Below are 56922 nucleotides of genomic sequence, written 5' to 3'. Positions count from 1 at the left end.
GCACCTGCAGCAAGACCTCGCCTGGGCCCGGAACGGGAACCGGGACGTCCCGGTACACCAGCTGCTCGTAGCCGCCATGGCCGGTCGTGACCACGGCCTTCATCGTGACCAGGCCTTCTGTCAGGTCAAAGCGCTTGGGGTCTTGAGGCTTCATGACTGCCAAGGGTCAAAGCCCCAGCATCAATTGCAGGTTTTGCACTGCCGCGCCCGAGGCGCCCTTGCCCAGGTTGTCCAGCCGCGCCACCAGCACCGCATGGTGGTGGGCGTCGTTGCCGAACACGCGCAACTCCATCTTGTTGCTGTCTTTCAGCGCCACGGCGTCCAGCTTGCCCGACTCGGGTGCGGCTTCCACTGTCACCCATTGGCTGCCGGTGTAATGCTTGGCCAGCACCTCGTGGACTTGCGCGGCGCTCGGCTGACCGGGCAGCAGGTCCAGGTGGAGCGGCAACTGCACCAGCATGCCCTGGATGAAGTTGCCGACCGACGGAATGAACACCGGCCGGCGGCGCATGCCGGTGTATTTCATGATCTCGGGCAGGTGCTTATGCTCCAGGCTCAGGCCGTACAGCTCGAAAGCGGGCGCGGTGCCTGCTTCGTAGGCTTCGATCATCTGGCGGCCACCGCCCGAATAGCCGCTGATCGACGGCAGGCTCAAGGGAAAGTCGGCTGGCATCAAGCCTGCATCGACCAGCGGCCGAATCAGTGCAATGGCGCCGGTGGCGTAACAACCGGGATTGGCCACACGGTCGGCGGCCATGATGGCTTCGCGCTGGCCTACCATCAGTTCGGGAAAACCAAATACCCAGTCCGGCGCCGTGCGGTGCGCGGTCGAGGCGTCGATGATCTTGGGTTTTTTGCCCGGCAGTGAGTCGATCATGGCGACCGACTCACGTGCTGCGTCGTCATGCAGGCACAAAATGACCAGGTCCACCTGCGCCATCAGGTCGCGCTTGGCGGTCGGGTCCTTGCGCAACTCGGGCGCAATGCTGACCAGTTCGATCTGCGGCATGGCCTGCAGACGTTCACGAATCTGCAGGCCGGTGGTGCCGGCTTCGCCGTCGATGAAAATTTTGGGCATAAATACTTTCAGCTAAAACCACTGTTTCACAGGGCCAATATTTCGGGTTCGGTTTTTCGCACTTGTCTGTGTAAGAACCAGATAAGTTTGGTGCATCGCAGCATGATACAGTTCCATGCTGCTGCCTGCAGTAAACGCTAACATGCTGGTTTTGCGCCGATATGGCCTGTTTTTCACTTCCCAACAGCCTTGCCCAGCTCCTGTTGCACCCCTCTTCTTACTGAATCCTGAAGGTTTTTTCATGAAAATTCACGAGTACCAAGGCAAGGAAATCTTGCGCAATTTTGGTGTGCCAGTGCCGCGCGGCATTCCGGCGTTCACGGTGCAAGAGGCGGTGGAAGCCGCACAAAAACTCGGCGGCCCGGTGTGGGTGGTCAAGGCGCAGATCCATGCGGGCGGTCGCGGCAAGGGCGGCGGCGTGAAGGTGGCCAAGACGATTGAAGACGTCAAGCGCATCGCTGGCGAAATCCTCGGCATGCAGCTCAAGACGCACCAGACCGGCCCCGAAGGCCAGAAGGTTCGTCGCCTTTACATCGAAGACGGCGCCGACATCCAGAAGGAATACTACGTGTCGCTGGTTACCGATCGCGCCACGCAAAAAGTTGCCTTCATCGCGTCAAGCGAAGGCGGCATGGACATCGAGGAAGTGGCCCATTCCACGCCCGAGAAAATCATCACCGAGTTCATCGACCCCCTGACGGGCCTGGACGAAGCGCAAGCCACGAAGATAGCCAACGCCATTGGGCTGCCGGCAGAGTCCACCGCACAGGCCGTGGACATTTTCCAGAAGCTCTACAAGTGCTACATGGACACCGACGCGTCGCTGGTTGAAATCAACCCGCTGAACCGCAACAGCAAGAACGAGTTGATGGCGCTGGACGCCAAGTTCAACTTTGACCCGAACGCGCTTTTCCGCCACGCGGACATCGTTGCTTACCGCGACCTGGACGAAGAAGACGCGGCTGAAGTCGAAGCCAGCAAGTTTGACCTGGCCTACATCAGCCTGGACGGCAACATCGGTTGCCTGGTCAACGGCGCCGGCCTGGCCATGGCCACCATGGACACCATCAAGCTGTTCGGCGGCGAGCCGGCCAACTTCCTGGACGTCGGCGGCGGCGCGACGGCTGAAAAAGTCACCGAAGCCTTCAAGATCATGCTCAAGAACCCTGAAGTCAAGGGCATCCTGGTCAACATCTTCGGCGGCATCATGAAGTGCGACACCATTGCCGACGGCATCATCGCCGCCTGCAAGGCCGTGAACCTGAGCGTGCCGCTGGTCGTGCGCATGAAGGGCACCAACGAAGACCTGGGCAAGAAAATGCTGGCCGACTCGGGCTTGCCCATCATCGCCGCAGACACCATGGCCGACGCTGCGACCAAAATCGTCGAAGCTGTATCGAAATAATTGTGTGGGACAGACCGCAGACTGCGCAGCAGGCCAGTTCTGTCCCCAACTGAATAGGTAATCCCATGTCTATCTACATCAACAAAAATACCAAAGTCATCACGCAAGGCATTACCGGCAAGACCGGTCAATTCCACACCCGCATGTGCCGCGACTATGCCAACGGACGCGAAGCGTTCGTGGCGGGCGTGAACCCCAAGCGCGCCGGCGAAGACTTCGAAGGCATCCCGATTTTTGCCAACGTGAGCGAAGCGGCCAATGCCACTGGCGCGACCGTGTCGGTCATCTACGTGCCGCCCGCAGGCGCCGCTGCCGCCATCTGGGAAGCCGTCGAAGCCAACCTCGACCTGGCCATCTGCATCACCGAAGGCATTCCGGTCAAGGACATGCTCGAAGTGCGCAACCGCATGAAAGCCAAGGAAGCCGCCGGCGGCAAGCGCACGCTGCTGCTCGGCCCCAACTGCCCCGGCCTGATCACGCCTGACGAGATCAAGATCGGCATCATGCCCGGTCACATCCACCGCGCCGGCCGCATTGGCGTTGTGAGCCGCTCAGGCACGCTGACCTACGAAGCTGTGGCGCAACTGACCGAAATCGGCCTGGGCCAGTCCACGGCTGTCGGCATTGGCGGCGACCCGATCAATGGCCTCAAGCACATCGACGTGATGCGCGCCTTCAATGACGACCCGAACACCGACGCGGTCATCATGATTGGCGAAATCGGCGGCCCGGACGAAGCCGAAGCGGCTGAATGGTGCAAGCTGAACATGAAAAAACCTATCGTCGGCTTCATCGCTGGCGTGACGGCCCCGGCCGGCAAGCGCATGGGCCATGCCGGTGCCTTGATTTCTGGCGGCGCTGACACGGCCGACGCCAAGCTGGCGATCATGGAAGCCTGCGGCTTCACCATCACGCGCAATCCGTCGGAAATGGCGAAGTTGCTCAAAGCCCTGCTGAAATAAGTGCTTCGCTGCCGCAATCCGCGCCTTGAACGTAGCGCGTATTGCGGTTAGCCACAACAGACAGACCGGTTGTCATCACTGACAATCGGTCTTTTTCATTTTTCACGAGGTTTCCATGGAAGAGTTCATGACCGCCAGCTTCTGGCTGGCAGTGGGGCAGATCATCATGATCGACATTTTGCTGGGGGGCGACAATGCTGTGGTGATTGCACTGGCCTGCCGGAACCTGCCGGCCCAGCAGCGCACCAAAGGCATCATCTACGGCACGGCCGGCGCCATCATCCTGCGCGTGATCCTGATTGCCTTTGCGCTGGCGCTGCTGGCCATTCCGTACCTGAAAATCGTCGGCGCCTTGCTGCTGCTGTGGATCGGCGTGAAGCTGCTGGTGCCCGAAGCGGAAGGCGATCACAACATCAGCTCCAGCGACAAGCTCTGGGGCGCCGTCAAGACCGTCATCATTGCCGATCTGGTCATGAGCGTGGACAACGTGCTGGCGATTGCCGGCGCGGCGCAGGGCGCGCACCAGGAGCACCAGTTGGCGCTGGTGATTTTTGGTTTGTTGGTGAGCATTCCCATCATCATCGGTGGCAGCCAGTTGGTGCTCAAGCTGATGGAACGCTTTCCGGTCGTCATCACCCTGGGTGCCATGCTGCTTGGCTGGATTGCGGGTCAGATGGCTTACACCGATCCGGCTCTGGCTCCCTACCTGCCCGAAGGCGCGTACTGGGGCTATGCCGTAGCCGCTGCCGGTGCGCTGCTGGTGCTGGTGCTGGGCAAAGTAATTCAAACTGGTCGAAAGCCGGCTGGCGCGGGCTGAATATTGCGCATTAATTCCTTGTTCCCTGCTTGGGCGTCTGTTAACGTGCAGCCCTGACTGGCGGGACACGGCCGGTTTTTCTCAGGCGACACCGGTTGGATCAATGCATTCGCCGGGGCCAGCCGATTCAACAGAAGTCATGCCCAGCACCCCATGATGTATGAAATCTTTGCGCAAACCGACCAAGGCCGGGTGCGCAAAAACAATGAAGACATGGTGGCCTTCGACCCAAAAACCGGACTCTGCCTGCTCGCAGACGGCATGGGCGGTTACAACGCCGGTGAAGTGGCCAGTGGCATGGCGGTCGCCTTTCTCAGCCAAGCGCTGACTGCCTGGCTGACGCAGGCCGGCAACCGGTCCTCTTCCAGGGAACTGCGCCAGTCCATTGAAACCTTCGTGAACCAGGTCAACCATTCGATTTTCAGCGCTGGCTGGTCCAATCCCGACTATGCCGGCATGGGCACTACGCTGGTGGTGGGCGTTTTTCTGGAAACCCGGTTGATGCTTGGCCATATCGGCGACTCCCGTTGCTACCGGTTGCGCGGCGGGATCCTGCAGCAAATTACCAAAGACCATTCGCTGTTGCAGGAGCAGGTGGACGCAGGACTGCTGACAGCCCAGCAGGCACTGACGTCGCCGCACCGCAACCTCATCACACGAGCCTTGGGCATTGAGAATGCGGTTTGCCTTGAAATCAACGAGCATCGGGTTGAGCCGGACGATCTTTATCTGATGTGTTCTGACGGCCTGTCGGACATGGTGCTGGACCCCGTGATCGAAGCCATCGTGAATGTCCCAGGCACATTGCAGCAAAAAGCAGCAGCGCTGGTCCGTGTAGCGAACGACAGCGGCGGGCGCGACAATATCTCGGTTTTGCTGGTGCATGCCGTAGAAAACGCCTTGCGTCGCAGCCTGCTGTCCAGAATGCTGGGAAAATAGCGCTGTGCTAAAAAAATTCAAAACTCAGAGGAACCGGTAATGCCTAAAATGATTATTTACCTGGACGGCGCGGTCCTCAAGGAAGTCCAGTTGACGAAAGACCGCACGTCACTGGGTCGCCGGCCCTACAACGACATCGTGATAGACAACATGGCTGTGAGTGGAGAACATGCTGTGGTGCAGATGTCGGGTTCTGAAGTTCATGTCGAAGACCTCAACAGCACCAACGGTACCTATGTCAACGGCAAGACCGTCAAGAAGCAGCAACAGCTGCACCACGGCGACACAGTGGAAATTGGCAAGTACAAAATCCAGTATGTTGACGAGGCCAACTTCGGTGAAAGCGCCATCAACGGTGCCATCAAGGTGATATCCGGCCCTGCAGCCGGTCGTGAATTGGCACTGGTCAAGCCCGTAACAACCATAGGCAAAGCCGGCGTGGGCGTTGCCAGCATTTCCAGAACTTCCCAAGGCTTTGTGGTTACCCATGTTGAGGGCAGTAGTCAGCCGATGCTCAATGGCGCGGCTGTAGGCGCGCAGCCCGTGGCGCTCAACCATGGTGACATGATTGAGCTGGCGGGAACGCAGATGCAATTCGTGCAGCAGTGAGAAAAATCGCTGGTTGATGCGGCGTTTGCGTTGTATTGCCAACCTGATTGCTGAAAAATTCCCGCGTCACTGCAGTCCCGGATGAGAAAGCTGCAAGTCAAGCCAAAGGGACAAAAATGGTGCTGCGGCATTCCCATATCTGCAGCCAATGTTGACGACACTGACGCGCGCCCGAAGGCCGAACGACAGTTGCTGTAGCTGGCTTGCCGACTCGGTTGAACCGGGCCGGGGTCAAAGCGCGCTGAAGGAAGTTATCTGTTGCAAGCGACCTGAAGCCACACGGCGAAGGACGTTGAGACCGGTACAGATTGGCTTGATGCCTTACGACACAGCTTGCGAACTTATAAGAAAAGTGCTGCTGGCCCATTGATTCGAAAACTGTTCTGTCTGTTGCGCCAAGTGACAAAAATGTCGCTTATGTTTTATTTTGTGACAAAAAAAGTAATCAAAATGTTTCAGACGTGACAAAAGTCACATTTTTTGATGCAAGAATTAACTTCCAGGACTTGGCACGCAACCTGCAATAGTTGACGGCAAGTCTTTTTCCAACCAAGGAGTTTTCTCATGAAGCGTTCCATGCAAATGGCTCAAAAGGGTTTCACCCTGATCGAATTGATGATCGTTGTGGCGATTATTGGTATTTTGGCGGCTGTGGCTTTGCCGGCTTATCAGGACTACACGGTGCGGGCGAAGGTAAGTGAAGCGGTAATTGCTGGGTCCTCTGTAAAGGGTTTGATGAGCGAAGCTTTTCAGTCGGATGGTGTGACTGGTCTGAATACAACTGCGGTTTCCATTAACACAACCCTTGCAGCTCCTAAGCAATCAAAATATGTCGGTAATTATTGCGTTGGAGCTGCCGCTTTAACTGGGGCTGCTTGTGCTGCTTATGTTCCTGCCGCCACTGGTACATGGCCAATCTTTGTCACCATTAATGCTACGGCAGGCAATGGTATTCCAACCGGATTGTTAAATAACACTTTGGTGTTCTCTCCAAATGTCCTTGGCGTTGCACCGACTTCCGCAGCAGTTGGCGCCATAGATTGGGCTTGTGCTAGCACTACTGTTTTGGCTGCAACAGGTCGTGGTCTTGCAAATAGAGCTGTAGGTACTTTGCCTGCGAAATACGCTCCTTCTGAATGCCGTTAATCCATAGTTAAGCGAAAAATATAGAGCGCTTCGGCGCTTTTTTGCTAAAAAATTGGCACTTAATTATTTTTTTCTAGTTTTTCTTTTATGGTGACCACAACTTTTGCTTTTCGCACTCATACAGCAATGCGGGCAGCCGCTATTCACTTGCTGTGTAGCCTAATTGTGGCGTTGTTTGCCGCAGCCTTGGTGTTTGGATTGTGGTATCCCTATCCATACCGCGAACTGTCAGGTGGACGCGAATTATTTTTGCTGGTGGTGGCGGTAGACGTGGTGTGCGGTCCTTTACTGACAATGGTGATTTTCAACCCTGCCAAGCCTCATGCCGAGCTGTGGCGTGATTTGGGACTGGTTGCGCTGATCCAACTCGGCGCCTTGGGCTACGGTCTGCATACCGTATGGCAGGCGCGGCCGTTGTTTCTGGTGCAGGAAGTTGATCGCTTCAAAGTCATAGCGGGACCAGTGCTGGACGAGGCTGCAGCTGCTGCGTTACCTGCGGCTTTGCAGCCCCATTGGTGGAAAATGCCGATGACGGTGACCATCCGCGAACCAAACGATACCCAAGAACGCAACAAAGTCATGTTCGACTCCATCCAGGGCGGTCGCGACTACGCCGAGCGCCCCGAGTTCTATATCCCCTACGAAGGCGAAGCAGCCCTCAAGTCCCTGAAACGCGCCAAGCCTCTGCCGATGTTTCTGGAAAAGTACCCCGACCAGCAAGACGCCGCCCGCAAGCTGGCGCTTGAAAAAGGCGTTGACCTGAAAGAGTGGTTTTACTTGCCGGTCGTTGCCCGCCAGGACTGGGTCGCCGTGCTTGACAAGCAGGGCCAGATCCAGGGGTTCCTGCGCGGTGACGGGTTTTAAGGGCGATAGTTTTTTAGAACGGTTTGGGCTTTCCGCAAGTACGAACGGGGCAGCACAGCTTTTTCATCAAGAACCGATGAACCCGCTAGAAAATTGGAGAATCCGTTTTTCTCATTGAATTGACCACGTACCATCCAGTTTTTACTCAAAGCCAATCCGGTTCCTTATCTGTTGTCACGCTTGAAAAACCAGTCTCTGCGGGATTGCATCCTGGCCGCATTCCTGCTCCTGCCCTGGCTCAGCCCCTACACCGCCGGCCCCACACCCAATGTCTGGCCGTGGCTGCTGTCGGCGCTGTGCGCGGTTTGTGTGTGCCTGCTCCGGCGTCGGCTTGATCCAGAATTGGTAACACTGGCCTGGGTGCTGGCTGCCGTCATCAGCGCGCTGATGGGGCTGGTGCAGTATTTCGGCCTGGCACCGGCACTGAGCCCCTGGATCAACCAGCCGCAGGCGGGCGAAGCCTATGCCAACCTGCGCCAGCGTAACCAGTTTGCCACCCTGACAAGCATGGGCCTGGCCGCGCTGATCGGCTGGCTGGCGCTGCGGGCAACCTCTGCAGGACGGCTCAAAACGCCGGCTTGGCTGATGCCGTGGTGGGCTTATCTGATCGCTTTGTTGCTGGCTTTGGGCAATGCCGCCAGCAGTTCGCGCACGGGTTTGCTGCAATGGGGGCTGATTGCCTTGTTCACCGCTTGGTGGGCGCTGCCGGCGCGCAGGCACCTGCTGGTATTTGTCATGCAGGCTTTGCTGGTTTATGGACTCGCCGTGTTTGCGCTGCCGTGGTTGCTGCAATGGGCAACCGGCCTGCAAAGCGGCGGATTGTTTGGCCGCCTGGCGGGGGAAATACCGGCCTGCTCCAGCCGAAAAATTCTCTGGTCCAACGTGCTGACGCTGATCGCTCAAAAACCCTGGCTGGGCTGGAGTTGGGGCGAACTGGACTATGCGCATTTCATCACCTTGTACGACGGTCCGCGCTTTTGCGAAATCCTGGACAACGCGCACAACCTGCCGCTTCACTTGGCGGTGGAACTGGGCATTCCGGCGGCGGTGGCGATTTTCGGTGTGCTGGGGTGGCTGACGTGGCGCGCCCGGCCGTGGCACGAGAAAAATCCGCTGCGCCAGATGGCCTGGACCGTGCTGGCCGTCATCGGCTTGCACAGTTTGCTGGAATATCCGCTTTGGTACGGCCCGTTCCAGATGGCTGCCGGGCTGGCGGTCTGGTTGCTGTGCGTACCGCGCGAGAAAAAGCTGGCCGTGAGCCAGGAATCTTCTTCAGAATTTAAGAAAAACAACGGTTTTGCGCAATATCTGTATGCCTTTGTAGCTACTATTATGATAGTTGCTCTGGCCGGAGTGGCGGTCAGCTACTACCGGGTCAGCCAGATTTACCTGCCGCCCGACAAGCGCAGTGCTGCCTACCGCGAGGGTACGCTGGCCAAGGTGCAGGACAACCGGTTGTTTCGTGACCAGGCGCGCTTTGCCTACCTGAGCATCACGCCGCTCACGCAGGGGAACGCCGTTGCCCAGCATGCCATGGCGATTGAACTGCTGCACTATTCGCCAGAGCCGCGTGTGATTGAAAAAGTGATTGAAAGTGCGGTGATGCTGGGGCGTGATGACGAGGCCTTGTATTTCCTGGCGCGCTATCGGGCGGCTTTCCCCAAAGAGCATGCGCGCTGGGTCGAGATGAACGCAGCGCCGCTGCCCGGCGCACAGGGCCGGCCCCTGGCCGTTTTGATACGGGATTCCGCTTTATAACTGCCGATACATTCCGGCACGCGGGGCATGGTTTGAAGCTGCTTGCGGGCGCAGGAAATAGCAACAACAGCGAGCAGCACGACATACCCGGCCCACTCGAAAGCATGTAAATCCTGGCGTGGCAGAAAGGGCAAATTCTGCATCAAAGTGTGACTTCTACACTTCCTGACGCCATGGCCGCGCTATGGTTGGGGCATGACTATCGATAAGCGTCAGGGGGCAGTTTTTGCGTCAGGGGTGTTGTTGGGCGCGGCAGCGGTTGCCGGAGCCTTGAAAAAACGCGGTCCTGTTTCATCACAAGCGCCTGAAGCCCTGCAAACAAGTGTTTCCTTGCCTGAGCCAGCGTCGGGCAACCTGGAAACAAGCGCTCCGCATGCCTTGTTTACAGCTAAGCCACAGAGGGAGAACCTATCTTCGCTGCAGGCATCGGCAAGTGAAACCGCAAGGCGCTCAACAAAAGCGCGGGTTGCCCCGCCGCATCCTTTGCCTGGGCTGTCGAAAACGGCCGTTTCGCCGCCGCACAGCGATCCGCCAACAGGGAGGCAGCTCAAGGTTTTCATTTCGGGCAGTGTGCTGGCCGCTGCGGCCATCGCCGCTGCATGGGTGTTGCTGGACCCGTTGGGGTTACCCATTGCTGGTCAGCAGGTAACAAAGGCGTCCGTTTCGGGCCCGCAGGCTTCGGGACATGTCGCCAGTTGTCCGCTGGCGCCGGCAACAGCGGTGGCGGGCAGCCAGGACGGACGTTTTCCTTTCCAGCCTGACGCGCCTGGCCTGACGGCGACCGACATGGCGTCGTTCATCGTGATGGGCAAGGATGCTGCTGCGTCCAGCCGTCCGCGTGACGCCGAGGTGGCTTTCTTGATGTCGTGCCGCGTGGCCGACAAGCTCAAGGGCGCAGATTCGGTTGAGTCGGCCGATGGCAAATACCTGCTGGGCGCGCACTATGCCCAGCTCGCGCGGGGTGCTGGTTCCGCGCAGGATGCCCACCGGCCAGAATTGCTCCAGCGCGCGGAATTTCTTTACACGGACAGTTTGCGTATCTATTCCACTGCCTACGGCCAGGCCGATGAGCGCTCGCGGTCTGCGGCCGACGGGCTGGCGGCGGTGCGGCAAACGCTGGCAAAGTCGCAAGTGCTGCCAGCAGCGCCGCTCGCGCAGGCGCCTGAGAAAGCGCATCAATACTCGGCGCTGGCCAGTCTGGGGCCGGCCCGCGCTTCGGTGTCTTCCCCGGTGTCCGTGGCGAACCCGCCGGTCCGCAAGGTCGAGGTTGCCAAAGCGGCTCTGCCCTCCTCCGAAGCACCGCAGGATGAACGCCCGGGAATGCGTTCGGACGCCAGTTTTGATTGCAGCAGGGCGCGTTCAGCACTTGAAAAGATGATTTGCTCGGACGCCGAGCTTTTTCAGATCAACCATGACGTCGGCCGGGTGTACGCACGCGCCAAAAATGCCACCGCTGACCGCGCAGCATTTCGCCGCCAGAATGATGTCGAAGTGCGCCGGCGCGAGACGATTTGCCGGGATCGCGGCTGTCTGCAACGCTGGTACGCCTACCGGCGCGACCAGCTGCTGAACGAAATCGAAGGGCGCACGCCGTCGCTGCCGATGGCCTGGCGCCAAGGCAAATCGCCATGAACGTGTTTGCTGCGCAGTCAGTGAGGTCGATGGCGTCGAAAGATCAACAACAAAAGGGAGGACGAGATGAATAAACTGATGACCGTGGCGGGACTGGCGGCCTTTTTTCTGTCGGGCTGTGCAGCGCCCGGCTTTTCTGCTTCCAATGCAGGGTCCACGGCGGCCCCGGCTCCCACCAACCTGTCGCTCGAAGGTCAGTCGCGGGTGATTCGCTCCAAGATTGTCGCGCTCAAGAAAGAGGTCATGGTGTTTGAGGTGATGCTGACCGATGTGGAGCGCAGGGCGGCCATGTCCCAGATTTCCCTGTCGAGTTTTCCCAACACCGAAGTCGTTCAGGGCGCCAGCGTGGCAGCTGAACCGGTGCCTGCCCGCAGCGCTGCCGACCGGCTGTCTGTCACCGTCAGGCCGGCGCCTGCTTCTGCCTCTCCGTCTCCGTCCAGACCGGTTGAAAACAGCTACGGCAAAGTGCCGTAAAAATAGGAACGAAGAAAGCGTTTCAGCCATTCGATCGGCTAATGCTGGAAAGAGGTCGGACTCTCGGGGCCGTTCAGAAAACGCAGCGCTGGCTGGGGATGGACTGTCTGTAATTTATCTTGTCAGGCCTGGCAGGCCATGGCCTTTAACCGCCTACAAAGCTGCCCGACTTGCCGCCATGCTTTTCAAGCAGCTTCACGTCGGTGATCGTCATGCCCCGGTCTGCCGCCTTGCACATGTCGTAAATCGTCAGCAGGGCGATGTTGACGGCGGTCAGGGCTTCCATCTCGACGCCGGTAGGGCCGACGGTTTCTACAGTGGCGGTGCAGGTCACGCTGCCGGTGCCGCCGTCTGCCGGAGACGTCACAAATTCAAGCGCCACGCGGGTCAGCGCCAGCGGATGGCACAGCGGAATCAGGTCGCTGGTTTTCTTGGCGGCCATGATGCCGGCGATGCGGGCAATGCCCAGCACATCGCCTTTTTTAGCGGAGCCGGACACGATCAGCGCCAGCGTGGCGGGCTTCATGTCGATGCGGCCCTGCGCGACGGCGATGCGGTGCGTGGACGCTTTGGCGGCGACATCGACCATGTGGGCCTGGCCTTGGGCGTCGAAATGGGTGAGGGGGGAAGTGGGCGTCGTCATGCTGATACAGAACCTTTACAACTATGCCGCATCATAAGAGGCTTGCCGGCGTCTTTTTTCTGGCCCCAAAGGTGACTGCCCTTGACTTCATTGACCTGTCCCGAAATTTTTAAGCAAAAACGTGCTTTTGCGCACGTCCAGCATGCGTTGGCAGCTATGGTCCTGATAGCGTTTGGCACGGCTTCGCTGGCCCAGGGGCCAAGCGCTGGAGCCTTGTTGCCGGCGCCCGGCGCCCGTTCGCTGCCGACGCTGGGCGACAACTCGGATCTGTCACCGGCGGCCGAACGCCGCATTGGCGACCGCATCGCGGCCAGCATCTACCGCGACCCCGACCTGATCGAAGACCCGGTGCTGGCCGATTACCTGCAGGGCATCTGGCAGCCGCTGATGACGGCGGCGCGTGCGCGCGGCGAACTGTCGGCTGAGCTGGAGGAGCGTTTTGCCTGGGAATTGTTCATGTTCCGCGACCGGAGCATCAACGCCTTTGCATTGCCCGGCGGCTATTTTGGCGTGCATCTGGGCCTGATCAGCAGCGTCAGCAGTGCCGATGAGCTGGCCGCCGTGCTGGGGCACGAGATGAGCCATGTCACGCAGCGCCATATCGCGCGCCTGATGACGCAGCAGTCGCGCCAGGCGCCGTGGATGCTGGCCGCCATGGTGCTCGGCGCGCTGGCGGCCAGCCGTCATCCTGATGCCGGTACGGCCGCAATCGTTGGCGGGCAGGCGCTCATGGCGCAGGGCCAGTTGAATTTTTCACGCGACATGGAGCGCGAGGCCGACCGCGTCGGCTTTAGCGTCATGACCGATGCCGGCTTTGCCAGCCGGGGCATCTCGGGCATGTTTGAAAAACTGCAACAGGCCAACCGGCTCAACGACAACGGCTCGTTTCCTTATTTGCGCTCGCACCCGCTGACCACCGAGCGGATTGCCGAGGCGCAGGCCCGCGTTCAACTGGCGGCCGCAGCGTCCGCGCCGTCAGCCGCGCAGCAGGCGGCGGCCGAACGTACGCAGCGCCTGCACGCGATGATGGCCGTACGCGCCCGCATTCTGGCGGTTCCCGGTGTGGATGTGCTGCGCACCCTGGTGACTGAGGCGCAGCGCAGGGCGGCCGTCTTGCCCGCGTCGGCGCCGGTGGCTGCTGCCCGCGATGCCGGCACGTTCTACGGCGGCGCCTTTGCCGCAGCGCAACTGCGTGATTTCGCAGCGGCGCGCAGCTTGCTTGACCGGCTTTCCAGCCTGGCCGCCGCCCCGGACCCGGCGGGCAAGGCGGTGCAACTGCTGGCCGTCGAGCTGGACCTGCTGGAAGGCAAGGTGCCGGCTGCGGCCGCCACGGCAGATATCAGCAAGGCCGGCTCGCGGGCGGAACTGCTGCTGATGTCGAAGGCACTGATGGCGGCACAACGCGCGCCGGACGTGTCGCAAGCGCTGCAGACCTGGGTGGCCGTGCATCCGCGCGATGCGGGCGCCTGGCAGATGCTGGCGGTCGCCTACGGCCAGCAGAACCTGACGGTGCGCGCCATCCGGGCCGACGCCGAAAGCCGCGCCGCCCAGCTTGACTACGGCGCCGCGCTGGACCGCTTCAAGGCGGCGCAGGGGCTGATACGCAGCCAGCCGGGCCGTGCCGATTACGTCGAGGCTTCGATCATTGACACCCGGACGCGGCAGGCCGAGTCAATCCTTAAGGAACAGGCGCTCCAGGAGAAAATCGACCGCTAGCTGCAGCACCGAATAAATCAGCGACCCCAGCAGCGCCGCGCCGAAGCTGTTGACATTCAGGCCGCTGACCAGGCTGGCGGCGGCCCAGAACATCAGGGCGTTGATGACAAACAGGAACAAGCCGAGCGTTAGCACCGTCACCGGCAGCGTGAGCAGCACCAGCAGCGGGCGGACCACCATGTTCAGCGCACCGAGTACGGCTGCGGCGACCAGCGCGCCGGTGAAGCTGGTCACCGTCACGCCGGAATACAGGTAGGCCACTGCCAGCAGGGCGGCGGCGCTCAAAAGCCATTTGAGGATGAGTTTCATGGCTTGAAGGATAGCACCTGGTGCATACCGTGACAGGTTGACGGGCGGGGGCAGAAATCCGCAGAGACCATGTGGAATTTGTAAAACAACGATACTTTTCGACACCTGAAAGGGGAGTAGCGACCTTGCGGCCTGTCGGCCGCAAGCGCTTGTGTTTCGTCAATACGTTGCCCGTCAAAACGGCAGCCGGAGCACATAAAAGAGCCAGGCAGCTCTTTCCCGCAAGACCTTTTGGGACGCTTTGTGCGTCTTCCATTTTTCAAAAAGGTCTTGTCATGCAAACCATTGCGCCCCTGTGGCTGTGGGCCGCCTTCATCGGCATTGTTCTCGTGTCCCTGTTCGTTGATTTTGTCGTGCTGAAAAAGCAGGGCGCCCATGACATTGGCGTGAAAGAAGCGCTCAAGTGGTCGCTGGTCTGGGTGGCCCTGAGTTTCATGTTCAACGGCCTGTTCTGGTGGGCGGTGAGGGACAGCACCGGCTCCACCGAGATCGCCAACACCAAATCGCTTGAATTTTTGACCGGCTACCTGATCGAGAAATCACTGGCGGTGGACAACATCTTTGTCTTCCTGATGATCTTCACCTACTTCGCGGTGCCGTCGCATTACCAGAAGCGGGTGCTGATGATCGGCATCATTGGCGCCATCGTCCTGCGCACCGTCATGATTCTGGTCGGCGGATGGCTGCTGGCGGAGTTCCACTGGATTTTGTACGTGTTCGGCGCCTTCCTGATCCTCACCGGCATCAAGATGTGGTGGGCTGCCGGCAAGGAGCCGGCGCTGGACGACAACCCGGCGCTCAAGCTGCTGCGCCGCATTTTGCCGGTCAGCCAGCATTACGACGGCGAGAAGTTCTGGACCGTCGAGAACGGCAAGAAAATCGCCACGCCGCTGTTCATGGTGATCTGCCTGGTGGCGCTGACCGACGTGATTTTCGCGGTGGACTCGATTCCGGCGATTTTCGCCATCACCAGCGACCCGTTCATTGTGCTGACCAGCAACGTCTTTGCCATTCTGGGCCTGCGCGCCATGTACTTTTTGCTGGCCGCCGTGGCCAACAAGTTCCATTTGCTGAACTACGGCCTGGCGGTGATCCTGGTGTTCATCGGCGCCAAGATGTGCCTGATCGACGTCTACAAGATCCCGGTGATGGCGTCGCTGGGTGTGGTGGTGGGCGTTCTGGCGCTGACGATGCTGCTCAGCCTGCGTTCGGCACCGGCCGACGTGCCGCGCGGTTAACTTCGTCAGAGAAGCCCCAGCCGGCAGGGCAAAGGAGCGTGTCCGGGCCGGGATGGCTATGATGCGTTTCCCATGCCCGGCATCCACATCATCGACCTTGAAGCCGCCATCAATTACTGGCGCCACCGCAATCCCTCGGCCGACGGCGTCAGCCTGGCGCCCGAGGTGCGCGCCCTGGCCGGCATTTATGCGCGCATGGCGCTGGCGCATCACAACACTGCCGACGAGGCGGATTTTTCAGAAGAGGCGCTGAACGCCTGGCATGCCTGGTACGACACCACCGCCGACACGCCGTGCATCGCCATCTGTTCCACCAGCCAGGGTGACGAAGAATGCAAGGGCTGCGGCCGCACCTTTGGGGAAGTGCAGCACTGGCTGTCGATGAGCCCGGTTGAAAAACGCATCACCTGGCAGCGCATCACCCAGCAGGCGACAGCCTGGCGCTTTGGCCGCTATGCCGATCGGGCGCTGGAGAAAAAGTAGCCTGATCTTGGCTTGCTTTTCAAGCAAAAAAGGCTTTTTCCGCAAAACCAGCGTGTGCTTTTAGCTATCAATTCAGGAGTTTCTGGATTCCGGCGTTACACTGATCGCATGCTTCGCCTGACCCATGCCCCCAACATTGCCATCGCCGCGCTGTGGACCGACGCGCTGCAGCAGGCCGGCTTTTCGGCCAGCGTGCAGCGCTATTTTTTGGGCAGCGTGGCGGGCGAGTTGCCGCCCGACCAATGCCAGCCGGAAATCTGGCTGACCCACGACCATGAAGAGGCAGGCGCCCGCACTTTGCTCGACGCGCTGCAGAACATGCCGCAGCGACGCTGGCTGTGCACCTGCGGAGAAACGGTCGAGGGCGGTTTCGAGCAATGCTGGCAATGCGGCGCCGCCATGCCGATAGACCTGGCCTGAACGCCGCGCTGGGTCAGTCCCAGCAAAGTTCAGCCCCTTTGCAGCGCAGTACGCGAAGCGAACGACCGTGGGGGCCACATCCCCCACCAGCAGGGGCCGCGGGACTGGCTTTGCCAGACCGCAGGCGCAGCGGCCCCCTCGGGGGGCAGGGAGTTACGCGAAGCGAACGACCGTGGGGGCCACATCCCCCCACCAGCAGGGGCCGCGGGACTGGCTTTGCCAGACCGCAGGCGCAGCGGCCCCCTCGGGGGGCAGGGAGTTACGCGAAGCGAACGACCGTGGGGGCCACATCCCCCCACCAGCCGGGGCCGCGGGACTGGCTTTGCCAGACCGCAGGCGCAGCGGCCCCCTCGGGGGGCAGGGAGTTACGCGAAGCGAACGACCGTGGGGGCTTTGTTTTCAGACTCGCCGGGCCAGTTCGGCCGCCATGCCGACATAGCTGCCCGGCGTCATCACCAGCAGGCGCTCTTTTTCGGCCTCGGGAATGTCCAGTGAGCGGATCAGGCCGTGCAGGTCTTCCGGCTTGACGGTTTTGCCGCGCGTGACTTCCTTGAGCTTTTCGTAGGCGCCTTGCACGCCGTAGCGGCGCATCACCGTCTGGATCGGCTCGGCCAGCACTTCCCAGGCGCCATCCAGGTCGTCGGCCAGGTTTTCCTCGTTCAGTTCCAGCTTGTTCAGGCCGACGCACAGCGAGTTGTAGGCCAGCACCGTATAGCCCAGCGCCACGCCCATGTTGCGCAGCACGGTCGAGTCGGTCAGGTCGCGCTGCCAGCGGCTGATGGGCAGTTTTTCGCTCATGTGGCGCAACAGCGCGTTGGCCAGGCCCAGGTTGCCCTCGGCATTTTCAAAGTCGATCGGGTTGACCTTGTGCGGCATGGTCGATGAGCCGATTTCGCCTTCCTTCAGGCGCTGCTTGAAGTAGCCGACGCTGACGTAACCCCAGATGTCGCGTGCCAGGTCGATCAGGATGGTGTTGGTGCGGGCGACCGCGTCGAACAGTTCCGCCATGTAGTCGTGCGGCTCGATCTGGATGCTGTAGGGCTGGAAGGTCAGGCCCAGGCCCAGCGGCTCGGGCGTTTCGATCACGTGGCGGCTGAAGGCTTCCCAGTCGAAGTCGGGCCAGGCGGCCAAATGGGCGTTGTAGTTGCCCACGGCGCCATTCATCTTGGCCATCAGCTTGATGCCGGCAATTTTTTCGCGGGTATTGACCAGGCGCACGACGACGTTGGCCAGCTCCTTGCCGACGGTGGTCGGGCTGGCGGTCTGGCCGTGGGTGCGGCTGAGCATTGGCACGTCGGCATGCGCATGGGCCATCTGGCGCAGCTTGTCGATGACCTTGTCCAGCGCCGGCAACACCACCTGTTCGCGGCTGCTTTTCAATTGCAGCGCCTGGCTGGTGTTGTTGATGTCTTCGCTGGTGCAGGCAAAGTGGACGAATTCGCTGGCGGACTGCAGTTCAGGCCGGGCTTCGAACTTGGACTTGATCCAGTATTCGACGGCTTTGACGTCATGGTTGGTGGTTTTTTCAATCACCTTGATGGCCATTGCGTCGGCTTCGCTGAAGTTTTTCACCAGGCCGAGCAGGTAGGTGCGCGCACCGGGGCTCAGGGGTTTGAATTCGGCAAATTTGGCGTCGGACAGCGCGATGAACCAGGCAATTTCCACCTGGACCCGGCGGTGCATATAGCCTTGCTCGGACATCAGGGGGCGTAAGGTAGCAAGTTTGGCGACGTATCGGCCGTCCAGCGGCGACAGTGCATTGATGGGTGAAAAGCTCATGCGGGCGATTGTAGGCCGCACGGGTAACGATACCGGTCCCGTTGCGTTGCCGCAGAATTTGATGTCGGCACGTCGCTGCACTACAGCGCGCGCCCTGAATCGATAGAATGCTGGTTTCCCACGGCACGACAAGAACACAGCACATGATGAAACTCATCGGATCCGCCACCAGCCCCTATGTCCGCAAGGTGCGCATTGTCATGGCCGAGAAAAAGCTCGATTACCAGTTTGTGGTCGAAGACGTCTGGTCAGCAACCACCGCCATGAGCCTGTCCAACCCATTGGGCAAAGTGCCGTGCCTGATCATGGAGGCCGGCGAGGCCATATTCGATTCGCGCGTGATTGTCGAATACCTGGACACGCTGTCGCCAGTGGGCAAGCTCATTCCCCCGCAAGGCCGCGAACGCGCCGAAGTCAAGACCTGGGAAGCGCTGGCCGATGGCGTCATGGACGCTGCGCTGCTGGCCCGGCTGGAAGCGACCTGGTCAGGCCGCAGTGACGGGCAGCGCAGCGACGCCTGGATTGCGCGGCAAATGGGGAAAATCGACACGGCGCTGCATGCCATGGACAAGGGCCTGGGTGACAAGGCTTACTGCAGCGGCGTTCATTTCAGCCTGTCGGATGTGGCGGTGGGTTCGGTGCTGGGCTACCTGAATTTTCGTTTCCCCGAAGTGCAGTGGCGCGACACCCGTCCCCAACTCGCCAGGCTGTATGACAAGCTGGCATTGCGGCCGAGTTTCGTGGAAACGCAGGCCGGCTGAATTGCCTGGGCCTACTGCCGCGCGCGTTCTTTCAGCCAGCGCATCAGCCGCCCGACCAGCGGCAGCTTTTCGTACAGTTCCTCGGCCGCATCCCAGTAGTCGCGGTGAAAATCGAGCAGCCCGGCAGCGTTGAACTTCAGGTGCGAGCCGCCGCGCACGGTCTGCAGCGTTTGGGTGTCAAAGCGCTTGAAGTGGAAAATGAAATTCCAGGTCAGGAAGCATTCACCGCCGTCAACGATGCAGCCGGTCACCACGAAATGCGGTTGCTCCAGTGACGCGTACATGTGGTCAAACACCTGGCGGATGGCAGGCAAGCCGCGCACCTCGTTGAACGGGTCCTTGAAATACGCCTCGGGCGCGTACAGCGCATCCAGCCGCTCCAGGCTGGCCGGACTCAGGCTTTCGAAAAAATCGACGACGCGTGCGGCGGCTTCGCGCATGGGCGGGGTGTTTTGTTGTGCTGAGTCCGTGGTCATGGCCTGGCGCTTCAAAGCGAAGTGATCTTGCGAACGGCGGCAAACCGCGCGCCGTAGGGCAGCAGGCGCAGGGCCTTCATCCAGCGGGTGAAGCGCTTGGGAAAGTGGATTTCAAACGCGCCCTTGCGCCAGCCCTTCAGGATTTCCTGCGCCGCCTGTTCGGGCGTGATCAGCGCGGGCATGCTGAACTGGTTTTGTGCCGTCAGCGGCGTTTCGACAAAACCCGGACACACCAGGCTGACACCAATGCCGCTGTCCTTCAGGTCCAGGTACAGCGTTTCGGCCAGGTTGATCAGCGCCGCCTTGGTCGGCCCGTAGGCCAGGCTCTGGGGCAGGCCGGTGTAGCCCGCCACGCTGCTGATCAAACTGATGTGGCCGGACTGTTGCGCCAGCAGCGCCGGCAGCACCGCCTCCAGCAGATACAGCGCGCCGCAGTAGTTCACCTCGTTGTGCCTGAGCATCTCGGTCAGGTCAAAAGCGCTGGCACGCAGCTCTTTGTAGTAGCCGGCGCAATACATCACCAGATCGAGCGGGCCGGTGGCCAGCAGGGTTTTCGCTGCGTCCTTCAGGGCCAGCGGGTCGGTGACATCGAGCGCCAGCGCCACGGCGCCTGGATGGCTTTGCACAAAGTCTGCCAGCGCATCGGCATTGCGCGCTGAAACGAACACTTTTGCGCCCGCCGCATGCAAGGCATGCGCCGTGGCCTGGCCGATGCCGCTGGACGCGCCGACCAGCCAGACGGTTTTGCCGCGCCAGTCGGCAAGCTGAGGATTGAAGGACATCGTGCTGAGTTTTCTATTTGTTATGAATTTAATAGCGGCCTACGCCCGTCATGCATGCGCAAACGGCCTGTTTGATGTATTTTTACCGCTTGACGAACGACAGCGTGACCTCGCCCAGCCCAAAACCGAACTTGCTCATCTTGGCCTTGTTCAGCATCACCTTGTCGTTCATCAGGTACATCCAGTCGTCAAACTGCACTTCGATAATGCGGCCATCGACCGGCAGCTTCAGGGTGTAGCCCCAGCGGAAGGCATTGCCTTTTTCCTGACCTGCGGCTTCGCCCACCACGTCGCCGGCCGTGCCGGTGTAACGCCCGTCAGGCTGGCGCTTGAGCGTCCACACGCGGCGGTCCTTGGTGCCGTCGGAATAGGTGAAGTTTTCATCCAGCACGCCGGTCTCCGCGCCGGGCGGGCCGCTCCAGCTGCAGACCATGACGACGGTGAAGCGCTTGACGACCTTGCCCGAGCGGTCGGTGAACAACCCGTAGGCGTCCAGCGTGCCGTTGAAGTACTGGCGCATGTCGAGCACCGGCTGCTCGGCGGCGTAGTCGGCGACTTGCGGGCCGGCGCAACCCGCCAGCAGCGTCAGCGACAGCAGGAGCGCCGGCAAGGCACCCTTGAAAAGCCGGGGGGATTGGGAAATGAAGGTCATGCGGGGACGCTTTCAGAAGGATGGATCAGGAAAAACCAGGCACTGGCCGCCGCCAGCAGTTTCAAGATGCAGGGCAGCACGCAATAGGCTACCACCAGCGCATCCAGTGCGGCGGCGTCGCGGCTGCCGGGCGCATAGCCAAAGGCCCCGAGCAGCGGCAGTGCCAGCCCGGCGGCCAGCGCCAGATTGAGCTTGGTGGCGAAATTCCACCAGCCAAAGTAAGCGCCTTCGGCTTGCCCGGACTGGCCATCGGCCTGGATCACGCCGGCCAGCAGCGCGCCTGGCAGCGCCAGGTCGGTGCCCAGCGCCACGCCAGACAGCGCGCAAACCAGCGCAAAGGCCACGGTCTGGCCGGCGCCCAGCTGCGTGGCCCAGGCAAACACGGCAATCGCCAGCGCCATGCCGACCAGCCAGGTGCGCGCCAGCCCCAGCCGCTTGACGACCATCAGCCAGAGCGGAATCGACAGCGCCGCCGCCAGAAAATAGCTGCCCAAAAACAGGGGCTCCATGCTGGCCGGCGCCTGCAGCCGGTCCTGGATGAAAAACAGCACCAGCGTGGCCGGCACCGCGCTGGCAATGCCGTTGAGCATGAACACCGCCAGTAACTGGCGAAAGGCGCGCGAGCGCCAAGGCAGCCAGAGTGCGCCTACCGCTGGCGCCTGGCCTGAGACCCGCACTGCTGGCACGGGTGCCCGGTGCCAGGCCAGCCAGCCGGCCAGCAGTGCTACAAAAAAAAGAGCTGTGGTCGCAGGCAGGCCCAGCGCTACCGGCGTAATGGATGCCAAGACCACACCGACCAGGCCAAGTCCTTCGCGCCAGGCAACAATGCGGCTGCGCTGCGCCTCGTTGCCGCCCAGCATCGCGCCCCAGGACTGGTGCGACACGCTGAGCGCGCTGTAGGCCGCATAGGTCAGCACCAGGCTGGCGGCGGCCCAGGCGGCCAGTGCGAAGGGCGAATCCTGCACCGCCTGCAGCGGAAAAAACAGCAGGGTAAAGCCCAGCGCCAGCGCCACCGCCGCAAGCGCGCCCAAGCGCAGCACCGATGCGGCAGAGCGCGCAAACAGCCGGTCGCTGAGCCGGCCCAGCAGCGGGTCGATCAGCGCATCGAACAGCCGGGCGCCGAGCAAAATCGCGCCCAGCAGCGCCAGCGGCATGCCGAATTCGCGTGCATAGTGATTGGGCAAGATAACGTAGAGCGGCAGCGCCACGAACGCCAGCGGCAGGCCCAGCAGGCCATAGGCCAGGCCGTTGCGGGCAGAAAAAGTCTCGGGCTTGGCCTCAACCTCAGACGGCGCAGAAGGCGTAGGCTGCGAAGCCGCCGCTTCGGTCATTCGGCGCTGCCTGCCAGCAGGGCTTCGCGCATCCGGGGATCGGAGGTGTCGGGCGACAGCCAGATGCCGAAGAACCTTTGGGCAAAGTCGGCGTCAAGCACTTCGCCGCTGGCCCGGCCATTCACCCAGAAGGCCATGCCCAGCCCGGGCCGGTGCACGGCCGTGATGCGGTCGCCCTTGCGCACGTCTGGAATCACCCGCAGCAGCTCGGCCGTCCACCGCGCGGCTTGTGCGTCGCTGACGGGCTGGCTGCGGCGCATTTCCTTCAGTGAACGTTCGGCAATCTCGAAGGCCTGGAAATTTCGCAGGTAGTTCAGTTCCAGCGCCAGCGCCGATGCGGCAAAGCTGGCAGCGCTGAAAGGGGCTGACGCCCACAGGCGGGCGTCATAGATGTCGAAGCCCCAGACCGTCAGCCGCGCCTGTCCGATGAGCCTGGCCCGGGGCAGGACGCTCAGTTCCGGCCGCGAGGGGGTGGTGCCGGCGGGGCTGGCAATCCGCTGCGGCGCAGCGGGCGGTACAGGCGATTGCGCCAGCGCAGCGCCGGCCCACAGCAATGCGGCCAGACCGACGGGCAGCGCGTGCTTCATGGCCGGCTTCAGCGCTTGCGCAGCGTGAACTGCATCACGCTGGTGTTGCCCTGCGCAAAGGCCGCTTCGCAGTAAGCCAGATAGAACTCCCAGATGCGGATGAACTTCTTGTCAAAACCCAGGCGCAGCACGCGTTGTTCCTGTGCCAGGAAGTCGTCGCGCCAGAGCCGCAGCGTGCGCGCATAGTCCTGGCCAAACGAAAACTCGTCAACGATGTCGAAACCCGCCGCCTCGGCCTGCGCCCGGAATTCGCGTGGACACGGCAGGCAGCCGCCCGGAAAGATGTACTGCTGGATGAAGTCGGTCGAGCCGATGTAGCGCTCGAACAGCGCGTCGTCAATCACGATGCTCTGGATGCAGGCATGGCCGCCGGGCTTGAGCAGGCGCGCCACGGTCCGGAAGTATTCCGGCCAGTATTCGCGGCCGACGGCCTCGACCATCTCGATCGAGCAGATGGCGTCGAAGGGCGCGTCGGGCGTGGTCTTGCCAATGTCGCGGTAGTCCTGCAATCGCAGGTCGGCTTTGTCGGACGCGCCCAGGCGGGCCATGCGCTGCTTGGCCCATTCGAGCTGCTCGGTGCTCAGCGTCACGCCGACGACAGAGGCGCTGAATTCGGTCGTTGCCATTTCAGCCAGCGCGCCCCAGCCGCAGCCAATTTCAAGCACGCGGTCGCCCGGTTTGACCTGCGTCAGGCTCAGCGCGCGGCGCACCTTGGCCATTTGGCCCTCCACCATCGTGGTTTCGGGCGACTCGAAAATCGCCGACGAATAGTTCATGGTCTTGTCCAGCCACAGCGCATAAAACGCATTGCCCAGGTCGTAATGCGCATGGATGTTCTTTTGGCTGTTGGCCTTGGTGTTGCGGTTCAGCAGGTGCTTGACGCGGTAGGCCAGGCGCCCCAGCCAGCTGCCGTAAATCGCGCTTTCGACTTCCTTGCGATTGATGATGAGCAGTTCCATCAGGTCGGTCAGGTGCGGTGTCGTCCAGTCGCCGGCAATATAACTTTCGGCAAAACCGATGTCGCCCGATCGCAGTGCGGCGCTGCACGGTTTCCAGTTGTGCAGGTGCAGGCTGGCCATGGGCGCCGTGCCCGAGCCAAAACGCTGCAACGCGCCATCGGGCAGTTGCACCGTGAGCGTGCCGTGCTTCAGGCGCCGCAGCATCTTCAGTGCGGTACGCGCGGCGCCGGGCGCGTCGCGGGGGATGGGCTGGATGGCGGGAGCGGAGGTCGGGTTGAGAGTGGTCATCGCGTCACGGTATTTTTGGGAAGATCGGGTTTTCTGACGAAGGGAATGCGTTTTCGCCACAGCCTGAAGGCCTGGTAGTGGATGCGCGCCATCACGCCCAGCGTCATGGCCGGGTAGCGCCACAGCGCCTTGCGCAGGCTGGCGCTGGTCAGTGGCTCCAGCGTGCCGCTGACGCTGGTCTGCAGCACTGCGCCGCAGGGGTCGTCCAGGTTGTCGTGGTAGTCGATGCGGGCAACGGTGTTGTGCACGCCGTTGCTGTCGCTGCGCAGGAAACGAAAGCGGTAGCCGCCCGCCAGGGTGCAAAACGGCGAGACATGGAACACCTTGTCGGCGCTGAGTTCCTGGCCGTACCGGGGCGCGTCGAGCAAGTAGCAATGGCGCTCGCCAAAGGTGTTGTTCACCTCGACGACGATGGCGCGCAGGCTGCCGTCCGGCCGGTGGCAATACCAGAAGCTGACCGGCTTGAAGGTGTAGCCCAGCACGCGCGGGTAGGTGTGCAGCCAGGCTTCGCCGTTCGCATCTTCCACGCCTTCGCGCAGCAGCAGGGCGTCGAGCCAGGCCAGCGCGTTGTTGCTGCCGTCGCCATGGTCGCTGTCGAAAAAGCTCAACGCGCCGCTCCGGTTGTGCGCCAGCGCGCCGCTGCCGTTCTGCTGCAGGCTGCGCATCGGCAGCATGAGGAAATAGGTGGGGTAGTTGAAGGCGTTGGCGACCGGGCGCAGACGCTTGTGCAGGACCTGGCCAAAGCCGATCAGCGGAACGTCGCGCACGGGCAGGCGGGTCATGCCGGCACGCCTTCCAGGGCCGGCACCGCTTGTGCGTGCTGCGCCAGCAGCAACCGGGCGGCGTTCATGCCCGACTTCAGGCCGTCTTCATGAAAACCGTAGCCGGTCCAGGCGCCGCAGAAATAGCTGTGCTGCCGCCCCTGCAATGCCGGCAGCTGTTGCTGCGCCTGGGTCGCGGCCAGGTCGAACACCGGGTGCATGTAGTCGTATTCGCCCAGGACGTGGGCGGGCGCAATGTCCTGCAGCGGATTGAGCGACACCAGTACCGGCTGGGGAAAAGGCAGTGGCTGCAGCATGTTCAGCAGGTAATGCAGGCACACGCCGGCCGATTCGCGCTCGATGCCGGCGGCGCGCTCATAGTTCCAGGCCGCCCAGGCGATCTTTTTTTGCGGCAATACCGACGAATCGGTGTGCAGCACGGCGCGGTTCGCCTGGTAGCGGATGGCACCCAGCGTTTTGCGCTCGGCGCTGCTGGCGTCCGGCAGCAGCGCCAGCGACTGGTCGGAATGCGTGGCCAGCACGACCTTGTCGAAATGCTCGATGGCGTCGCGCGTGATGATGCGCACGCCGCCGCGCAGCGCCCCGGCGTCGCGCTCGATGCGCTCTACCGGGGTGTTCAGCCGCTTGTCGGCAATGCCGGCGATGATTTTTTCAACATAGTGGCGCGCACCGCCCTGGACCGTCCACCACTGCGGCCGGTCGGTGACCTGGATCAAGCCATGGTTGTGGCAAAAGCGGACCATGGTGGCCACCGGGAACTGCAGCATCTGGTCGGTCGGGCAGGACCAGATGCAACCCATCATCGGCAAAAAATACCAGTCGCGGAACTCGGCTGAAAACGCCTGGTCACGCAAAAAATCGCCCAGCGGCTGCACCATGGCGGCCTCGGCGTTCGACAGCGCCAGCGCGGTGGTGATGCGGTTGAAGCGAACGATGTCGCGCAGCATGCGCAGGAATTTCCAGCTGACCAGGTTGCCGCGCTGGGCAAATACGCTGTTCAGGCTGGAGCCGCTCCATTCCAGCAACCTGCCGCCTGCCGCGCCGGGCGCCTTGACCGAAAACGACATGTCCGAACGGGCGGTTTCTACGCCCAGTTCTGCAAACAGCGCGATCAAATTCGGGTAGGTGCGTTCGTTGAACACCAGAAAACCGGTATCTACCCCGTGGGTGACCGGGCCGTGTGGGGTCGGCAGCGTGACATCGACGGTGTTCGTGTGGCCGCCGAAATAGTCGCCCGCCTCAAACAGCGTGATACGGGCCTGGCCTTTTAGCGCATGCGCCGCCGCCAGCCCCGAAATACCCGAGCCGACGATGGCCACCCTGGGAAGCGAGAGGCTCATGCCCGCGCTCCGGGGCCCGTGGGGACTGTAAAAATGCTGCGAAGCGTCCCGGTGCAAACAAGGGAGTGAGGGAGGAGTAAAACCGCCCCGGGTGTACAGACCGGCCTGAAGGGCCGGAAAGGCTTCGCAACAATGAAGCTGTACTGGCCTTGGTCCGGCGCTGTGGCGCTGCGGGAGCAAGGCAAGCTGTAAGAGTGCCTGCCGCCTGATCGAGTTCCCCTGCACGGGGTGGTTGGCCTGTAAAGTTTTGTCAAGCCGTTGATGGTTTTGGCGTGCGCTGTGTTCATGGGCGGGCCAGCTGCTTTTCAATTTCTGCAACGAACTTGGGACTGCCGGGATCGGCCATCGAGTTGAAGGCCGTTACGGCCAGTCCGTCGCGCGAAATGATGTATTTGTAGAAGTTCCAGCGCACCGGCGTGCTGCTGGCAGCGGTTAGTTGCCTGAACAGCGGGCTGGCGTCTTGGCCGCTGACGGCGGTCTTGGTGAACATGGGAAACTTGACGCCGAAGGTGCTCTCGCAAAATTCCGCGATGTCCTTGTTGCTGCCTGATTCCTGCGAAAAGTCATTCGACGGAAAGCCCAGCACCACCAGGCCGCGTCCCTGGTATTTGTTGTACAGCGCTTCCAGGCCCTTGTACTGCGGCGTGAAGCCGCAAAAGCTGGCGGTGTTGACGACCACCACCACCTTGCCGCTGTACTGGCACAGTGACTGCGGTTTTTCGTCCTGCAGGCGCAGTACGTTCTGTTGCAAAACGGCAGGGCATGCCTGGGCCGGCGCTCCGGGCTGCGCCGCCCAGGCCGGAGAAGCAGCCAGCGCGGCGCTGGCAAGCAGCGCCAGCGTCACGGGAATGAGGGGAAAGGCTTGCATCGCTTGCTCTCAGGACAAAAGGGTTTGAGCTTATACGCACCAGCTCGGCCGATGGATTCAGATTGTTGATGATGGTGCACCGGATTGACCCGTCGTGCCGGTGGCGGCATTTAATCGCCCTGAAAGCACTTGTCCTGGTGGTGTTTTGCTGAAATCAACAACAATCCGGCAAGACAACATCCGGTACGCGCCAGAGTGCGTACTTGCTGACATAGGAGATCCCATGCTTTACCCCGAATTGTTCAAACAGCTCGAAGCTGTCCGCTGGAATATGGAAACCGATATTCCCTGGGCCACGTTCGATGCGTCGCTGCTGACCGACGAGCAGGCCCAGACCATCCGCATGAACGCGATCACTGAATGGTCGGCACTGCCGGCGACCGAAATGTTCCTGCGCGACAACCGGGGCGACAGCGATTTCTCGGCCTTCATGTCAATCTGGTTTTTCGAGGAGCAAAAGCATTCGCTGGTGCTGATGGACTACCTGCGGCGTTTCAGGCCCGAGCTGGTGCCGACCGAGGCCGAGTTGCACGCGGTGCGCTTCGAGTTCGAGCCTGCGCCGCCGCTGGAAACGCTGGTGCTGCATTTTTGCGGCGAAATCCGCCTGAACCATTGGTACCGCTGCGCCAGCCAGTGGCATACCGAGCCGGTCATCCAGCAGATCTACACCCGGCTCAGCCAGGACGAGGCGCGCCACGGCGGCGCCTATTTGCGCTACATGAAGCGCGCCATCGCCACATCGGGTGACGAGGCCCGGGCGGCCTTCGCCAAGGTCGGTGTGCTGATGGCCAGCGCCCGGCGCACCTCCCAGGCGCTGCACCCGACCAACCTGCATGTCAACAAAAGCCTGTTTCCCCGCGACACCATCCAGAGCCGCCTGCCCGACCCCGAGTGGCTGGACCACTGGCTCGACACGCAGATCCGCTTCGACGCGGTGTGGGAAACCAAAGTGGTCGAGCGCATCCTGCACAATCTGGGGCTTTTGCTGGGCCAGCCGTTCAAGACTGTCCAGCAGCTCAACCACTACCGCAAAGAAATCGACCGCCAGCTCGCCGCAGCCCAGGCGCTGGACCCTGCCTGAAAGCCCTATGAAGCCGCCCGCCTTTTTGAACAAGATCGTCAACCGCAACGACGCCGCCGATCGTCTGGCCGCGCTGCCCCGGCCGGTGGTGTTCACCAACGGGGTGTTCGATGTGCTGCATTGCGGCCACGCCACCTACCTGGCGCAAGCCCGCCAGCTCGGTGCCAGTTTGGTTGTGGCACTCAATACCGACGCCTCGGCCCGTCGCCTGGGCAAGGGCCCGGACCGGCCGCTAAACCCGCAGGACGACCGGGCGGTGCTGATGGCCGCGCTGGAATCGGTCAGTTTGGTGACGTGGTTTGATGAGGACACGCCGCTGGAATTGATTGCCGAACTCCAGCCCGACGTGCTGGTCAAGGGCGGTGATTACGACATGGACACGCTCGCTGAAACGGCGGTGGTGAAGGCTTATGGCGGCCGGGCGCTGGCGATTGCGTTTGTGGATGGGTATTCGACGACGGCACTGGTGGAGAAGATTCGCGGCAGTTCTTCTGGGGCCTGAATCTGGCTTTTGCGCGTTGCTGGATAGCATCGCCCGCTATTCAATTCGTCGCTTTTGTTGCTCTGCCTGGAGTTGTTGGCCGGGAGTCGCCCGGCGGCGACTCACTTTTCTTTGCTTCGCCAAAGAAAAGTAAGCAAAAGAAAGGCGACCCGGCTGTCTGGGTCCCTGCGCTTCGCTTCGGGCAACCTGCGCTGCCCGGGAAAAGCGGGGGTCCGCGCAAACTCGCTGCGCTCAAACAGCGCGCGGCCCTGATCCCGCTTTTCCCGGTCATCACCGGCCCAGCCAGAACGGGGTGGGGAAGGAATTCGGGTTCGGGAGCGGGTTCGGAGTAAAAAGCGCTCTTTACTTTGATGGCGCAAGCGCAATCAGCTATTAAATTTGTAGCATCATGATGGATTGGGCGCTACGGATGCTTGACTTCGGCTGTTGGTTTTTGTTTTTCCTTTCCCCACCCCTTCTGTCTGCGCTGAGGAACGGAGCTTCAGGCGGATCAGGGCCGCGCGCTGTTTGAGCCGCAGGCGAGTTTGCGCGGACCCCGCCTGAAGCGAGTACCGCAGGGTGCCCGTAGCGAAGCGTAGGGTCGCGGACAGCAGGGGTCGCCTTTCTTTGCTTACTTTCTTTGGCGATAGCCAAAGAAAGTGAGTAGCCGCCGGGCTACCCCCGGCCAGCCCAACCAGGCGGAGCCAAGCAAGCTACGAATTCAATAGCTGGCAGCGCACGAATTCATTGCGCAAAACGCAAAAACAGCCTGAAAATGCGAACCTCATTCAAAGCCCCACCTGCGCAAAAGCTCAAGGCGCCACATCCCCAGCCCGCACCGCCGCCCCCTCCACCGACTTGCCCCGCACCCGCCCCGCCATGCGCCGGATGAACTGCTCGAGATCATCCATATAGGTAAACACCGCCGGCACCACCAGCAAACTCAGCACGGTTGACGTGATCAGCCCGCCAATCACCGCCACCGCCATCGGCGAGCGAAAGCTTGAATCGGCCGCGCCAAAGCCCAGCGCAATCGGCAGCATGCCCGCGCCCATCGCCAGCGTGGTCATGATGATCGGCCGGGCGCGCTTGTGGCAGGCGTCCAGCAGCGCATCCCAGCGGCTCATTCCTGCCACCGCCGGCCGGCCGTCGCTGCCGTCATGCCCGCGCCGGGCCACGATGGCGTACTCGACCAGCAAAATCGAGTTCTTGGTGGCAATGCCCATCAGCATGATCAGGCCGATCAGCGAGGGCATCGAAAAGCTCTTGTCGGCGATCAACAGGCCGACGAAGGCGCCGCCCAGGGACAAGGGCAAGGCGGCCAGAATCGTCACCGGGTGCAGGAAGTCCTTGAACAGCAGCACCAGCACGATGTAGATGCACAGCACGCCGGTCAGCATCGCCAGGCCAAAGCTGGCGAACAGCTCGCCCATGACTTCGGCGTCGCCGATTTCCACCACTTTCACGCCCGGCGGCAGGTTTCTGACGGCGGGCAGCGCCTTCACCGCCTTGGTCACGTCGCCCAGTGGCAGGCCTGACAGCTCGATCTCGAAGTTGACGTTGCGCGAGCGGTCGTAGCGGTCGATGATGGCTGGACCGCTGGCGATTTCCAGCGTGGCGACCTGGCCAAGCATCACCGGCCCCTTGGCGCCCGGCACCGACAGGCGTTCGAGCACGCTCAAATCCTGGCGCGCGGCATCGGCGAGCTTGACAACGATCGGCACCTGGCGCTCGGACAGGTTGAGCTTGGGCAGCGCCACGTCGTAGTCGCCCAGCGTGGCGATGCGCAGGGTTTCGCCGATGGCGGCGCTGGTCACGCCCAGGTCGGCGGCGCGGGCAAAGTCGGGCCGCACGGCGATTTCGGGGCGGATCAAACTGGCGCTCGACGCCACGCTGCCCAGGCCGGGAATGGAGCGCAGGTCTTTTTCGACCGCGCGCGCGGCCGAACTGAGCGCCAGCGGGTCTTCGCTGGTCAGCACCAGGATGTATTTCTCGCCCGAGCCGCCCAGGCCGACCTTGCTGCGCACGCCGGGCAGTTGTTCCAGCGCGGTGCGCATCTTGTTTTCGATGCCCTGCTTGCGCGGCCGGTCGCCGCGCTCGGCCAGCAGCACGGTCAGCGTGGCCTTGCGGGTTTCGGCCGCGCCCGAGCCGGCGAACGGGTCGCTGCCCGCCGTGCCGCCGCCAATCGTGGTGTAGATGCTGCGCACATGCTCGACCTTGGCAATCAAGAGCCGCGCCTGCTCGGCGGCAGCTTCGGTCTGCTTCAGGCTGCTGCCGGGCTGCAACTCCAGGTAAACCTGGGTTTGCGAGTTGTCGTCGGGCGGAATGAAGCCGGTCGGCAGCAGCGGAATCAGCGCAATCGAGCCGATGAAAAACAGCGTCGCCGCGACCATGGTGACGACGCGGTGCTTCAGGCACCACGCAGCGGCGCGCATGTAGGCCTTCAGCCAGCCGGGCTCCTTGTGGTCGCCGACGATGGGTTTCAAAATATAAGCCGCCATCATCGGCGTCAGCACCCGCGCGACGATCAGTGACGCGGTGACGGCCAAGGCCGCCGTCCAGCCGAACTGCTTGAAGAACTTCCCGGCAATGCCGCTCATGAAAGCCGTCGGCAAGAACACCGCGACCAGCGTGAACGTGGTGGCGACCACCGCCAGGCCAATCTCGTCGGCCGCCTCCATGGCCGCCTGGTACGGTGTCTTGCCCATGCGCAGGTGGCGCACGATGTTCTCGACCTCGACAATCGCGTCATCGACCAATATGCCGATGACCAGCGACAGCGCCAGCAGGCTGATGATGTTGATCGAAAAGCCCAGCACATACATGCCGATGAAGGCCGGAATGACCGACAGCGGCAACGCCACCGCCGAGACAAAGGTGGCACGCCAGTCGCGCAAAAACAGCCACACCACCAGCACCGCCAGAATGCCGCCTTCGTACAGCAGGTGCATCGAGCCGTCGTATTCCTCCTCGACCGGCTTGACGAAATTGAAGGCTTCGGTCAGTTCCAGGTCGGGGTGCTGGAGCTGAAGGTCTTTCAGCGCCGCCTGCACCGCCGCGCCGACGGCGACTTCGCTCTCGCCCCGGCTGCGGGCGACTTCAAAACCGACCACCGGCTTGCCGTCGAGCAGCGCGGCCGAACGCGGGTCGGACACGGTGTCGCTGACCGTGGCGACGTCGTTCAGGCGGATCTTGCGGCCGTCGCTCAGCGCCAGTTCGAGTTCGCCCAGCGCCTGCGCCGACTTGACGGTGGCCAGCGTGCGCACCGGCTGCTCGCTGCCGCCCAGGTCGGTGCGGCCGCCGGCACTTTCGGTTTGCACCTGCTTGAGCTGGCGCGAAATGTCCGAGGCCGACGCGCCCAGCGCCTGCAATTTGGACGCGTCCAGCGCCACGCGCACCTCGCGCGACACGCCGCCGACGCGGCTCACCGCACCCACGCCGCGCACCGCCAGCAGCTTGCGTGAAATGTCGTTGTCCACAAACCACGACAGCGCTTCCGCGTCCATGCGGCTGGAGGCCACGGTGAAGGCCAGGATGGGTTGACCGGCCAGGTCAACCTTGGTGACCACCGGGTCGCGCACGTCGGCGGGCAGGTCCGAGCGCACCCGCGCCACGGCCGAGCGCACATCGTCCACCGCTTCCTGCACCGGCTTTTCCAGCCGGAATTCGGCGGTGATGCTGACGCCGCCGTCCTGCACCTTGGTCATGATGTGTTTGAGGCCCTGCACCGTGGCAATCGAGTTCTCCAGCTTGCGGGCGACCTCGGTTTCCAGTTGCGCCGGCGCCGCGCCCGGCAGCGAGGCCGAGACACTGACCGTGGGCACGTCGATGTCGGGAAAGTTCTGCACCTTCATGGCGTTGAAGGACAGGATGCCGCCAAAAGTCAGCAGCACGAACAGCATCACCGCCGGAATCGGGTTCTTGATGGACCAGGAGGAGACGTTCATGGCGTTGCTCCTGTTTTAATAGCTGCTGAAGCAGGTACAGATTGCGCGGATGCCGTATTTGATTCAGATTCCTGAGCCACACGAACCAGGTCGCCGTCGTTCAGGAAGCCAGCACCATTGACGACGATGCGGGTGTCCGCCGGCAAGCCTGAAACCACCTCGACGCGATCGCCTGCCAGCCGGCCGGTCTGCACCTTGAGCTGGCTGACGCGGTTGCCTTCGCCCAGGCGGAACAGGTAGTTGAAGCCGTCGCGCACCACCAGCGCACGCTGCGGAACGGTCAGCGCGTCGGTGGCGCCGAGCTCGAATTCCCCACGGGCAAACATGCCGGGTAATGCAGCCCCCACGCTTGCCACTTCGTGTGCTGCGCTGCCCCCCGAGGGGGCACTGCGCCTGCGGCCCGGCAAAGCCGGTTCCGCGGCCCCTGCTGGGGAAGATAACCCCGCGCTTGCCCTGGTCATGGCCGGCAGGTCGACATACACCAGCGCCGCGCGCGTCTGCGGATCGACGCTGGGCGCGACCATGCGCACCCGGCCGCGCAACTCGCCGCCGCTGGCCGGCACCACGCTGACCGGCGTGCCAATGGCAATGCGGCCGAGTTCGGCCGAGGTGACTTCGGCGCGCCATTCCAGCCGGCCCTGGCGGATCATGCGGAACAGCTCGGCGCCGCTGCCGACCACCGAGCCGACGGTGGCAGTACGCGCTGAAATCACGCCGCTGTCGGGCGCCAGCACCTGCGTCTGCCGGCCGCGCAACTGCTGCGCGCCCAGCACCGCCTGCGCGGCTTCGGCGCGGGCTTTGGCGGTTTTCTCAGTGGTCTGGTACTGGTTGATCTGCTGCGTGCTCAGCGCGCCCGAGCTTTGCAGGCTGCGCGCCCGCTCGGCGTTGCCAGCCGCGTCGGCGGCATTCGCCTGGGCCTCTAACAAGCTGGCGCGCGCCTGCGCCACGTCGGCCTGCACGCTGTCGGTCGAAAACGTCGCCAGCACCTGGCCGGCCTTGACCACGTCGCCGACGTTGACGCGCACCTCGGTCAGGCGCAGGCCGGTGGATTCGGCGCCGATGACGGCCTCTTGCCAGGCGGCGATGTTGCCGTTGGCCGACAGCCGGATCGGCAGGCGGGTGGTTTCAGGCAAGGCGGCCGTCACGGTGAGCGCTGGCTTGGGCGCGGTCTGGGCACCGGCCGCTGTTGCCTCGGGCTTGCGGGCAGACACGTAGAAGAACGCGCCAGCCGCCAGGGCGACCACCACAAAGCTGATCACGACGAGGGGTTTGAGTTTGAATTTTTGCATGGCGTGAAAAAAAATAAGGACGAAGGGCGGGTTCAGCGGCGGGCGGGCACGCCAGCAGACGCGTGGCTGGATGCGGCTGGCGGTACGAACGTGGCGGCGGCAAGGGCGGCAGTGGCATCCGCTGCGGCGTTGGTCTTGCCCTGGTTGCCGGCCTGCGCCATCGGGGGCGTCCAGCCGCCGCCCATGGCGCGGTACAGCGCCACCCAGGCAGACAGGCGTTCGCGTTGCAGCGACACCTGCGTGGTCTGCGCAGCCAGCTGGCTGCGACGCGCGTCTTCCAGTTCGACCAGGCTGGCCAGGCCGCTCTGGTAACGCGCTTCGGTGCCGGTGAACGCGGCGCGGTAGCCGGCCACCGCGGTTTGCGCATCGCTTTCGCGCGCGGCGGTGCTTTGCAGGCTGACCAGCGCTTCTTCGACCTCGCGCACGGCCTGGCGCACCCTGGCGCGGTAAATCGCGGCGGCTTCGTCATAGCGCGCCTGGGCGGCCTGCACGTCGGCGGCGCGTCGCCCGCCGTCGAACAGCGGCAGGCTGAGCGCCAGCGGGCCGATGGACCAGGTCGTCAGGCTGGCCGACAGGCCACCGCTGCGAAAGTTCGATGCGCCAATGGAGCCGCCCAGACTCAGGCGCGGATAGCGCTGGGCGTCGGCGCTGCCCACGTCCGCGCTGGCCGCCGCCACGTCGCGCGCGGCGCTGAACACATCAGGCCGCTGCGCCAGCGCGTCAGCGGGCACGCTTGCTATTGAAAAAATAGCTGATTGTGCGGATGGATACTGCGCCAGAGCCACTTTTTGCTTTAAATCGGACTCTGGCAGGCCGCTCAGTGCCACCAGCGCCTTGAGGTCCAGTTCGCACTGGGCGCTTTGCTGCGTGGCGCGGCCGCTGGCTTCGGCGGCGCTGGCCCGCGCCAGCGCATCGGTGGCCGGTGCGGTGAAGCCGGCGCGGGTGCTCAGGCCGGACAGGCGCGCGGTTTCCTGGCGCGACGTGGCGTCGGTGCGCGTGATCTGCGCCAGCTGGTCGCAACTGCGCAGGCTGTAATACTGGTTGGCGACTTCGGCCGCCACCGACACCCGGGCATCGTGCCATTGCGCCTCGGCGCCGGCCAGGCGCTCATCGGCGGCATTGCGGCTGGCGCGGTTGCCGCCGAACACATCGATTTCCCAGCTGGCCTGCAAGCCGCCCTGCGTGGTGGTGACGATGGGCGCCAGATCCGCCCCGCCGCCGCTTTGCAGCGAACGCCCCCGGTTGACGCTGGCCGAGGCATCGAGCGACGGCCCCAACGCCGCACCGGCCGCGACCCGCGTGGCGCGTGACTGCTCGATGCGCGAGCGTGCCGTTGCCACCGTCGGGCTGACGGCCTGCGCGGCGGTGATCAGCTCGACCAGCAGCGGGTCGCCTTGCTGCTGCCACCATTGGGTCAGGTCGGTCAGGCTGCCGTGGTGCGGTTTTTCCGGCAGTCCGGCATGCGCTGCGGGAACTGCTTGCGGCGGCAAGGGCGCGGACCATTGCGCGGGCACGGGGGCTGACACCGCGCCGGGAACCTTGGCCGTGGCGCAAGCGCCCAGCCCCAGCGGCAGCAGGACGCAAAAAAGGACGGTGTGGGGTTTCATGCGGCGGCGTTGCTGTGAGGTGAAGGGGCGGGTGTTGACGCCTGCGCGGGGGCGGTGCTGCGCTGCGCCGCTTCGATGTTCACCATGGCTTCGGCGTAATTCACCATCTGGTCGCACCAGGCGTCGATGCCTTGGGGGTCGAGCAGCCGGGGGCGGATGGCCTGCACGATGTCGCGCGTGACGAACAGCTGCACGGCCAGGCCGGTGATGCTGAAGGCCAGCCGGTGCAAACTGTCATCGGCTTTATTCAAGCCCAGGTGGCGGCCCAGCCGCGCCACCAGCGCCGCATGCGCCGGCTTGATGCCGTTGTCGATCTCCTCGGCCCAGACGCCGGTCGGTTCGAGCATTTCGCGAAAGTGCAGGCGGGTGCATTGCTGCACCAGTTCGCCCTGCTTCATCGGGGCCAAAAAACTGGCAATAAAACCGTGCAGGGACTGGCGCAGGCTCAGGTCCGGCTGGTCGAGCAGCGTCAGGTCGTTTTCGGTGCAGCCCATCGGTTCGGTGAACGCAGCGCGGTACAGCCCGGCCTTGTCGCCGAAGTAGTAGCTGATGGCGGCAAGGTTGGCGCCGGCGGCCAGCGCAATCTCGCGCGTCGAGGTCTTGGCAAAGCCTTTTTCGGCAAACAGCTTGAGCGCGGCATGCAGCAGCAGCAGCCGGGCTTCAGCGCCGTCGGAACGCTGCTTGCGCGGCTCGGCAGCAGAGGGGGTGGAGTCGCTTGAAATCATGTGCCAAATTACAGCACATAAGCCAGTCAAACGTTTGATTTAGTTAAATCATTCGTTTGACTTGAAGCAGGCGAGCCACAATGCCTGAATGGCATCGCGTTCGGCCTGCAATGCGGGCGGTGTGACCTGCGTGGGTTCTTCGTTCAGGCGCGCAAGGTGCTGCACGCGCCGCAGTTCGCGGTAGGCGCTGGCAGCCTGCCGACCCACGTCGTCGGGCAGCAGGCCGACCATTTCCGCGCGCTGCAGCAGTGCGATGTTGCCGACGTTGTCGACCAGTTCGGGGTGCTGTGCGGCCTGCGACAGCACCAGGAACTGCACTGCGAATTCGGCATCGACCATGCCGCCGACGCTGTGCTTGACGTCGAACTTGCTGCCCCGGACCGGGCGCGCGCTGCGCACTTTCTGGCGCATCTCGACGATTTCACGGCTCAGCGCCTGCGGGTCGCGCGGCGCGGTGATGACTGCCCGGCGCACCTCGTCAAAGCGCTGGCGCAGCGACTCGCTGCCGAGCACGAAGCGGGCGCGCGTCATCGCCTGGTGTTCCCAGGTCCAGGCGGTGTTGCTGCCGCGCCGTTGCTGGTAGTTGGCAAAAGACTCGAACGGCGTGACCAGCAGGCCGGAATTGCCGTTGGGCCGCAGCGCGGTGTCAATCTCGTACAGGTCGCCTTCGGCGGTCTTCAGGGTCAGCCAGTTGATCAGCTTGCGCACAAAGCCGGCATACACCTCGGGGGCGCGTTCGTCGTCATCGTCGTAGACAAAGACAATGTCCAGGTCGCTGCCGTAACCCAGTTCCTTGCCGCCCAGCTTGCCGTAGGCAATGATGCCGAAGCGGGGGTTTTCGCGGTGCCGGTTTTTCAGGTGCTGCCAGCACCAGTGCACCGTGATGTCCAGGATCACCTCGGCCAGCGCGCTCAGGTCGTCGGCCACCTGCTCGACGCTGAGCACGCGCTCGACGTCGCGTGCCAGGGTGCGGAACACCTCGATATGGTGGGCGTGGCGCAACAGGCTCAGGCAGGTTTCCTCGTCATCCTCGCCGGTGCGCCGCAGCGACGCCAGGCGCTGCTGCAAGTCCCGGGAAAAGGCGGCGGCGTCAAAGCGTTCATGCATCAGCTCGTCGCTGGCAAGTTCGTCGATCACGCCGGGGTGCTGCATCAGGTAGCGCGCCGGCCACTTGGCCGCGCCCAGTAACCGCAGCAGGCGTTCGTGCACCGACGGACGCTCCATCAGCAGCGCCAGGTAGCTTTCGCGCCGCAGCAGCGGCTCGATCCAGTCAATCAGCCGCAGCGCGGCTTCTTCGCTGACCTTGCCTTCCATCAGCCACTGGGCAGTCAGCTGCACCAGGCGGCTCAGCCGGGCGCGCGAATCCTCGCGCAGCGCCAGAATGCGCGGGTGCTGGTGCCATGCAGCCAACCGGCTCCGGAACAGCTCCGGCCAGTCGAGCGGCAACTGCTCCAGCAGGTCGTCGAGCTGCTTTGCCGGCGAAGGGCCTTGCCGGCAGCCCTTGCATTCGGGCTGGCCGCCGAGCAGGATGTCGAATTCGCCGGCAACCAGTTCGCGGTGCGCGTCCAGGTCATGCAGGAACAGGCAGCCGTCGGCGTAACCCATGGTCTCTGCAATCCAGGCGAGGTCGTCGTCGCGGGTCGGCAGCACATGGGTCTGCTGGTCGTCCAGGTACTGGATACGGTGCTCGACGCAACGCAGGAATTCGTAAGCCCGCGCCATGGCGTCGGCGGTTTCCTGCGGCATCAGGCCGGCATGCGCGACGCGCTGCAGTGCGTCCAGCGTGGAGCGGGTACGCAACTCGGGGAACTGCCCGCCGCGCACCACCTGCAGCACCTGCACGGTGAATTCGATCTCGCGGATGCCGCCACGCGACATCTTCACGTCGTTGGCGCGTTCCGGGTGGCCGGCGCAACGCTTGGCCGCATGCTCGCGGATCTGCCGGTGCAGCACCCGCAGCGCGTCGAACACGCTGTAGTCGAGGTAGCGGCGAAACACAAAGGGCAGCACCGCGCCGCGCAAGGCCTGCGCCGAACCATCCCCGATGCATTCCAGCGGCGCCACGATCCGGCTCTTGAGCCAGGCAAAGCGTTCCCATTCGCGGCCCTGCGCCTGAAAGTAGTCTTCCAGCCCGACGAGCGAAATCGCGGCCGGGCCCGAATTGCCGTTCGGCCGCAGCGCCAGGTCGACCCGAAACACAAAGCCGTGCTCGGTTGCCTCGCCAATCAGGCTGAACACCGCCCTGACCTGGCGCGCAAAATACTCGTGGTTTGAAATTTGTCCCCGGCCATCGGGCTGGCCGGCGGTCTCGCCGTCATGGTCGTAGACATAGATCAGGTCAATGTCGCTGGACACATTGAGCTCGCGCGCGCCCAGCTTGCCCATGCCGACCACCCACATCCGCGCCAGCCCGCCGCCCACGGCCTGGGGCGCGCCGTGCTGTTCATCGAGTGCCGCGCGGGAGTGCTGCATCGCCACGTCAAGCGCCAGTTCAGCCAGCTCGGTCATGGCGCGGGTCACCACCTGCAGTGGAACGCCAGACAGCGAACCACCTACAGCGCAGGGACTCTCCAATCCAGCAGGGGCCACCCAACCACACACAGTGGGGGGCGTGGGTGCGACATCCTGCAAGCCAGGGCCGCGGAACTGGCTTTGCCAGGCCGCAGGCGCAGCGGCCCCCACGGGGGGCAGCGACCCGCAAAGCGGCGGAGCGCGGGGGCCATCCCCCTGCAAGCCAGGGCCGCGGAACTGGCTTTGCCAGGCCGCAGGCGCAGCGGCCCCCTCGGGGGGCAGCGACCCGCAAAGCGGCGGAGCGTGGGGGCTACAGTCCAGCACCACCAGCCGTTCCAGCACCAGCTGGCGCAGCACACGCAGCGCAGCGCCGGTGCCCAGTCCTTTGGCCAGCAGCGCATCGAGTGTGGCCTGCATCGCCGGACGCAGTGGCGCGCCGGCGGCCAGCAGCGGCATCTCTTCGGCATAGCGTCGGCGAATGCGCTGGACGAAGCGCGAGTAAGACGGGGTGTCCGGCAAGGAATCAGGAGGAATCGACCCTGCAGAAACGAGGGTTATTGAACAGTCAGTCGAGGAATCAGTCATCACAACACTATTTCACAAACTTCATGGTTCTGCACCGGCCGGTCAAACCGTCGGCGGTCATAATTCTCCGGTCAATGGAGCCCATCCCCATCAGCCCGTCCGCCACTCCCGCCCTGCCATCCCGGCGTCTGCGATGGATCGCCGTGGCCGTTCGCGGCCTGCTTTGCCTGGTGGCCACTGCCTGGCTGCTGTTCGGCCTGAGCTGGGGGGTGCTTCACGGCTGGATTGTGCCGCGTATTGCCGAGTTCCGTCCGCAGCTGGAAGCCCAGGCCAGCCGGGCGCTCGGCGTGCCGGTGCGCATCGGCGGCATCACAGGAAAATCGCTGGGCGCGATCCCGTCCTTTGCGCTGCATGACGTGGTCCTGCTCGATGCGCAGGGGCGCGAAGCGGTGCGCCTGCCGCAGGTGCTGGGCACGCTTTCCCCATCCTCACTGTGGGGACTTGGCTTCGAGCAACTGGTGATCGAGCGGCCCGAAGTCGATATTCGCCGCGCTGCCGACGGCAAGATTTTTGTCGGCGGCCTGGATGTGTCGAAAGACAGCGCAACCGGTCACAGCGCGGTGGCCGACTGGTTGTTTTCGCAGACCGAATTTGTCGTGCGTGGCGGCACCCTGCGCTGGACCGACGAGATGCGGCCAGCCCCGCCGCTGGCCCTGGGTCAGGTGGATGCGGTGATGCGCAATGGCCGGCAGCGCCACCTGATGCGGCTGGACGCAACGCCGCCGGCCGAGTGGGGCGCGCGCTTCAGCCTGCGGGCCATCTTCCGGCAGCCGCTGCTGTCCCGGCGCAGTGGCGATTTTTTGAACTGGAGTGGCCAGGTGTATGGCGAGTTCTCCCGGGTCGATGTGTCCCGCGTCCAGCAATACAGCGGGCTGGAAAAGCTCGGCATTGCGCTGAACCGGGGGCAGGGCGCATTGCGCGCCTGGTCCGACGTCAGCGATGGAAAAGTCACCGGGGCACTGGTCGATGTCGCGCTGCAGGACGTCGATGCCCGCCTGGGTGCCGATTTGCAGCCGCTGGCCTTTAACACCCTGGCCGGGCGCGTGACGGCAAGCCAGCATCCCGGCGGATTCGACGTCAGTACCGAGGGCCTGCAGTTCAGCATCCGGGATGGTCTGCAGTGGCCGGGCGGCAATCTGGCGCTGGTGCATGCCAGGGCGTCACGCGGCACGCCTGCGCACACCACGCTCAAGGCCGACCGCCTGGACCTGGCCGCGCTGGCGCGGATAGCCGGCCGCCTGCCGCTGGAGCCCTCGGCGCATGCGCTGCTGGCGTCGCTGGCGCCTGAAGGGCTGGTGGAAACGCTGGAGGCCCGCTGGCAGGGCCCGCTTGACAGTCCATCAACTTTTGCCGCCAAGGGCCGTGTGACGGATTTGAGCGTTGCCGCAATGCCGGCCGCCGCTGCCGCTGCGTCCGGCGTAGCGGTGGGCAGCGGCGCGCAGGCGGTACCCGGCCGTCCAGGCCTGAGCGGCGCCACGATGGACTTCAACCTGACGCAGGACGGTGGCCAGGCCAGCGTGAAGATCGCCAAAGGGGCGCTTGACCTGCCGGGGATTTTCGAGGAATCCCGCCTGCCGCTCGACCAGCTGTCGGTGCAGGCGCAATGGAAACGCGCTGGCGAAAAAATCGACCTGCAGTTGCGCGACCTGAAGTTTGAAAATGACGACGCCAAGGGCCAGGCGCAGGTCCGCTGGCGCACCGATGACGCCGCCGCCGGCCCGCCCGAAACCGGCAAATCAGCCGACCGCCGCTTTCCGGGCATTCTGGACCTGCAGGGCAGCCTGAGCCGGGGCGACGGCAGCCGAGTGCACCGCTACCTGCCCTTGGTATTGGGTGAAAAGGTTCGCCACTATGTGCGCGATGCCGTCATCAAGGGCCAGGTCAGCGAGGTGAAATTCAAGGTCAAGGGGCCGGTTCACCACCTTCCGTTTGCCAATGCGGCGCAGGGGGATTTCCAGGTGTCGGCGAAAGTGCGCAACGGGCAATTCGTCTATGTTCCCAAGGCCTTGCAGCCGCCTGGCGCCGCGCCCTGGCCCGCGCTGACAGAACTGGATGGCGAACTGCTGTTCAGCCGGGCTTCGCTAGACGTCAAGGTCGCCAGCGGCAGGGTTGCCGGCCTGCCGGGCCTGCAACTGCTCAAGAGCGACGCCCGCATCGCCGACCTTGAACACCTGCCGGTGGTCGAGGTGGCGCTGGCGGTCAGGGGCGCGTTGTCAGACGCGCTGGGTTTTGTCAACACCTCGCCGCTTGGCGCCATGACAGAGCATGCCCTGGCAGACGCCACGGCGACTGGCGTGGCCGACTACCGGTTTGGCCTGCGCCTGCCAATCGACACGATCGAAAAATCGACGGTCGAGGGCACGGTGACGTTGCCTGGCAATGACCTGAAACTTCTGCCCCAGGCGCCGGTGCTGGGCCAGGCCAGGGGCGTGGTGAAAGTCACCGACCAGGGTTTCAGCATGGCTGGCACGCAGGCGAGCCTGCTGGGCGGCGAGGTCCGTATCGACGGCGGAACACGGCCATCGGCGTCTGCTACCGGTCCCAGGGGCAGCGTCGTTTTCAGGGCGCAGGGCACGGTCACCGCAGAAGGGCTGCGGCAGGCCACGGAACTCGGGCTGGCATCGCGCGTGGCCGCGAACCTTGGCGGCAGCACCGCCTACACCGCCACGCTGCAGTTCAGGCAGGGCGTGCCCGTGCCCGAGGTCATGGTGTCGAGCAGCCTGCAGGGCATGGCGCTGAACCTGCCGGCACCACTCACCAAGACGGCCGAGACGGCTTTGCCGCTGCGCTTTGAAAACCGGCTGGTACCCGGCTCGATGGACGCGGGCCAGACGCTGCAGGACCAGCTGTCGCTCAGCATCGGGCAGGTGGTGGCGATCAGCTACCTGCGTGACCTCGGCGGCAAGGATGTCCGCGTGGTCCGGGGCAGCATCGGCGTGGGACTGGACATGGGTGAAGCAACGCCGACGCCGCCAACCGGCGTGGGAGCCCATGTCAATCTGGCGGCGCTGGACCTGGACGCCTGGGAACGCATTCTGGGCCAGACCGCCGACGCCGGCGCGCTACCGCCGGCTGCCAGCGCGCCGGCCGCGACGGCCGACGCCATGGGCTACCTGCCCAACGTCATGGCCATACGCGCCAGTCAGCTGAAGGTGCAGGGCCGCAGCCTGAACAATGTGGTGGTGGGCGCCAGCCGGGACGGCCTGAACTGGCGCGCCAATATCGCTGCCGCCGAACTGAACGGCTACCTGGAGTTTCGCCAGCCCGGTGCGCAGGGCGCCGGACGCGTCTATGCGCGGCTTTCCCGGCTGAGCCTGGCCGCCAGCGAAGCCAGCGAGGTCGAGGCGATGCTGGACGAGCAGCCCGCCAGCATTCCGGGGCTCGACATCGTGGTGGAAAACCTGGAATTGCGTGGCAAGAAGCTGGGGCGGGTCGAGATCGAGGCAGTCAACCGGGGAGGGTCGCAGGCCGAGGGCGGTGTGCGCGAGTGGCGGCTGAACAAGTTCAATGTCATCTTGCCCGAAGCCGTGCTGACCGCTATCGGCAACTGGGCGGCGCTGCCCGCCGGTCCCCGGGCCGCGCGGCCTTTGAACGAGCGCCGCCGGGTGAGCATGGACTTCAAGCTCGACATTGCCGATTCGGGCGAGCTGCTTGGGCGTTTTGGCATGAACGGCGTGATCCGGCGCGGCAAGGGCGCGCTGGAAGGTGAAATCGCCTGGATGGGGTCGCCCCTGAGCCTGGACTACCCGAGCCTGAGCGGAGAGTTTCATGTGAACGTCGCGTCTGGCCAGTTCATGAAAGCCGACCCGGGCATTGCCAAGCTGCTGGGCGTGCTCAGCCTGCAGTCCTTGCCGCGCCGGCTGACGCTGGACTTCCGCGATGTGTTCTCGCAGGGTTTTGCCTTTGATTTCGTTCGCGGCGATGTGACGGTGCGGCGCGGCGTGGCGCAGACCAACAACCTGCAGATGAGCGGCGTCAATGCCGCCGTGCTGATGGAAGGCCGCGCCAGCCTTGCGGACGAAACGCAAAGCCTGAAGGTGGTCGTGGTGCCCGAGATCAATGCCGGAACGGCTTCGCTCATCGCCACCGCCATCAATCCGGTGGTCGGCCTGGGCAGCTTTCTGGCGCAGATGTTCCTGCGCCGTCCGCTGATGGAGGCGGCCACGCAGGAATTCCAGATTGACGGAAGCTGGTACGACCCGATAATCACCAAGGTTGACCGCAAGGCGCGGGCAAAAGCCCAGGCGGACGAGACCACACCGGAGACACGTTGACCATGAAAATAGCTGCCATCCAGATGGTCTCAGGCACCGGCGTACAGGCCAACCTGGACGCAGCGCACCGGCTGCTGGCCCAGGCGGCCGGGCAGGGCGCCGAACTGGCCGTTCTGCCCGAATATTTCTGCATCATGGGCCTGCAGGACACCGACAAGCTGAAGGTCCGGGAGCACGCTGGCAGTGGCCTGATCCAGGACTTCCTGAGCCGCTCGGCGCGCGAGCTGGACATGTGGATTGTCGGCGGCACGCTGCCCACGGCCACTGGCGATGCCGGTCGCGCGCGCAACAGCTCGCTTGTCTATGCGCCCTCGGGCACCTGCGTCGCGCGCTACGACAAGATCCACCTGTTTCGCTTCGACCATGGCGGCGAAGCGCATGACGAAACCCGCGTGCTCGACCCCGGCAACCAGCCGGTGCGCTTCGAGCTGGCCTCGCGCGATGGCCACATCTACACGGTTGGCCTGAGCGTCTGCTACGACCTGCGTTTTCCTGAGCTTTACCGCGCCCTGAAGGCCGATGTGCTGCTGGTGCCCAGCGCGTTTACCTGGATCACCGGCCAGGCGCACTGGGAGTTGCTGCTGCGCGCCCGGGCAATTGAAAACCTGGCCTACGTGGTGGCAGCGGCACAGGGCGGTGTGCACGAGAACGGCCGCCGCACCTGGGGCCACAGCATGGTGGTTGGTCCCTGGGGCGAGATCCTGGCCGTGCAGGCCGAGGGCCCGGGGGTGGTCATGAGTGAAGTGCAGGCCAGCCGGCTGCAAGAGGTTCGCCAGCGCCTGCCCGCCCTGAACCACAGGGTGTTATGAGCCGATGGCGCTGAAGTCTCCCGGACTTGCCGGCTGGGCCAGCCGGCGTGGTTCCCTTTGGCTGCTGCTGCTGGCGCTGGTGGTGGCCCTGCTGGGCCTGCTGGTCTGGCTGGCCGGGCGTTACGAATCCAGCCTGGTGCAAAGCCGGCTGGAAGACCATTCGGAAATGGCCGCAACCGACATCCGCTCCGGCCTGAACCGCAACCTTCAGTCGATCCAGGCGCTGCATGCCCGCGAGCGCAGCGCCCAAGCCTGGCATGTGCCCGCAGCCCAGCTGCTGCACGAGCACCGGGAAATCCTGCGGCTGGAGTGGCGCAACGAAAAGCTCGACATGCTGAGTTTTGTCGAGACCCCGTTTCGCAAGTCTGTGTTTGAGAAGCTCGACCGCACCAGCCTGCAGGCTGATGTCGGCCTGGCCTGCACCGCTGCCCGCCGGATCAGCGGCCCGGTGTATTCGACCAGCTACTTTGTGCCGCAATCCGACGGGCTGGGCATGGAGGTGTACGACATGTGCATGCCCCTGACCGACGCAGGCCGCGTGACCGGCTATGCGGTGGCCACCTATTCGCTGCAGAGCCTGCTCAGCGAACTGGTCAGCAAACCACTGTCGCAAGGTGTTGGCCTGTCGCTGACCGAGGCGGACGGTACGCGCCTGGCGTTGTACGGCGTGCCGGCGCGCGCCAGCCGCATGTTTGTGGCACGGCAACTGCTTGACCTGCCAGGCACCACCTTCGTGTTGCGCATGGAAAGCCGGCTGGGAACGCCCGCCCTGTTTCCCAACATCCTGACGGCGCTGGTGGCCGCCATGTCGCTTGCCCTGATGGCCGTGCTGTTCCTGCTGGGCCGTGACATGCGGCGGCGCCTGCAGGTCGAGAACGATTTGAGCGAGGCGCTGGCCTTTCGCAAGGCCATGGAGAACTCACTGCTAACCGGCCTGCGCGCCCGGGATCTGCAAGGGCGCATCACCTATGTCAACCCGGCCTTTTGTCAGATGGTCGGCGTTGATGCCCAGGAACTGCTCAACCAGAGCATGCCGTCGCCCTACTGGCCGCCCGAGCTGGCAGGCGTCTATCAGCACCGCCAGGCCATACGCCTGGCTGGTAACCACCTGCCGCGCGAGGGCCATGAGTCGGTCTTCATGCGCAAGGACGGCACCCGCTTTCCGGTGCTCATCATGGAAGCGCCGCTGATCAATGCCTTGGGCAAGCACACCGGCTGGATGAGTGCCATTCTGGATGTCAGCGAGCAGCGCCGCACGGAGGAAGTCTCGCGTGCCAGCCAGGACCGCCTGCAGGCCAGCGCCCGGCTGGCAATGGTCGGAGAGATGGCGTCCTTGCTCAGCCATGAGCTGAACCAGCCGCTGGCGGCCATTTCGAGCTACGCCACCGGCTCGCTCAACCTTCTGGCGCAGGCGTCGGCGGGCGACCAGGCGCCCGATGCGCCGGCCTTGTCTGATGACCTGCAGCTGGCAATGCGCCGCATTGCCGAGCAGGCCGAGCGTGCCGGCAAGGTGATCAAGAGCGTGCATGACTTTGTGCGCCGCAGCGAGCGGGTGCGCGAGGCGGTCGCGCCGCGTGCGCTGCTGGACGCCATCATGCCGCTGGTGATCCTGCAGGCACGCAAGCTCGGCGTGCGCATCAACCTGGAAGTCAATGAAACCTGCCCGCCGGTGCTGTGCGACCGCACCATGGTCGAGCAGGTGCTGCTGAACCTGGCACGCAATGGCATGCAGGCCATGCACAGCAGCGACGAAACCGGCCAGCCGGCACCGGCGCTGTCCGGCAAGGTGCTGACCTTGCGCATCCGGCCGGCTGTCTCGAACGCGCACAGCCAGTGGATCGAGTTTGCCGTGATCGATCAGGGCGAAGGCATTTCCGCCGAGGTGGCCCGGCAGCTGTTCACCCCTTTTTTCACCACCAAGAAGGAAGGCATGGGCCTGGGCCTGAGCCTGTGCCGCACGGTGATCGAGCAGCATGGCGGCTTTCTTGGCTATGAAAGCGTCCGGCCGCAAGGTACCATTTTCATCTTTACCCTGCCGGTGGCCGTCACCAGGTCGGCAGCAGGGGACGCAATGCACCACACGCCCGCAGAAAGCTGACATGGAACCGATTCACAATGCCACCGTCTACATCGTTGACGACGACAAGGGCGTGCGCGACGCGCTGGCCTGGCTGCTGCGCTCCCGGCGGCTGCCCAGCGAGTCGTTTGCCAGCGGCGAAGCCTTTGACGACCGGGTGTCGCAGAACTTCCAGGTACGCTCGCCATCGTGTGTGCTGCTTGATGTGCGCATGAACGGGCTCAGCGGACTGGCGATGTTTGAAAAGCTGATTGGCTACGGCCTGCTGCCGACCCTGCCGGTCATTTTCCTGACCGGCCATGCCGATGTGCCGACCGCCGTCGATTCGGTCAAGCGCGGCGCGTTTGATTTTTTTGAAAAACCGTTTTCCGACAATGCGCTGGTGGACCGCATCGAGCAGGCGCTCAGCCAGTCGGCCGCCGCGCTGGTCCAGCACAGCCAGGCCACCGGCCTGCGCGCCCAGTTGGACGGCCTGACCGAGCGCGAGCGTGCGGTGATGCAACTGGTGATCGAAGGACTGCCAAACAAGCTGGTGGCCGACCAGCTTGACATCAGCGTGCGGACCGTTGAAGTGCACCGCGCCCGGGTTTTTGAGAAAATGGGCGTCAAGTCGGCGGTCGAGCTGGCCAATCTGCTGCGCAGTCTGTAGCAGATGCCGTTTATTTCTTTTCTTTTTCCGGGTCTGGCGTCACGCGCTCCGATTCGTCCTTCAGCTCGCCTTTTTGACGGCCCGAAAACATCGTCCACCACACAATGAACACCAGCAGCAGCAGCGCACCGAGCGCTTCGAGTAAAAGCAAAGCCATGATTGATTCCTGGAAAGCGGCAGCAAGCATGAAGCGGCCAAGGGGGTTGAGGCCGTCATGGCGCAAGGTGTCGATTATCGCCGCTGCCCTGTTCCTGGCCGCCTGCACCAGCGTGCCTTTGCCGCCTGCGTCTATGCCAGACAGCGTGTCCGTTCCAACTGCCGTGCGTCCGGACGATGCCGGGCCGCTGCCGCCGCCCCGGCTCTTGAGCAAAAGCCGCTGGGTTCCGGTGCATTGGGCCGAATTGCCGGGTTTTGAAGAAGACACCCTGTTTGAAGCCTGGAACGCCTGGATCAAGAGTTGCGAGCGGCCCGGTCCGGTGTTTGCCCCCTTGTGCAGTGAAGTCAGGCGCCTGAGCATCGCCTCGGCGCAGGAACAGCGCGACTGGATGGTCGCCCGGCTCCAGCCCTACCGGGTCGAATCCCTGCAAGGCAGCGCCGATGGCCTGCTGACCAGCTACTACGAGCCGGTGCTCAAGGCCAGCCGCCTGCCCGGCGCCGGCTACGGGGTGCCGGTTTATCGCACGCCGGCCACCCTGGGCAGCCGCAAACCGTGGTTTTCACGCCAGGAAATCGACACCCTGCCCGAGGCGCGGGCTGCGCTGCGGGGGCGCGAGATTGCCTGGGTGGACGACCCGGTCGAGGTGATGTCGTTGCATATCCAGGGCTCGGGCAGGCTGAACATAACCGAGCCCGACGGTTCCCAGCGTGTCGTCCGGGTGGCGTATGCCGGCTCGAACGAGCAGCCTTTTCGCAGTGTCACCCAGTGGTTGTTCAACCAGGGCGAAGGCAAGATGCTCGCGCCCTGGGTGGAATCGACCAAGGTATGGGCGTTTAAAAATCCCCAGCGTGTGCAGCAAATGCTCTGGAGCAACCCGCGCTACACCTTTTTCCAGGAGCAGCCTTTGAGTGATTTCGACGCCGCCTTTGGCCCCAAGGGCGCGCAGGGTGTGCCGCTGACGCCGGGCCGCTCGATTGCCGTCGATCCGGGCAGCATTCCGTATGGCACGCCGGTCTGGCTGGCGTCGCGCGGCGGCGCCGCCAACCTGCAAAAGCTGGTACTGGCGCAGGACACCGGCAGCGCCATCGTCGGCGCTGTGAGGGCCGATTATTTTGCCGGCACAGGCGTTGACGCTGGCCTGCTGGCGTCGCGTGTCAACCAGCCGCTTCGCTTGTGGGCGCTGTGGCCCAAATAAACCTTGAAAGACTAAAACATGAACAAACTTCTGGGCAAACGCATGGCGTCATGCCTGCTGCTCGCAGGTGCCGCGGCACTGGCCGGTTGCGCCGGCCTGACGGGTGGCGGGCCACCAGCCACCGCATCAACCCCGGTGTACCGCTGTGACCAGGGCGTGAAGTTCACCGTCAGGTTTGTCAATGACACCGCCGTGCTCAAAGGCGCGCGCGGCGACGATGTGCTGCTGCGCGATGCCGGCGGCCAGGGCGCGCAGACGGTCTACAGCAATGCGCGGTTGCGCGCCGAGTTCGGAGCGGGCGAGGGCGGGCGCGAGGCGGTGCTGCAGTATTTGCAGCCGCCGCTGGTGGTGGTGCGCTGCATGCGCGACTGAGTGCGTGCCGGGCACGGCAGGGTGTCATCAAGTTGAAATATGGACAGGCGACAGTACGCGGGTGATTTATCCCGCTGACGCCGGCCATTTCCGCCGCGCGCAGTCTCATTTGCCCGGAGTGAAAAACCCATGAAACCTGTTGCCACCTTGTCCCGTCGCCGTGCCCTGCAATTTTTTGCGGGTGCGCCCATGCTGCCTTTGTCGACCACCTTTGCCGGAAGCTTTCTGCTGGCCGGCTGCGGCGGTGGCGATGATGCGATTGCCGCTCCGGTGGCCTTGGCCACTTACAGCAGCGTGAGTTTTTCTTCCATGTCCGCGCCGACACTGGCCAACGCAGCCGCCATGGCCACGACCACCGTCGGCTCGACGATGACGGTCAATTACAGCGACAGCAGCAAGCTTGATTTCAAGCTGGCCTACCAGCCTTTCTTTGTCACCGGCGACCTGGTGGCCGATGGCAAGGGCGGAAAAATATTGGCGGGTGGCTATGTGGATATCAACAATAAGCCCATCATGGACAACACCGTAGCGGGCAAGGAGCGCCAGTTTTTCTCTGACGCTCCCGATGGCACGTCGCTGCTGACGGTGCCGGGTGCCAAGGTTGCCGGTGTCACGGGCAATACCGTGTTTGCCGTGGTCCAGTTCGAGTACACCAGTAGCGCCCAGGATGGCACGACGGGCATGTATGGCAGGCTGCCGTCACCCATCGCGGTGCTGACGCTCGACCAAAGCCCCACCACCGGCAAGCTGTCGCTGGTGAAATACCACAACGTCGACACGTCCGGCGTCAATGGCCTGTGGATCACCTGCGGCGCCAGCATCTCGCCCTGGGGCACCCACTTGTCCAGCGAAGAGTACGAACCCAACGCCTTCGCCTCACGCGCCAGCAATTTCATGGACGAATTCAGCAAGAACCTGTATGGCGACGCAGCCAGGGCCAACCCCTACAACTACGGCCACATGCCTGAAGTGACTGTCAACCCTGACGGCACCGCCTCCATCAAAAAGCACTACAACCTGGGCCGCATTTCGCACGAACTGGTGCAGGTCATGCCCGACAACCGCACGGTGTTCATGGGCGACGACGCCACCAACAGCGGCTACTTCGTATTCGTGGCCGACCAGGAAAAGGATCTGTCCGCCGGTTCGCTGTACGTCGCCAAGGTGGGAACGGGTTTTTCCATCGTCCCGGGCGATGCAGCCGCCGCGCTGACCTGGATCAAGCTGGGCAGCGCCACCAGCGCTGAGGTTCGCGCCCTGGTGGATGGCGGCATCAAGCCCACCGACATCATGGACGTGCGCAGCACCGATCCGGTGGACGCGGCGTTCAAAAAAGTGGTTTCCAATGGCCGGGCCGAGTGGATCAAGCTCAATGCCGGCATGGAAAAAGCCGCTGCCTTTCTCGAAACCCACCGTTATGCCGCGTATGTAGGCGCCAGCCTGGGCTTCACGAAGATGGAAGGCACCACCGTCAATATCAAGGACAAGGTTGCTTATTCGGCACTGCAGAACATCCAGGCATCCATGGTGGCGGGCGACAAAGCCAATGTGCCCGGCAACGGCATCTCGGTGCCCAAGGCACTGGTGGCGGGCGCCGTGATGGCCCTGAACCTCAAGGGTGGCCAGAAAGACGACAAGGGTACGGCCATCAATACCGAGTGGATGCCGGTGGACACCAAAGCCCTCCTGGCCGGCGAAGACATCACGTCTGACGCGCTGGGCAACACCGCCAACCCGAACAAAATCGCCAACCCCGACAACCTGAAATTTTCCGAGAAGATGCGCACGCTGTTCATCGGCGAGGACAGCAGCCAGCACGTCAACAATTTCCTCTGGGCCTACCACATCGATACCAAGGCGTTGTCGCGCGTCATGTCGATTCCGGCGGGCGGAGAATCGACCGGCCTGCATGCGGTGGACGAACTGAACGGCTGGACCTACATCATGAGCAACTTCCAGCATGCCGGCGACTGGGGCAGCATCCACAGCGTCGTCAAGGCCACGCTCGATCCGCTGGTCAAGGCCAACTACAAGGACAAGTTTGGTGCCGCCGTCGGTTACCTGACCTGCGAGCCGGCCCAGATGAAGCTGAGCAATGCGTGATGATTTGAACTGGCTAACGCTGAAAAAATAACAGCGCTATTTCCGGCCCAGCCGGTTGCCCGGTCTCCTGCGGAGGCCGGGTTTTTTCGTTTTCACTATAAATTTAATAGCTGTTTGCGCACGCCCATCGTGCGCAAAAGCCGTTATTTGCTTGAATTTCTGACTGCAGACGGCAACAAGTGCCCCAGCGGCAGCGCGCCGTTGGCTTTGACTTCGCCCAGCGAAAAACTGGTGTGCAGGTCTTTCACATTCGGCAGGTTGATCAGCACATCGCGGGCGAACGGGCTGAAGCTGTTCAGGTCGCGACCAAGTTCGCGGCGCTCAAACTCTGGTTGGCTTGGCAAGCAAGACCCCCGTGCCCCAAGGCTTCCAGATACGGCCGCATCACATTGGCCACGCGGCACACCTTGGCAAACCGCCACAGCTCGTCTGCGCTGGCCCTGCGGGTGCTTAAAGTCTCACGCAAAGCCTCCAGCGCAACATCTAGTCCCACCGTGTTGCGGTGCTTGAAGCAATCGGCCACCGTCTTGGCCACGCCATACACACGCAGCGCCACCTGGTCCGCCTGCACCACCTCAATGCCCTGGGCATAGGCGGCGCCCGAGAATTGCACCATCTTGATTGGCGGGTAATCCATCCTGGGTGCGTGGCTGCCCTGCGGCATGGCGATCCACACCTGGCGCGGCAGCTGCGTGGTGAGCCCGTGAATCTGCAAGGCAGTAGCCAAGCAAAAAACCGCCTGCGGCACCTTGACCGCAATGGTGGCCAGGCTTTCATGCTCGGCGTTTTGCGTGCCAGGCAGGTGGTACACCCCGCGCCCCACACGCTCCAACGCACCGCTCGCGGTTAGCCGCGTGAGCACCACCCGCGCAACGCCCAGCGCTTGCAACTGGCTGGCCCTTAGCAGCCCCTGCTGTGCAGCAAGCCCCAGTACGCGCCGGGATTGGGTGTCGGTAGCCATGGGCGAGAGTGTTCCGTTTGTGCGTTAAGTCAAATCGGATGGAACAATCTTGCTGCTTGCAATTATGTAAACCATAGATTACATTTTAAGGATGCTCCAAATCCTCCGCACAGCCGATTTCGACACATGGCTGGCTGCATTGCGGGACAAAGTAGGGCAAAAGCAGGTTTTGGCGAGGCTGGCCCGATTGTCTTTGGGGCACTGGGGCGACTGCAAGCCGGTTGGCGGCGATGTTGTCGAGCTTCGCCTGCATAGCGGTCCAGGCTATCGCGTCTATTGCTGGAAAGACGGCCTCACCGTGGTGATTGCACTGGGCGGTGGAGACAAGTCCAGCCAGGAGCGCGACATTGCCAAAGCACAGCACATGGTCACACTTTTGAAGGAGTAATCTGATGAACCCCACTGCCGCCACACAACTTGGCATCAAACCCTTTGAAGCCGCCGACTATCTGCAATCTGACGAAGACTGCGCTCAGTACCTTCAGGCCTGCATGGACGAAGCGCCAGAAGACGCCGCCCTGTTCACCAAAGCCGTAGGCGACATTGCACGGGCGCGCGGCATGATGCAACTTGCCCGCGACACCGGCATCACCCGGGAAGGGCTCTACAAGGCGCTGGGCGAACAAGGCAACCCCAGCTTTGCGACAGTGGTCAAAGTCATGCACGCGCTGGGATTGCAGTTCAAGGTGGGGGCGCGGTCGGTGCAGGGTTGAGTGCCAAATCGGGCTGAAGCCCTAGTGTAGTATGCACAACCAGCTGTCAAATCAGAAGCAATTCGCCGTATCTCTCGGCCCGGCACGCAGGGCTTGTGTCATCGAGACTCCCTCGACAATCCAGCGGGTCCTATTCTGTCTCAGCCGACGTCATGCTGCCCGGCAGCTCGGCAAACTTTGCCGCCATCGTGGGGTTGACCCGTGTGAGCTTCTTGATTGTCAGATCGTCGGCCTTGTCGTTGGCGAGTCGCAAATTGTTCGCTGACTTGTGCAGTGCTTCCTTGGTTCTTTCCAGGTCCTTGATCGCATCGTCGATGCGCTTGATGGCTTCTTCAAAGCCTTCGGAGGCCAAGCGCCAATTGCGCCCAAACGCCATCTTGAATTCGTCGAGCTGGGTTTCGAACTTCGTGATGTCCACGTTCTGCGAGCGCACCAGCGCCAGCTCGGACTTGTACTTCATCGCGTTCAAAGCGGCATTGAGCAGCAGCGTGATCAGGGGCACAAAGAACTGCGGCCGCACCACGTACATCTTCGGATAGCGGTGCGAGACATCGACGATGCCACTGTTGTACAACTCGCTTTCCGGCTCAATCAGCGACACCAGCACCGCGTATTCGCACGCCTTTTCAGTGCGGTCCTTGTCCAGCTCTTTCAGAAAATCTTCGTTCCTCTTCCTGGTCGCCGTCTCATCGCTCTCGTTCTTCATCTCAAACATGATGGAGACGATCTCGGTGCCTGACTCGTCCGAGTCGCGAAAAATGTAGTCGCCCTTGCTGCCGGTGCGGGCGTCGTTGTCTTTCTCAAAATGCGCTCGCTGAAAGGCGGCAGCACGGATGCGGTTGAACTCGATTTCGCAGTGTTGCTCCAGGGTTTCACCGACCATCTTGGTCGATAACCGCGCCTTCATGTCCCGCAGGCGCGTAATCTCCCCATCACGGTCGCGCAGCTGCAAGGCGTATTGCTCCTTGATGGCTTTCTCTTCCAGCTGATTTTTCACGGCGATGAGGTTGAGGTCGTTTTTCAACCCATCGCACTCCCGGGCGACCACACCCACGGCTTCATTCACGGCCAACTGGCGCGCCACGTCGCCGGCCTGCAGCTTGGCTTGCAGCGCCTGAATCTCGGTGTCCTTTTTGGCGGCAGCCCCTTGCAGCGCATGGGCCAGCTTGGCCTCGGCCAATTGAGCAGCAGCTTGCTGCGCCGTGCGCGCTTGCTCCAGCGCGTTCGCCAGCCCATCGCGCTCTTTGCTGACCGCGCCCAAAGCCTCTGTCACCGCCAGCTTGCGGGCTACCTCACCGGCAGCGAGCTGGGCCTGCAAGGCCTGAATCTCTGCATCTTTGCGGGCCGCAGCGCTTTGCAGCGCATTGGCGATCTTGGCCTCGGCCAAGGCAATCGCGTCGCGCTTTTCCCGCTCGGCCAGCTCCAGCCGCTCGTGCAACTGTTTATCAAAATCGCCATCACGCACCTGCTTGAGGATGTTGGCGTATGTTGGCGTACCCTGCTTCGTCGATCTTGAAGGCTTTGCTGCAGTGTGGACAGATGATTTCATGCATGGCGACGGAGCCTCTTTTTTTTGGTTGGACTTGTATCTGTCTGAACATACCGGCCATTTTTTTTGGGGGGTTGTCGACCGCTCATGGAACAGCAACCAGGTGTCGATGAGGCGTTACCTAACCAAATCAAACCGCCGAAATTTATTGCCCAGAAAAGAGAACTTATGTTCAAAAAGTCCCGCAAGCCTTGCGTCCGCAGTTGCGTAGAAGATTTGCCGGTTTCCCATGAGCGCGACATCTCTAAGGTGATCCAGAAATGAAAGTGAGTTGAAGTCGTCGACATGGGCAATGGGATCGTCGAACAGCAGTACTGGTGGTGCGGTCTGAAGTTTTGAATTCATTGCCATGAAGACCGACAGCACAAACGCGGCGCGTTGTCCTGTGCTTATGTCGCGAAGCGTTACCGATTTGTTCGGAGCGTCAAGGCGGAATAGGGGCGCGTGGGAATTTCTTTGCACACCATATTCGTGGGGGGAATGGATTCTCCGAAATACCGTGTCAGTCGTTGCCTGTACACCGAGTAGCTCAGTGTTGGTGGCATCGGTTAGGGAATCATCACTTTTGAGTTCCGTAAGTTCAGCCGACGCGAGTTTGAGCCGCTTTGCGGTGTCCTCATATTCGGATATCTCAACTTCAATCTGTGTAAGTTGCGCTCTCGCACTTGTCTCGGCCGCTCTGGAGGAATTTTCAGTGACGAGCGCTGCGGCAAATCGCTCTGCTGCGATTTTTGCGCTTTCGATTTTTACAGCAATCGATGTGGCATCACTTGATTCCTCCAACATCACGAATGCTCCTAATTCCTCAATCAATTCCTTCGCCTTCTGCAGTAGCTTGCGGCGATCACGCGATTCTTCCAGAATGTGATCAAGCCCGAGATTTGTCTCGCCATCCGACAAAAGAGTGAAGCGGATTGACGACATCAAGCGAGCTTCATCGGCTGCATATTCATGAAGCAAATTGATGACGGTTCGGAGTTCTTCGCCCTTATTCAGCAATTCTTGGTCAGCGCTATTGGATGCGAACGCGTCTATCCCTAAGTCTTGGGCAAGCTGCAGAAGTTCCGCAATTCCACCTAGGGCTACTCCAGCACTCGTCAGATCAGATATCCGTTGGGCAACTTCAGAAAGTAATCGATGAGTTTCCTCAAATCTTTCACGTTGCATTAAGTAGTTCGAATGAACCTCGTGCATAGTCATGCTCTCGGTCGAAAACTCGGTTCGCTTCGCGTAAGCTAGTAAGTAAGTGAGGGTGAGTCGTTTGGATTCCGCCAGTGAATAGGCTTGCTTTGCCGCCTCAAGTCCGTTCAGTATGGGAGCTGTCTTTTCCGCTGACGCCTCAAGCGCCACCGTCTTTAGTCGCTGAAGGAGTTGGCCTGGATCGAAGGAGGTTGCGCAAACAGGGCAATCCTTGTGACTTGGGTTGCTTTGCAAATAGTGAATAGCTAGCGTACGCAGCTCCGCGACCAATGACGTGGTTGCTTCTTGTGCGGCACGCGCAGATACGAGTTCTTCGTTAAGTCTCAAAATTTCATTTTTAAGCTCCTTGCTCTGCTCAATGACAGAAGAGGATTGCTCGCCAAGCGTGCCTGCCGCAGTATCAAACCAAATTGGACGCTCGATTGGAATTGCTTCTGAACCAACGATTGCCTTCAACGCGCTGTGCTGCCTATTCAATCGGTCAAGATCGCGCGTCAAGCTAAACGCTCCCAGTTGTTGCGCCTGTTGTATCGACTTGAAGGCTTCGATCTCTCGCTTCAATTTGGCCTCCAAAGCGCGTCCAGTGCGTATCTTCAAATCAACTTCAGCGAGCTCATTAACCCTCTCTTCAGCAGTCGTCAACGCTGAACTCACCGTCTGCAGTGCAATTGATACGGTTGCGGGCGACACGACTTGCAATCCGAGTTTCGCGGTCAGAAGCTCCCGAATAATTGAAGATGCTCTCGTCAATGCTGGTACAGAAACAGAGGCAATAGTATTTCTCGCTGGTTCTTCTATCCAGTGGAGTCGCAAAAGATCCTCTGCTAGTGCAGAGAAATCGGAATCAGAGGCGCGTGGGGATGCTTCTGCGGTCTTGATCAGAGTCGCTATGTTTCCTTTCCTCTTTGTTGCCTCATGAAGACCTGTTTGAATGCGTGCCAGCTCTGCGGCGACCGGCTGTTGGATGCGAGATATGTGATCCCAGAGCTCGGCCGTTTGAGGACCCGCTACAAGCCGAGACAGCATTTCCTCGAAACTAATCTTTGCGTCCTTTTGTCCAAGCGTGGCAGCATCGTCAGTGGCCAGAAAATTGAAGCGTGCGAAACTGTTTTTGAGAGTGCTGCCCTTCAAGTCCCGTTGCCCGTACCAATCCAAATTTCGTTGTTTGGCCTCTGCTGAATTGGCCGATACCTTGGTATCAAGCCATTTCGCGGAATCTTGGAGTCTGATTCTTACGTGAGCTGAACCAGGGGCCGTGGTTCTAGCGTTGTCTTGACAATAGAAGAACTCAATGGCCTCCAACATCGAAGTCTTCCCCACCCCATTGCTTCCTACAAGCAGATTGACAGTGCCAAGCGAATCAAACGTCTGCTTTTGAGGCCAATTTCGAAAATGAACCAAGTCGATTGCGTCAATGAATTTTGTCGCAAGAGGCTGCAATGGCTGTTGACGCCGACCGAAAACTGACCCACTTATAGAAGTTGTGCCGATCCAAAACTGACCCAGGTGTTTTACTTGCCCTGCCTTATTTTTAGGCAG

49 protein-coding genes and 2 pseudogenes (1 of these 51 only partly in view) are annotated in these 56922 nt (G+C 62.5%); 26 read left to right on the top strand and 25 right to left on the bottom strand.

The window, feature by feature from the left end; genetic code table 11:
- On the bottom strand, positions 1-154 hold the 5' portion of the coding sequence (locus IWX87_RS16025; RefSeq protein WP_231374849.1) for an alcohol dehydrogenase family protein. It extends 980 nt beyond the left edge of the window; the window shows 154 of its 1134 coding nt (coding positions 1-154); it begins with the start codon at positions 152-154; the stop codon falls past the left edge of the window.
- 12 nt (positions 155-166) lie between these two features.
- Positions 167-1078 (bottom strand): N-acetyl-gamma-glutamyl-phosphate reductase, encoded by a 912-nt coding sequence (argC, locus tag IWX87_RS16020; protein WP_196864528.1) that lies wholly within the window; start codon positions 1076-1078, stop codon positions 167-169.
- 241 nt (positions 1079-1319) lie between these two features.
- Here argC and sucC point away from each other — a divergent pair, with 241 nt between their 5' ends.
- Positions 1320-2483, top strand: coding sequence for an ADP-forming succinate--CoA ligase subunit beta (sucC, locus tag IWX87_RS16015; protein ID WP_196864527.1), 1164 nt, complete (start codon positions 1320-1322; stop codon positions 2481-2483).
- 65 nt (positions 2484-2548) lie between these two features.
- Positions 2549-3445 (top strand): succinate--CoA ligase subunit alpha, encoded by an 897-nt coding sequence (gene sucD / locus IWX87_RS16010; protein ID WP_196864526.1) that lies wholly within the window; start codon positions 2549-2551, stop codon positions 3443-3445.
- On the opposite strand, the gene IWX87_RS19920 is transcribed toward sucD, so the two are convergent.
- Positions 3426-3551 carry a hypothetical protein gene (locus IWX87_RS19920; RefSeq protein WP_255532202.1) on the bottom strand — a complete coding sequence of 42 codons (126 nt, stop codon included), beginning with the start codon at positions 3549-3551 and terminating at the stop codon, positions 3426-3428. The two genes, sucD and IWX87_RS19920, sit on opposite strands and share 20 nt — an antisense overlap.
- A 9-nt stretch (positions 3552-3560) precedes the next feature.
- Between IWX87_RS19920 and IWX87_RS16005 the strand changes: the two genes are divergently transcribed.
- The 8 genes from IWX87_RS16005 to IWX87_RS15970 all read left to right on the top strand — a co-directional run bounded on the left by IWX87_RS16005 (position 3561) and on the right by IWX87_RS15970 (position 11684).
- Positions 3561-4262, top strand: coding sequence for a TerC family protein (locus IWX87_RS16005; RefSeq protein WP_196864525.1), 702 nt, complete (start codon positions 3561-3563; stop codon positions 4260-4262).
- A 153-nt stretch (positions 4263-4415) separates the two neighbouring features.
- Positions 4416-5201 carry a Stp1/IreP family PP2C-type Ser/Thr phosphatase gene (locus IWX87_RS16000; RefSeq protein WP_196864524.1) on the top strand — a complete coding sequence of 262 codons (786 nt, stop codon included), beginning with the start codon at positions 4416-4418 and terminating at the stop codon, positions 5199-5201.
- Positions 5202-5240: 39 nt separating this feature from the next.
- A complete protein-coding gene (locus IWX87_RS15995; RefSeq protein WP_196864523.1) occupies positions 5241-5810 on the top strand; it encodes an FHA domain-containing protein in 570 nt (189 codons plus the stop codon).
- Between the two features lie 564 nt (positions 5811-6374).
- A complete protein-coding gene (locus IWX87_RS15990; protein ID WP_196864522.1) occupies positions 6375-6956 on the top strand; it encodes a prepilin-type N-terminal cleavage/methylation domain-containing protein in 582 nt (193 codons plus the stop codon).
- A 126-nt stretch (positions 6957-7082) separates the two neighbouring features.
- On the top strand, positions 7083-7820 hold the full coding sequence (gene tfpZ / locus IWX87_RS15985) for a TfpX/TfpZ family type IV pilin accessory protein (RefSeq protein ID WP_231374850.1): 738 nt from the start codon (positions 7083-7085) through the stop codon (positions 7818-7820).
- 180 nt (positions 7821-8000) lie between these two features.
- Positions 8001-9578, top strand: a complete 1578-nt coding sequence (locus IWX87_RS15980) for a PglL family O-oligosaccharyltransferase (protein WP_231374851.1) — start codon at positions 8001-8003, stop codon at positions 9576-9578.
- 483 nt (positions 9579-10061) lie between these two features.
- Positions 10062-11210 (top strand): lysozyme inhibitor LprI family protein, encoded by a 1149-nt coding sequence (locus IWX87_RS15975; RefSeq protein ID WP_196864520.1) that lies wholly within the window; start codon positions 10062-10064, stop codon positions 11208-11210.
- Positions 11211-11276: 66 nt separating this feature from the next.
- Positions 11277-11684, top strand: coding sequence for a hypothetical protein (locus tag IWX87_RS15970; protein WP_196864519.1), 408 nt, complete (start codon positions 11277-11279; stop codon positions 11682-11684).
- Positions 11685-11829: 145 nt separating this feature from the next.
- Here the strand turns inward: IWX87_RS15970 and moaC are convergent, their stop codons facing one another.
- The gene (gene moaC, locus IWX87_RS15965; protein WP_196864518.1) at positions 11830-12327 is read right to left on the bottom strand and encodes a cyclic pyranopterin monophosphate synthase MoaC; all 498 of its coding nucleotides are present in this window, start codon (positions 12325-12327) and stop codon (positions 11830-11832) included.
- Positions 12328-12483: 156 nt separating this feature from the next.
- Here moaC and IWX87_RS15960 point away from each other — a divergent pair, with 156 nt between their 5' ends.
- Positions 12484-14043 carry a M48 family metalloprotease gene (locus tag IWX87_RS15960; RefSeq protein ID WP_196864517.1) on the top strand — a complete coding sequence of 520 codons (1560 nt, stop codon included), beginning with the start codon at positions 12484-12486 and terminating at the stop codon, positions 14041-14043.
- Here the strand turns inward: IWX87_RS15960 and IWX87_RS15955 are convergent.
- Positions 13999-14352 carry a phage holin family protein gene (locus IWX87_RS15955; RefSeq protein WP_196864516.1) on the bottom strand — a complete coding sequence of 118 codons (354 nt, stop codon included), beginning with the start codon at positions 14350-14352 and terminating at the stop codon, positions 13999-14001. The genes IWX87_RS15960 and IWX87_RS15955 overlap by 45 nt on opposite strands.
- A 275-nt stretch (positions 14353-14627) precedes the next feature.
- On the opposite strand from IWX87_RS15955, the gene IWX87_RS15950 reads away from it, so the two are divergent.
- From IWX87_RS15950 to IWX87_RS15940, 3 genes are all read left to right on the top strand, one after another.
- A complete protein-coding gene (locus IWX87_RS15950) occupies positions 14628-15590 on the top strand; it encodes a TerC family protein (RefSeq protein ID WP_196864515.1) in 963 nt (320 codons plus the stop codon).
- A 72-nt stretch (positions 15591-15662) separates the two neighbouring features.
- The gene (locus tag IWX87_RS15945) at positions 15663-16073 is read left to right on the top strand and encodes a DUF3717 domain-containing protein (protein WP_196864514.1); all 411 of its coding nucleotides are present in this window, start codon (positions 15663-15665) and stop codon (positions 16071-16073) included.
- Positions 16074-16181: 108 nt separating this feature from the next.
- Positions 16182-16493 (top strand): DUF2007 domain-containing protein, encoded by a 312-nt coding sequence (locus IWX87_RS15940; protein ID WP_196864513.1) that lies wholly within the window; start codon positions 16182-16184, stop codon positions 16491-16493.
- A 399-nt stretch (positions 16494-16892) separates the two neighbouring features.
- On the opposite strand, the gene purB is transcribed toward IWX87_RS15940, so the two are convergent.
- Positions 16893-18272: an adenylosuccinate lyase gene (purB, locus tag IWX87_RS15935; protein ID WP_196864512.1), complete on the bottom strand. Its 1380-nt coding sequence runs from the start codon at positions 18270-18272 to the stop codon at positions 16893-16895.
- A gap of 146 nt (positions 18273-18418) precedes the next feature.
- Here purB and IWX87_RS15930 point away from each other — a divergent pair, with 146 nt between their 5' ends.
- Complete coding sequence (locus IWX87_RS15930; RefSeq protein WP_196864545.1) at positions 18419-19033, top strand: glutathione S-transferase N-terminal domain-containing protein; 615 nt, start codon at positions 18419-18421, stop codon at positions 19031-19033.
- Between the two features lie 11 nt (positions 19034-19044).
- Here the strand turns inward: IWX87_RS15930 and IWX87_RS15925 are convergent, their stop codons facing one another.
- From IWX87_RS15925 to IWX87_RS15885, 9 genes are all read right to left on the bottom strand, one after another.
- Positions 19045-19509 carry a nuclear transport factor 2 family protein gene (locus IWX87_RS15925; protein WP_231374852.1) on the bottom strand — a complete coding sequence of 155 codons (465 nt, stop codon included), beginning with the start codon at positions 19507-19509 and terminating at the stop codon, positions 19045-19047.
- A gap of 11 nt (positions 19510-19520) precedes the next feature.
- A complete protein-coding gene (locus IWX87_RS15920) occupies positions 19521-20291 on the bottom strand; it encodes an SDR family oxidoreductase (RefSeq protein ID WP_196864511.1) in 771 nt (256 codons plus the stop codon).
- Between the two features lie 82 nt (positions 20292-20373).
- Positions 20374-20943, bottom strand: a complete 570-nt coding sequence (locus tag IWX87_RS15915) for a DUF3833 domain-containing protein (RefSeq protein WP_196864510.1) — start codon at positions 20941-20943, stop codon at positions 20374-20376.
- Positions 20940-22274: an MFS transporter gene (locus tag IWX87_RS15910; RefSeq protein WP_196864509.1), complete on the bottom strand. Its 1335-nt coding sequence runs from the start codon at positions 22272-22274 to the stop codon at positions 20940-20942. Before IWX87_RS15910 ends, IWX87_RS15915 begins: the two co-directional genes overlap by 4 nt.
- Complete coding sequence (locus IWX87_RS15905; RefSeq protein ID WP_196864508.1) at positions 22271-22861, bottom strand: chalcone isomerase family protein; 591 nt, start codon at positions 22859-22861, stop codon at positions 22271-22273. Before IWX87_RS15905 ends, IWX87_RS15910 begins: the two co-directional genes overlap by 4 nt.
- Positions 22862-22869: 8 nt before the next feature.
- Complete coding sequence (locus IWX87_RS15900; RefSeq protein WP_196864507.1) at positions 22870-24108, bottom strand: cyclopropane-fatty-acyl-phospholipid synthase family protein; 1239 nt, start codon at positions 24106-24108, stop codon at positions 22870-22872.
- Positions 24105-24890 carry a DUF1365 domain-containing protein gene (locus tag IWX87_RS15895; protein ID WP_196864506.1) on the bottom strand — a complete coding sequence of 262 codons (786 nt, stop codon included), beginning with the start codon at positions 24888-24890 and terminating at the stop codon, positions 24105-24107. Before IWX87_RS15895 ends, IWX87_RS15900 begins: the two co-directional genes overlap by 4 nt.
- A complete protein-coding gene (locus IWX87_RS15890; protein ID WP_196864505.1) occupies positions 24887-26230 on the bottom strand; it encodes an NAD(P)/FAD-dependent oxidoreductase in 1344 nt (447 codons plus the stop codon). Before IWX87_RS15890 ends, IWX87_RS15895 begins: the two co-directional genes overlap by 4 nt.
- 283 nt (positions 26231-26513) lie before the next feature.
- Entirely contained in the window at positions 26514-27098 is a 585-nt protein-coding gene (locus IWX87_RS15885; RefSeq protein WP_196864504.1) for a glutathione peroxidase, read from the bottom strand.
- 223 nt (positions 27099-27321) lie between these two features.
- Here IWX87_RS15885 and IWX87_RS15880 point away from each other — a divergent pair, with 223 nt between their 5' ends.
- Positions 27322-28179, top strand: coding sequence for a ferritin-like domain-containing protein (locus IWX87_RS15880; protein WP_196864503.1), 858 nt, complete (start codon positions 27322-27324; stop codon positions 28177-28179).
- Between the two features lie 7 nt (positions 28180-28186).
- Entirely contained in the window at positions 28187-28681 is a 495-nt protein-coding gene (rfaE2, locus tag IWX87_RS15875; protein ID WP_196864502.1) for a D-glycero-beta-D-manno-heptose 1-phosphate adenylyltransferase, read from the top strand.
- A 791-nt stretch (positions 28682-29472) separates the two neighbouring features.
- Here rfaE2 and IWX87_RS15870 read toward each other — a convergent pair.
- Genes IWX87_RS15870 through glnE form a run of 5 tightly spaced genes read right to left on the bottom strand, consistent with a single transcriptional unit; the run spans position 29473 to position 39324 of the window.
- On the bottom strand, positions 29473-32607 hold the full coding sequence (locus IWX87_RS15870; protein WP_196864501.1) for an efflux RND transporter permease subunit: 3135 nt from the start codon (positions 32605-32607) through the stop codon (positions 29473-29475).
- Positions 32604-33896 (bottom strand): efflux RND transporter periplasmic adaptor subunit, encoded by a 1293-nt coding sequence (locus tag IWX87_RS15865; protein WP_196864500.1) that lies wholly within the window; start codon positions 33894-33896, stop codon positions 32604-32606. Before IWX87_RS15865 ends, IWX87_RS15870 begins: the two co-directional genes overlap by 4 nt.
- A 32-nt stretch (positions 33897-33928) precedes the next feature.
- Complete coding sequence (locus IWX87_RS15860) at positions 33929-35503, bottom strand: efflux transporter outer membrane subunit (RefSeq protein WP_196864499.1); 1575 nt, start codon at positions 35501-35503, stop codon at positions 33929-33931.
- The gene (locus IWX87_RS15855) at positions 35500-36228 is read right to left on the bottom strand and encodes a DUF1956 domain-containing protein (protein ID WP_196864498.1); all 729 of its coding nucleotides are present in this window, start codon (positions 36226-36228) and stop codon (positions 35500-35502) included. The genes IWX87_RS15860 and IWX87_RS15855 overlap by 4 nt, the downstream gene beginning before the upstream one ends.
- Positions 36229-36276: 48 nt before the next feature.
- The gene (gene glnE / locus IWX87_RS15850; protein WP_231374853.1) at positions 36277-39324 is read right to left on the bottom strand and encodes a bifunctional [glutamate--ammonia ligase]-adenylyl-L-tyrosine phosphorylase/[glutamate--ammonia-ligase] adenylyltransferase; all 3048 of its coding nucleotides are present in this window, start codon (positions 39322-39324) and stop codon (positions 36277-36279) included.
- A 74-nt stretch (positions 39325-39398) separates the two neighbouring features.
- Here glnE and IWX87_RS15840 point away from each other — a divergent pair, with 74 nt between their 5' ends.
- From IWX87_RS15840 to IWX87_RS15825, 4 genes are read left to right on the top strand one after another with little or no spacing between them, the layout of a single operon-like run.
- Positions 39399-43598 carry a YhdP family protein gene (locus IWX87_RS15840; RefSeq protein WP_196864497.1) on the top strand — a complete coding sequence of 1400 codons (4200 nt, stop codon included), beginning with the start codon at positions 39399-39401 and terminating at the stop codon, positions 43596-43598.
- A gap of 2 nt (positions 43599-43600) precedes the next feature.
- Positions 43601-44407 carry a carbon-nitrogen hydrolase family protein gene (locus IWX87_RS15835; protein ID WP_196864496.1) on the top strand — a complete coding sequence of 269 codons (807 nt, stop codon included), beginning with the start codon at positions 43601-43603 and terminating at the stop codon, positions 44405-44407.
- 4 nt (positions 44408-44411) lie between these two features.
- A complete protein-coding gene (locus tag IWX87_RS15830) occupies positions 44412-46505 on the top strand; it encodes a nitrogen regulation protein NR(II) (protein WP_196864495.1) in 2094 nt (697 codons plus the stop codon).
- 1 nt (position 46506) lies between these two features.
- Positions 46507-47133, top strand: coding sequence for a response regulator transcription factor (locus IWX87_RS15825; RefSeq protein WP_196864494.1), 627 nt, complete (start codon positions 46507-46509; stop codon positions 47131-47133).
- A gap of 10 nt (positions 47134-47143) precedes the next feature.
- On the opposite strand, the gene IWX87_RS15820 is transcribed toward IWX87_RS15825, so the two are convergent.
- Complete coding sequence (locus IWX87_RS15820) at positions 47144-47290, bottom strand: hypothetical protein (protein WP_196864493.1); 147 nt, start codon at positions 47288-47290, stop codon at positions 47144-47146.
- Between IWX87_RS15820 and IWX87_RS15815 the strand changes: the two genes are divergently transcribed.
- From IWX87_RS15815 to IWX87_RS15805, 3 genes are all read left to right on the top strand, one after another.
- On the top strand, positions 47238-48485 hold the full coding sequence (locus IWX87_RS15815; RefSeq protein ID WP_196864492.1) for a murein transglycosylase A: 1248 nt from the start codon (positions 47238-47240) through the stop codon (positions 48483-48485). The genes IWX87_RS15820 and IWX87_RS15815 overlap by 53 nt on opposite strands.
- A gap of 18 nt (positions 48486-48503) precedes the next feature.
- Positions 48504-48857, top strand: coding sequence for a hypothetical protein (locus tag IWX87_RS15810; RefSeq protein ID WP_196864491.1), 354 nt, complete (start codon positions 48504-48506; stop codon positions 48855-48857).
- A gap of 129 nt (positions 48858-48986) precedes the next feature.
- Positions 48987-50960 (top strand): PhoX family phosphatase, encoded by a 1974-nt coding sequence (locus tag IWX87_RS15805; RefSeq protein ID WP_196864490.1) that lies wholly within the window; start codon positions 48987-48989, stop codon positions 50958-50960.
- 143 nt (positions 50961-51103) lie between these two features.
- On the opposite strand, the pseudogene IWX87_RS15800 reads toward IWX87_RS15805, so the two are convergent.
- Positions 51104-51268: pseudogene (locus IWX87_RS15800) on the bottom strand (Lrp/AsnC family transcriptional regulator); the annotation flags it as partial.
- Positions 51256-51921: an AbiEi antitoxin N-terminal domain-containing protein gene (locus tag IWX87_RS15795; protein WP_196864489.1), complete on the bottom strand. Its 666-nt coding sequence runs from the start codon at positions 51919-51921 to the stop codon at positions 51256-51258. The pseudogene IWX87_RS15800 and the gene IWX87_RS15795, both read right to left, overlap by 13 nt.
- Before the next feature lie 91 nt (positions 51922-52012).
- Here IWX87_RS15795 and IWX87_RS15790 point away from each other — a divergent pair, with 91 nt between their 5' ends.
- Both IWX87_RS15790 and IWX87_RS15785 read left to right on the top strand, forming a co-directional pair.
- Positions 52013-52309, top strand: a complete 297-nt coding sequence (locus IWX87_RS15790; RefSeq protein ID WP_196864488.1) for a type II toxin-antitoxin system RelE/ParE family toxin — start codon at positions 52013-52015, stop codon at positions 52307-52309.
- 4 nt (positions 52310-52313) lie between these two features.
- Positions 52314-52634: an addiction module antidote protein gene (locus IWX87_RS15785; protein ID WP_196864487.1), complete on the top strand. Its 321-nt coding sequence runs from the start codon at positions 52314-52316 to the stop codon at positions 52632-52634.
- A gap of 130 nt (positions 52635-52764) precedes the next feature.
- On the opposite strand, the pseudogene IWX87_RS15780 reads toward IWX87_RS15785, so the two are convergent.
- Positions 52765-54187 (bottom strand): annotated as a pseudogene (locus IWX87_RS15780) (DUF2130 domain-containing protein).
- A 113-nt stretch (positions 54188-54300) separates the two neighbouring features.
- On the bottom strand, positions 54301-56922 hold a 2622-nt coding region (locus tag IWX87_RS15775), incomplete at its 5' end, for a hypothetical protein (RefSeq protein WP_196864486.1).

The organism is Polaromonas sp. CG_9.7 (assembly GCF_015752205.1).
Taxonomy (GTDB): Bacteria; Pseudomonadota; Gammaproteobacteria; order Burkholderiales; family Burkholderiaceae_C; genus Polaromonas.
The sequence above is the reverse complement of the archived record's forward strand: the minus strand, read 5'-3'. Positions and strand labels throughout refer to the sequence as shown.

Coding starts and splice junctions, on each gene's coding strand:
- argC (WP_196864528.1), bottom strand. CDS start 1,078: ATGCCCAAAATTTTCATCGACGGCGAAGCCGGCACCACCGGCCTGCAG.
- sucC (WP_196864527.1), top strand. CDS start 1,320: ATGAAAATTCACGAGTACCAAGGCAAGGAAATCTTGCGCAATTTTGGT.
- sucD (WP_196864526.1), top strand. CDS start 2,549: ATGTCTATCTACATCAACAAAAATACCAAAGTCATCACGCAAGGCATT.
- IWX87_RS16005 (WP_196864525.1), top strand. CDS start 3,561: ATGGAAGAGTTCATGACCGCCAGCTTCTGGCTGGCAGTGGGGCAGATC.
- IWX87_RS16000 (WP_196864524.1), top strand. CDS start 4,416: ATGATGTATGAAATCTTTGCGCAAACCGACCAAGGCCGGGTGCGCAAA.
- IWX87_RS15995 (WP_196864523.1), top strand. CDS start 5,241: ATGCCTAAAATGATTATTTACCTGGACGGCGCGGTCCTCAAGGAAGTC.
- IWX87_RS15990 (WP_196864522.1), top strand. CDS start 6,375: ATGAAGCGTTCCATGCAAATGGCTCAAAAGGGTTTCACCCTGATCGAA.
- tfpZ (WP_231374850.1), top strand. CDS start 7,083: ATGCGGGCAGCCGCTATTCACTTGCTGTGTAGCCTAATTGTGGCGTTG.
- IWX87_RS15970 (WP_196864519.1), top strand. CDS start 11,277: ATGAATAAACTGATGACCGTGGCGGGACTGGCGGCCTTTTTTCTGTCG.
- moaC (WP_196864518.1), bottom strand. CDS start 12,327: ATGACGACGCCCACTTCCCCCCTCACCCATTTCGACGCCCAAGGCCAG.
- IWX87_RS15960 (WP_196864517.1), top strand. CDS start 12,484: ATGGTCCTGATAGCGTTTGGCACGGCTTCGCTGGCCCAGGGGCCAAGC.
- IWX87_RS15955 (WP_196864516.1), bottom strand. CDS start 14,352: ATGAAACTCATCCTCAAATGGCTTTTGAGCGCCGCCGCCCTGCTGGCA.
- IWX87_RS15950 (WP_196864515.1), top strand. CDS start 14,628: ATGCAAACCATTGCGCCCCTGTGGCTGTGGGCCGCCTTCATCGGCATT.
- IWX87_RS15945 (WP_196864514.1), top strand. CDS start 15,663: ATGCCCGGCATCCACATCATCGACCTTGAAGCCGCCATCAATTACTGG.
- IWX87_RS15940 (WP_196864513.1), top strand. CDS start 16,182: ATGCTTCGCCTGACCCATGCCCCCAACATTGCCATCGCCGCGCTGTGG.
- purB (WP_196864512.1), bottom strand. CDS start 18,272: ATGAGCTTTTCACCCATCAATGCACTGTCGCCGCTGGACGGCCGATAC.
- IWX87_RS15930 (WP_196864545.1), top strand. CDS start 18,419: ATGAAACTCATCGGATCCGCCACCAGCCCCTATGTCCGCAAGGTGCGC.
- IWX87_RS15925 (WP_231374852.1), bottom strand. CDS start 19,509: ATGACCACGGACTCAGCACAACAAAACACCCCGCCCATGCGCGAAGCC.
- IWX87_RS15920 (WP_196864511.1), bottom strand. CDS start 20,291: ATGTCCTTCAATCCTCAGCTTGCCGACTGGCGCGGCAAAACCGTCTGG.
- IWX87_RS15915 (WP_196864510.1), bottom strand. CDS start 20,943: ATGACCTTCATTTCCCAATCCCCCCGGCTTTTCAAGGGTGCCTTGCCG.
- IWX87_RS15910 (WP_196864509.1), bottom strand. CDS start 22,274: ATGACCGAAGCGGCGGCTTCGCAGCCTACGCCTTCTGCGCCGTCTGAG.
- IWX87_RS15905 (WP_196864508.1), bottom strand. CDS start 22,861: ATGAAGCACGCGCTGCCCGTCGGTCTGGCCGCATTGCTGTGGGCCGGC.
- IWX87_RS15900 (WP_196864507.1), bottom strand. CDS start 24,108: ATGACCACTCTCAACCCGACCTCCGCTCCCGCCATCCAGCCCATCCCC.
- IWX87_RS15895 (WP_196864506.1), bottom strand. CDS start 24,890: ATGACCCGCCTGCCCGTGCGCGACGTTCCGCTGATCGGCTTTGGCCAG.
- IWX87_RS15890 (WP_196864505.1), bottom strand. CDS start 26,230: ATGAGCCTCTCGCTTCCCAGGGTGGCCATCGTCGGCTCGGGTATTTCG.
- IWX87_RS15885 (WP_196864504.1), bottom strand. CDS start 27,098: ATGCAAGCCTTTCCCCTCATTCCCGTGACGCTGGCGCTGCTTGCCAGC.
- IWX87_RS15880 (WP_196864503.1), top strand. CDS start 27,322: ATGCTTTACCCCGAATTGTTCAAACAGCTCGAAGCTGTCCGCTGGAAT.
- rfaE2 (WP_196864502.1), top strand. CDS start 28,187: ATGAAGCCGCCCGCCTTTTTGAACAAGATCGTCAACCGCAACGACGCC.
- IWX87_RS15870 (WP_196864501.1), bottom strand. CDS start 32,607: ATGAACGTCTCCTCCTGGTCCATCAAGAACCCGATTCCGGCGGTGATG.
- IWX87_RS15865 (WP_196864500.1), bottom strand. CDS start 33,896: ATGCAAAAATTCAAACTCAAACCCCTCGTCGTGATCAGCTTTGTGGTG.
- IWX87_RS15860 (WP_196864499.1), bottom strand. CDS start 35,503: ATGAAACCCCACACCGTCCTTTTTTGCGTCCTGCTGCCGCTGGGGCTG.
- IWX87_RS15855 (WP_196864498.1), bottom strand. CDS start 36,228: ATGATTTCAAGCGACTCCACCCCCTCTGCTGCCGAGCCGCGCAAGCAG.
- glnE (WP_231374853.1), bottom strand. CDS start 39,324: ATGACTGATTCCTCGACTGACTGTTCAATAACCCTCGTTTCTGCAGGG.
- IWX87_RS15840 (WP_196864497.1), top strand. CDS start 39,399: ATGGAGCCCATCCCCATCAGCCCGTCCGCCACTCCCGCCCTGCCATCC.
- IWX87_RS15835 (WP_196864496.1), top strand. CDS start 43,601: ATGAAAATAGCTGCCATCCAGATGGTCTCAGGCACCGGCGTACAGGCC.
- IWX87_RS15830 (WP_196864495.1), top strand. CDS start 44,412: ATGGCGCTGAAGTCTCCCGGACTTGCCGGCTGGGCCAGCCGGCGTGGT.
- IWX87_RS15825 (WP_196864494.1), top strand. CDS start 46,507: ATGGAACCGATTCACAATGCCACCGTCTACATCGTTGACGACGACAAG.
- IWX87_RS15815 (WP_196864492.1), top strand. CDS start 47,238: ATGAACACCAGCAGCAGCAGCGCACCGAGCGCTTCGAGTAAAAGCAAA.
- IWX87_RS15820 (WP_196864493.1), bottom strand. CDS start 47,290: ATGGCTTTGCTTTTACTCGAAGCGCTCGGTGCGCTGCTGCTGCTGGTG.
- IWX87_RS15810 (WP_196864491.1), top strand. CDS start 48,504: ATGAACAAACTTCTGGGCAAACGCATGGCGTCATGCCTGCTGCTCGCA.
- IWX87_RS15805 (WP_196864490.1), top strand. CDS start 48,987: ATGAAACCTGTTGCCACCTTGTCCCGTCGCCGTGCCCTGCAATTTTTT.
- IWX87_RS15795 (WP_196864489.1), bottom strand. CDS start 51,921: ATGGCTACCGACACCCAATCCCGGCGCGTACTGGGGCTTGCTGCACAG.
- IWX87_RS15790 (WP_196864488.1), top strand. CDS start 52,013: ATGCTCCAAATCCTCCGCACAGCCGATTTCGACACATGGCTGGCTGCA.
- IWX87_RS15785 (WP_196864487.1), top strand. CDS start 52,314: ATGAACCCCACTGCCGCCACACAACTTGGCATCAAACCCTTTGAAGCC.